The following is a 57,671-nucleotide window of genomic DNA, read 5'->3' as shown; positions in this document are numbered from 1 at the left end:
GTGCACTTTGGGGCGGGCGGGGCCATGATCGCCGGACAGCTGGTCGGGGCTCGCCTGGGATCTGGATTGGTGGTGAAGAAAGGGGCGCAGTTCATCCGGCCCGTGTTCCTGACCGTGGTCGCGGCGCTGACGGCCAAGTTGTTCTGGGATCTGGTGGTGGATGGGTGAGAGCCAACTGAATTTTTCAACGAGTGGGTTGTTGCAGGTGCACTTCGTTGTCGATTTTCAATGATACCTTGGCTTGCTTACTGGCAAGCTCTGCCCAAACCTGTCCCGACTCCTTGATTAGCGTCTGGGTGTTTTGGTCGTATCTGAGATCGGTAATGACGGAGACTTCGGGGCTCGCGAGCAACTCGGCCTGACGAACATGCACGGCAGTCAGTCGAAGCACATCTGGCGAGGGGGCGTGAACACTCAAAACGATGGTGGACTGAGCCTGGCTGTCATCTGCTTCGAGGACATAACATCCGGCAAGCGATGATGGTGTGGTTTGTGCCGAATCGGCTCTGACGGACGCGGTGAAGGGGCCAGCCAATATGGCAAGGAGGACAATTAGAAAGTGGTGTTTCAACATGGGTGAGGTTGGTGGCATTGCTCGCGGGAGAGTGAAATCTTTTTAACCGCAGAGGCACAGAGGACACAGAGACTGAAACTGAGATTTAGACAGAATTAGGTTCAGCTTCCCGTGAGGCGTGTGTTCAACAAGATCCTCGACTTGAATCCCAATTCTGTTAATTCCGTCAATTCTGTCTAAAAATCATTCCTCTGTGTTCTCTGTGCCTCTGTGGTTAAACTCAATCGTTGCCTCTGCCTCCGTCGGCAAAATCCTTCTGATACCGCTGCAACAGCGACGCCCCTTCATCGTGCGCATTGGGGGCGACATAGATTTTTCCTAGAATCGCCTTCGTTTCGCCGGGCTTCACCTCGCCGAGGCGGAAGTCGCTGTGCAGGCACCGGGCGACGCCCTGGAACAACTCTTGATAGGGGCTGAAGGCAACGGCGAAGATCCACTGATCATCCTGGCTGAAACAGCCGATGAGGCCGTGGCTGGGCACCAGGGTGCTCAGGGGGCGTGGGTTCACATCGGTGCGGGGCACGTCCTTGGGGCACCAGACCTGGCCGGGAATATAACGCGCCTGGGTGGCCCAGGGATTGGTGGGCAGCCGGGTGAGTCGGCCATTGAGGAAGATGAAACTACGATCCAGCTTGATGTTCACCTCCCTGGGGTCGGCGGTCTCACCTCCGGCAAAGTCACCCAGGCGGATGCACGGCTGGGCCCAGTGGGCCTCGTTGAGGCGGGAGGTCGGGTTGTGAGCCTTGAGGTGGAAGGTGATTTCATCGTCCCCAGCCTGAATCTCATGATCCACCACCAGCCCGTCTTTCACCTGGCAGCGCAGCCGCAGGCTTTTGCCGTCTGGCGCGGCAGAGACGAGTTCCGTGGTGTGTCCCACGGTCGTGTGCGTCACCCAGTCTGCCGTGGTGGAGCTGGCGCGACAATAGGCTTCCAGGTAGTTGATGCGGATCTCCCCCTTGGGCAGGTGGTTGCCCTTGATGACGAGCCAGTGTCCTTCCCCCGCAAGGTGCAGGGTGGGCTTTGATGCGGGCATCGGATCCTGCGCGCAAATCGGCGCGGTGGCTGCGGTGAGCGTGGCGAGAAAGGTGCGACGGTCCATGGGTAAGGGGCGTGGGAGGGGAGGAAGGCGGATTTCTTACACCAGCGGCACCTCATGATAGTGCAGCGCCCATTCGCGCATGTACCGCACCTGGTGGGGCAGGATGCGGTAGATGATGAGGTCCGGATTGTCAGGCGTGCCCAGGTAGGCGCGCAGCAGGGCGTTCCCAGCCCAGATGCTCTCCAGCAGGCCGCGATCCGTGACCACTTCCGCCACCCCGGTGATGCGCACCTGATTGTGGTCAGTGTCTAAGTAGCAGAGTTCGACCTTCGGGTTTTGGGCGATTTCGCCGGTCTTGTGATAGCTCCGGAGGTTTGCAACGAAGACGGTGAACCCTTCCGTTTTGACTGGGGATACGGGACGCACCCGTGGCTGGTCACCATCCATGCTGGAGAGCATGGGAAATTTGGCCGTGCGCATGGTGGCCTGGGCCAGGGCGGGAAGTTCGGCCGGATCGATTGGTTTGACGGCGGGAGGAGGCATGAGTGAAGAAAAAACGGGTTGCGAGCCTCCATTTTGACAGAAGGTCCCGCATTTCTTCCAGCAAAACAAAAAGGCCGCCTCCACCCACGTGGAGACGGCCAAATTCAAAACGATCGGGTGGTCCCGTACGTTGGGAAGAGAGCTGGGCTTACTTGGCCTCTTTGGCTTCCTTCTTGGCGCCCACGGCCAGGAATTCTTCCTTGCTCACGTCGCCGCTCTTGTCTTTGTCTTTGCGCTCGAACTGCTTCTCAGCCTTGGCAGCGTCCGGAGCGCCCTTGGTGAACTCGTCCTTGGTCAGCTTGCCGTCGCCGTTGGCGTCTTTTTTGGTGAAGGCGGCTTCGGTCGGGCCCTTGGGCTTGTCACCTTCGGGCTTCTTGGCGGCTTCGTCAGCGGCAAAGGAAAGGGAAGCGGTGGCAAGGAGAGCGAAGAGAACTGCGGTGATTTTCATGACTATGTTACTCTGATTTGGTTATGCTTTGGGTTTCAGTGGCACGCCGCAGGCCTGGGCCTGGAGGTGCTTGCAGCTGAAACGAAGCGCCCCCGCCGTCATTGCACCTATTTTTCAGGAAAATGACAGTTGGGGGCGGAGGAGGGTGCCGGATCAGGGCTTCTTGTCGCCTTCAGGTTTCTTGTCACCTTCGGGCTTGGCGGGCTTTTTGCCTTCTTCACCGGGCTTGCCGGGGCGGCCTTCTGGGCGGGTGGCGAACTCTTCCTTGGAGAGCTTGCCGTCCTTGTCCTTGTCCTTGGCTTCGAAGCCTTTTTCGGCACGCTCAGGATTCTTCTGGGCGAAGGGGGCGGCTTTGAATTCGTCTTTGCTCAGGGAGCCGTCGCCGTTGGCGTCGAGCTTCTTGAAGGCTTCTTCGGGATTGCGCTTGGCACCGTCACCGCCGGGGGGCTTGGGCTTGTCGCCGTCAGCGGCAAGGGCGAGAGAGGCGCTGAGCGCCAGCGCGAAAAGGGTGAGCATCGTTTTCATGATCGGTATCTGAATGAGTATTGCTGATGTTATGGTTTGGCACGCACTCCAATTCGGATGGCATGGAGCACGAGGCTGGATGAACGTTGGCCGGGAGGCTTAGTTGCAGATTTTTTTCTTCTCTTCTTTTGAAGGGGACGGCATGATTTTGCTTCATGAAAGTGTGTTCACGCTGGTGGTTGGGATGGGTGGCTACAGGATTGTTGGGGGTGCTGGGCTCCATGTCATCGCAGGCGGAGACGCCCCGGGTGGGGGCCCAGGCATCGAATGTCCTGGCCTTCAAGCTGGCACCCGCATTGCAAACGATGCCGGATAACTATGTGATGTGTCCGTATGCCCTGCACCGCACCCTGTCCCTGGTGCTGGAGGGAGCGGAGGGGAAAACCCGTGAGGAAATGATCCAGTTGCTGGGTTGGGAGGGGGACGCCGCAGCCAGGGCTGCGGCCGTCAAGCGCCTCGGGGAGTCCCTGGGAAAATCGGCGGCGGATGGCAAAGTGATCATCGATTCCACGATGCACCTGCTGATACGCAAGGGCGTACAACTGGAGGATCCCTTTCTGGATGTGGCCCAGAACACCTATGGTGTACCCCCACTGGTGATCAAGAGCGACGACCCGGTCAGTGCGGTCGAAGGCATCAATGAGCTGATCCGGCGCGGGACCCGGGGACGCATCACGAATCTGGTGCCTCCTGGTGGGCTGGTGCGTGATACCAACGCACTCTCACTAGTGAGCACGCTGTATTTCAAGGGGCCCTGGGCAGACCGCTTTCCTGCGCAGGATACCGTGCAGCGGGCGTTCTGGGTGCCTTCCGTCCGAAGGGACAAGCAGGTCATGATGATGCGCAGGCAAGGCAGGCTGCGTCATGCCAAGATGGTGGCGCAGGGGTATGGCCTGCTGGAACTGCCCATGGGTGATCGGTCGCAGGACTACAGCATGCTCATCCTGTTGCCCGTGGCACAGGAGGGGCTGCCTGCTGTGGAGAAGGCGCTTACTCAAGCGGGGCTGGAAGAAGCAATTGGCAAGCTGGAGTCAACTCTGGTGACGGTGCACCTGCCCAGGTTCTCCTTTTCCCTGGGCGGGGAGTTCTCGATGCTGCTACGCGCCTTGGGGGCCGGAAGCATGATCACTCCAAAGGTCGCGGAACTGGGGCCGATGAGCCGGAGCCAGCCTCTGTACCTCAGTGGCCTCTATAAGGAGACCACGGTGGACGTCAATGAAGCTGGCGCAGAGGCGACGGCTGCCATCGTTGCTCCTGCAGATCCCTTCGCCAGCGGCGCGCCTCCGGAGGAGAGGGGGCCGATACCCGTGCTCTTCATCGCGAATCATCCCTTTCTGTTCTACATCCGCCACCGGCCCAGCGGGTTGATTCTGGTGATGGGACGTGTAGGCAACCCTTGATCAGGAGTTCGGTGAAATAACTTGAGGGAACAATGCCGGCCCGGGCATGGGACCCGGACCGGCATCAGTGTCTGAGAGCGGGAGTGATCTTCTAAAGCAGGCGTGCCCCGGCCTCCGCGAGCGGGCTGCGCTCGCCTTTGCCCAGTGGGACGTGGGCGGCGAAGGACTGGCCGCGCATGCGCTGGCGGGTGTACACCAGACCGTTGCTGCGGCTGTCCACATACGGGTTGTCGATCTGGGCGGGATCGCCGATGAGCACCAGCTTGCTGCCACGGGACATGCGGGTGACGACGGTCTTCGCCTCCAGCGGCGTGAGCTGCTGCGCTTCATCCAGGATGAAAAAGCGGTCTGGAATGCTGCGACCGCGGATGTAGCAGAGCGCTTCGATCTCGATCACGCCGGACTGCACCAGCGGATCGTACGGCGCGGCCGCACTGCCCGGTGTCATGCCTTGCAGGGGCGGGTTGGGGTTGCCGTGGCGGGAAGTCTTCTTTTTGCTGAAGCTGGGATTGGCGGCCGGGCGGGTCAGCAGATCCAGCGCATCGTACACTGGCTGGAGCCACGGGCGCATCTTCTCATGCAGGGAACCTGGCAGGAAGCCGATGCCCTGACCCATGGCCACGATGGGCCGGCTCACGGTGATGCCGGAGTAGGTGTTGCCCATCACCTGAGAGAGACCTGCGGCGCAGGCCAGCAGCGTCTTGCCCGTGCCTGCTTGTCCAAAGCACGTGACGAGGGAGATCTCCGGATTCATGAGCGCATCCAGCAGGCAGGCCTGGCCCAGGTTCATGGGCTTGATGGTGCGGCCCTGCAGGATCTTGAGCGACTCCGGGACGTGCAGCTTGATGAACGAGCCCGTGGCGCTAAACCGCGCGGGCATGGTGTTCTTCTCGCCGGCGGAGAGCAGGACGTACTCATTGACGGCCAGGGCGGGATAGCGGCGTGGCTCCAGCTCCAGGATGCTGCTGCTGGCGAACCGCTGCAACTCATGGGAGGTGACCTGCACGGTGACGAGCTCGGTTTGGGAAACTTCCCGGGCCTCCACCTTGTCATGCAGATAGTCCTCGCAGGGCATGCCCACGGCGCGTGCCTTGAGCTGCATGTTCAGGTCCTTGCTGACAAGGATCACCGGATGATCCGAGAGGTGACCGAGCCAGAGAGCGCATGCAAGAATGCGATGATCCGGCTTCTCCATGTCATGAAACACGCGTTCAAAGCGCTGCACCGGCTTTGACTGAAGGGCTTCCTTGAGGTCAAAGACCACCAGGCGCACCCGGCCGCCACCGGCGGTGGTGACACCCTGCATGACATCGGCACCCGGCTGTGAAAAGGCGCGGGAGAGGGCGCGATGCACCTCGCGTGCGTTGGCTCCTCGATCGCTGGGTTCGTTTTTGAACCGGTCCAGCTCACCCAGCACATCCACGGGGATGCACACCTCATTGTCCTCGAACCTTTGCAGGCAGGCCGGATCATGCAGAAGCACGTTGGTATCCAGCACAAAGGACTTCACCCGGGTGCTCTGGACGGAGCCGTTCCGCCCGTTGGCTCCTCGTTTCCTTCGCGTCCCTGTCCCCCCGCCTCCGTACTGGACGCCGCCCCCGTTGCCGTTTTCCCTCCCGTTGGTGATTTCCTCTTCGAGACTCAGCATCAGTTCGGGGGAAGGAGCGGCTTCGTGGAGCATATAGGGCGTTGTTTGGGGTGGTTGAGGTTCAGGGGCGGCGGACCGGTGCGGTCAGCCTGACCATGGGGGGAAAAGAAAACCGCCCGTAAGAAACGCGCAGGCGTCCTCGGGGGGTTGGGGTCGTGCGGATGAAGCGTGCATCCGAATTAATTAAGTTCGTCAAAGTAAACACGACTTTGAGTGGCAACGGCAAGCATAAAAACCACGATCCCTCCATTTTCATGGAGAATCGCGTGACATAACCGTTGCATGCCTAAAGCGTGCCAGCCGCTTCGGGAACCTTGGCCCGTCTGGCTCGATTGTTGGAGATTTATGCTCACAATGGGCAGGTTTCGGACATTCGTTCTTCGGAATGCCACCAATCGCCTTGCTCCAAGGCGGTTTCCGCTCATCGTGAACCACCTGCCATGCTCTTTCGCCACTCCAAAGCCGACTTGTTTGTCCCCGACCAGACCGACCCCGCCCAGGCATTTGCCCGGGTGACCCACCTTGGCATCGTCAGCCACCAGGACGACCTGGAAATCGCGGCCTATCATGGCATCACCGAGTGCTTCCGGCGGGATGAGAAGTGGTTCGGCGGTGTGGTGGTGACAAACGGCTCCGGCAGTCCGCGCAAAGGGCCGTATGCCCACTACACGGACGAGGAGATGCTGGAAGTGCGGAAGCACGAGCAGCGCAAGGCCGCCTTCGTGGGGGAGTACAGCGTGATGGTCCAGCTGGGCTATCCCAGTGAGGACGTGAAGTCCGGCCGCAGGGAAGATGTGTCCGATGACTTGCTGCGCATCCTCAAGCTCACCCAGCCCCAGTTTGTTTATCTGCACAATCCCGCTGACCGTCATGATACGCATGTGGCAACCTTCCTGCGCTGCCTGGAGGCCCTGCGCTCCCTGCCCAAAGAGGCGCGCCCCCAGCGCGTCTATGGTTGTGAAGTCTGGCGCAAGCTCGACTGGCTGCTGAGCGAAGACAAGGTGATGCTCTGGGTGGACCAGTATCCACATTTGATTGGTGCCCTGCTGGCGGTGTTTGACTCCCAGATCAGCGGCGGCAAGCGCTATGACCTGGCCGAAGAAGGCCTGCGCCGTGCCAATGCGACTTACTTTGACTCCCACACCACGGACGCGACGAACTCGCTGACGTTCGCGATGGACCTGACCCCTCTCATTCAGGATGATACATTGAACCCTGAGGACTTTGCCCTGGGGTTTGTGGATCGTTTGAAGGATGACGTGCGGACGCGCATGCGGAAGTTTGCTTGAGGCGAGGTTTAGGCGCTCCCGCAAAGCGGGATGGTTGAGGGGCCCGCAAGCGGGCTGTTGAGGCGCTCCGCTGGTTTAGGCGGCGCGAGCGCCTGGGGGAGGGTTCTTCGTGTTCGGTTTGGAGTTTGAGCGGGGTTTCGCTGGAGGATGTAAGGAGATCGAACCTCACAAGGCGTAGCGAAAGCGGTGATGCTCACCGCAGTCCCAAAACGGCTGCGCCGTCAGGTGATGGGAGTGGTGGGGACAGATTGCTTCAGGGAGCTTGCGATATTGGAGGGTGAACGAATGGCAGGCCAGAATGGATGCCCACCACCTGGATGCGAAGCATCTTTGGGAGTGCGGCGAGAATCGCCGCTTTAGGGAGTCCTGTGTCGGGCTGATGGCGATGTGGCGCGAACGGAGGGATGGGCTTCGTTTCACGCACGCACTCCACAGCGACTTCGTCGCCAGATGATGGGAGTGTACAGGTTGATTGACCTCCGGGGGCTGTCGGCGTCGAAGGCCGGAGCGCACAATGTCCCCGTTTTAACACTTTTTTAACACCTCCTGGCCCCCTTTTAATTCGAGGGCCGGGGCGGGTGGAAGATCGTGGTTCCAATGAAACTTTCACTCTGGAACCACCCATGACTGACCTCCTCTACATCGCGGCCTTCACCGGCTTTTTCCTCGCGAGCGGCTTCTACATCCGCTTCTGCGAGAAGCTCTAACCCCTGACCCATCCTGCATTGCCATGGAAACCATCCTCGTGGGCGGCGTTGCGCTGCTCCTCTTCATCTACCTCTTCACGGCCATGATCCGGCCGCAAAAGTTCTAACACTTTCCTGAAACCCATTCACCTGAACCTTTTCATGCATACATCAGACTGGCTTCAGCTTGCCCTCTTCGTCGGGCTGCTGGCCCTCATTACCAAGCCGCTGGGCATCTATCTCACAAAGGTGCTGGATGCGAACGGCAAAACGCTGCTGGACCCTGTGGTGGGGCCGCTGGAGCGGCTGACCTACGCCGTCATGGGCGTGGACCGCACCCGGGAGCAGAACTGGAAGCAATACACCGTGGCCATGCTGCTCTTCAGCCTGGCTGGTTGTGCGCTGACCTACGCGATCCTGCGCCTGCAGCATTTGCTGCCCTTCAATCCGCAGGGCCTCGGTCCGTTGAACCATCATCTGGCTTTCAACACGGCCATCAGTTTCACCACCAACACCAACTGGCAGAGCTACGGCGGGGAGGGGACAATGTCCTACTTCTCCCAGATGGTGGGGTTGACGTTGCATAACTTCACCTCGGCCGCCACCGGGATTGCCATTGCCGCCGCCCTCGTTCGTGGCATCACACGCCATTCGGCAGGTGTGCTGGGGAATTTCTGGGTCGATTTGGTTCGATCCACCTACTACCTCCTGCTGCCTTTAAGTCTGGTGTTAGCGATCTTCCTGGTCTCCCAGGGCATGATCCAGAACTTCAAACCGTATGACACGGCCACGCTTCTGGAGCCGCAGAAGGTGCAGGTGGAAAAGAAGAATGATGCCGGTGAAACGGTGCTTGGCGCTGATGGGAAACCCGTCATGGAAGAGCAGGTGATCACCGACCAGGTCATCGCCCAGGGGCCCATGGCCTCCCAGGTGGCGATCAAGATGCTGGGCACGAACGGCGGTGGTTTTGTGAACGCCAATGCGGCGCATCCCTATGAGAACCCCACTCCGCTCTCCAACTTCCTGCAGATGCTCTCCATCTTTGCGATTGGCAGCGGGCTGACTTACTACCTCGGCCGCATGACCAAGAACCAGGCGCACGGTTGGTCCGTATGGGGTGCGATGATGGTCCTCTTTCTGGCAGGTGTGATCACCTGCTGGTGGGCGGAGTCTCGGGGCAATCCCATTCACCAGGGGCTCGGCGTCGTATTGGGCGATGGCAACATGGAGGGCAAGGAGGTGCGCTTCGGCATCTTCAACTCCTCCCTCTTCGCCACGGTCACCACGGCGGCTTCTTGTGGTGCGGTCAACGCGATGCATGACTCCTTCACCGCCATCGGCGGCCTGGTGCCCTTGTTCATGATGGAACTGGGTGAGGTGGTCATCGGCGGTGTGGGTGCCGGGCTCTATGGCATGCTCGTCTTTGTAGTGCTCGCCGTGTTCATCGCCGGACTGATGGTGGGTCGCACGCCTGAATACCTCGGCAAAAAGATCCAGGCCTACGATGTGAAGATGGCCATGCTCTCCCTGCTGGTCCTGTGCCTCTCCATCCTCGGCTTCACCGCCTGGGCATCCGTGAGTGACTGGGGGCTGGCCGGGCTCAACAACAGTGGCCCGCACGGCTTCAGCGAAATGCTCTATGCCTACAGCTCCACCACCGCCAACAACGGCAGTGCCTTTGGCGGCCTCACTGCGAATCCTGCCAACGGGGATCCGCATTACAACGTCACGCTGGGCTTTGCGATGCTCATTGGACGGTTCCTCATGATCATCCCGATCATGGCGCTGGCGGGCTCGCTGGTGCAGAAGAAAATCGCACCTCCCAGTGTGGGCACGTTCCCGGTGGCTGGAGTGACCTTTACCATCCTGCTGATCGGCACGGTGCTGCTCGTCGGCGCTCTCAACTTCCTTCCTGCCCTCGCCCTGGGCCCCATTGTTGAGCACTTCCTGATGCTCAAGGGCCAGCTCTTCTAAACCATTTGTTTCCTACTACCATGTCCCATCAAGTTCCCTCCCTCTTTGACTGGAAGATCGCCGGTCCGGCGATTGGAGAGTCGTTCAAGAAACTCGATCCGCGCCTGATGATCAAAAACCCCGTCATGTTCGTGACGCTGGTTGGTGCGGTGTTGACCACTGTGAGCATCTTCACCGCCCCGGTGGACCGCTTCTTTATCGTCCAGCTGGCCATCTGGCTCTGGTTCACTGTCCTGTTTGCCAACTTCGCGGAGGCCATGGCTGAAGGCCGCGGCAAGGCTCAGGCCGATTCCCTGCGCAAAGCTCGCAAGGATACCGTCGCCCGCCGTGTGCGTAGCGGCAAAGAGGAGCGGGTGCCTGCTCCTGAGTTGCAAAAAGGTGATGTCGTGGTGTGTGACGCCGGCGACGTCATCCCTGCTGATGGCGAGGTGATCGAAGGCATTGCCAGCGTGGACGAGGCAGCCATCACCGGCGAGTCTGCCCCGGTCATTCGTGAAAGCGGTGGTGATCGCAGTGCCGTCACCGGCGGCACACGGGTCATCAGTGACCGCATCATCATCCGGATCACGTCGGAGAAGGGCAATACCTTCCTGGATCGCATGATCTCGATGGTGGAAGGGGCCAAGCGCCAGAAGACACCCAATGAGATTGCCCTGACCATTCTGCTCTCGGCCCTCACGCTGATCTTCCTGCTGGTGGTGGTGACGTTGAAACCCTTCGGCATCTATGCTGGCACGAACTTCACCATCCCGGTGCTCATCGCCCTTCTGGTGTGCCTCATCCCCACCACCATCGGTGGACTGCTGAGCGCCATCGGCATCAGCGGCATCGACCGCCTCATCCGTCGCAATGTCATGGCCACCAGTGGTCGTGCCGTGGAGGCTGCCGGGGACATTGATGTGTTGCTGCTCGACAAGACGGGCACCATCACCATCGGCAACCGCATGGCTTCGGACTTCCGCCCTGCTGCCGGAGTCACCGAACAGGAGTTGGCGGACGCCGCGCAACTGGCCTCCCTGGCGGACGAAACTCCAGAAGGTCGCAGCATCGTGGTGCTCGCCAAGGAGAAGTTCAACATCCGTGGTCGTGAGGTGGCGGAGCCCCATGCCACCTTCATCCCCTTCACGGCGCAGACGCGCATGAGCGGGGTGGACATTGACGGGCGGAGCGTGCGCAAAGGTGCGGCAGAGTCCGTCCGGCGCTATGTGGAGGAGAAGGGCGGTCTTTATCCCGCCGAGGTGGAGAAGACCGTGGAAGCCGCCGCTCGCGCGGGTCGCACGCCCCTCGTGGTGGTGGATGGTCAGAAGGTGTTGGGCGTGGTGGAGCTGAAGGACGTGGTGAAAGGCGGTATCAAGGAACGCTTTGCCCAACTGCGCAAGATGGGCATCCGCACGGTGATGATCACCGGGGACAATCCAATGACCGCCGCCGCCATTGCCGCGGAAGCGGGCGTGGATGACTTCATGGCCCAGGCCACACCGGAGGACAAGCTCAAGCGCATTCGCTCCGAGCAGGCGCAGGGTCACCTGGTGGCCATGACCGGGGACGGCACCAATGATGCCCCGGCCCTGGCCCAGGCGGATGTGGGCGTGGCCATGAACACCGGCACCCAGGCCGCCCGTGAAGCCGGCAACATGGTGGATCTGGACAGCAACCCCACGAAGCTCATCGAGATCGTGGAGATTGGGAAACAACTCCTCATGACCCGCGGCTCGCTGACCACCTTCAGCATCGCCAACGACGTGGCGAAGTACTTCGCCATCATTCCTGCCATGCTCATGGTCACCTTCCCGGCCATTGCCCCGCTCAACATCATGGGCCTGGCCTCGCCACAGAGCGCGATCCTGAGCGCCATCATCTTCAACGCGCTCATCATCATTGCCCTGATCCCATTGGCCTTGCGTGGGGTGCAATACCGCCCGGTCGGTGCGGTGGCAGTGCTCCAGCGCAACCTTTGCATCTACGGACTCGGCGGCCTCCTCCTGCCCTTTGCAGGCATCAAGGCCATCGACGTCATCATCACGACTCTTAACCTCGCTTGATTGAATCTTATGAAATCGTTCTTACTTGATGTGCGTGGGGCGGTGGTCTCCACCCTGGTCTTTGTGGTGGTGCTTTGCGGCTTCTATCCCGTGGTGGTCTGGGCAGTTGCCCAAGGCGTCTTTCGGGACAAGGCCAACGGCAGCCTCATCAAAGATGCTGACGGCACCCTCCGAGGCTCTTCTCTGCTGGGGCAGAACTTTACTGGGGAGGCCTGGTTTCAACCTCGTCCTTCAGCAGCCGGTGCCAATGGATATGATGCTGCCAGCTCCAGCGGGTCCAACCTCGGCCCCACGTCGCAGAAGCTGGCGGATGCCGTGAAGGATCGCATTGCCTCCTATCGTGAGACCAATGGGCTCAAGGCGGACGAACCGGTGCCTGCCGATGCGGTGACGGCCTCCGGCAGCGGATTGGACCCTCACATCAGCCCGCGCAACGCTGCCCTGCAGACTGCACGGGTGGCCCGGGCCAGAAACCTGTCTGAAGACCAGGTGCGCAGCCTTGTTCAATCCTGCACTGAGGGACCTGATCTGGGCGTGCTGGGGGATGCGGGTGTCAATGTGCTCCGCTTGAACCGGGCCCTGGAGCAGCTGCCTTCTACGATGAAATAACACTAGCTGATTGAAATGGATCTCAGGGCGGGCCTGGTTCAGGCCGGGCCCGCCTGTGGACTCCACAACCTCGTCCTGCCATGAAATCCCAGGTTAACGACAATTTTCCGATTCGCATCCTCGGCCTCTATGCCGTCGCACTGGTGGTGCTGTTCCTCTTCTTCTCGGGTGTCGCCCATTTTATGCGAAGCCACCGCGAGGGCAAAAAGCTCTCCATTCCCGACGAGAAAGTCGTGGCGGAACAGCTCCTGGCCGAGAAGTTGACCGGGCCACGTTACTTCAAACTCGGTGAGTCCACTGTGGAAACACCCCACCCCTATCTGAGCTCCTTCCAGGCGCGCCAGCAGATCGAGGGGATTGCCAAAGAGCGCGGCCTGAATGCTGAGGGCATCAAAAGAGCGGAGGCACTCATCGACAATCTCACAGAGCCGCCACCCTCGCGTGCCATTGGCACCGACCGGGTGAATGTCTGGCGTCTCAATCTGGCCCTGGACGAACTGCCGTAGGGGAAGCCCGCCCGCCGCCCTGTTGAGGGCGGTCGGGACAATCCCGGGGCATCCCACGCAGATCGTGAGGTGCCCCGGGATTGCCTCATCATGGGCACATCCCATTGCACTGCAATGCTCACTGACACGTCATCCAAGTTGAATCGCCTACTAACATGAACTCTGCCCAGACGCATTTCGCCATTCCCACCTATCGATTACGGGATGTGGCCGCCACCATCGAAGCCTACGACGACAACTTCTGGCGCAACGGCCATGCCGCACGGATGCTGGTCTTCGACGACTCCAGCCTGGCTGCCCACCAGAAATACTACAGTCTCCTGGAGCAGACCCGCACCGCCAACGAGCTCTTCTATGTGGGGCCGAGGGAGAAGGAGGAGTTCATTGGTTTCCTGAACCGCAAGCTGCGTGACAAAAAACTTGAATCACTGGTGCGGAATCTCTTCCGGCCCAGCTATGGCGGGAACCGGAATTTCACGCTGATGTACACGCTTGGTCACTATCTGATCAGCTCCGATGACGACATGCGGCCGGATGCGCTCATCGAGGACAGCATGGAGAGCCTGGCGGCCAACGAAGTCTGCCGCGGCAAGCTCTGCCGGACCTCGGAGAACGGCTACGTCAGCAAGTCCTTTGACCTGCTGGCCGCGTTCAAGGATGCTCTGGGCAAGAAGGCGGGCCAGATGCCGGCGAACTACGAACGGGGGGAGATGCTGGTGGATACCTCGATGGACCTGGAGACCAACACCACCAGCACTTTCTCCCGCGAGAACTCCCTGATGCTCCAACCCGGCCGCCTGCCGAGGGAGTCGGTGGTGAAGATCGCCCAGACCTACCGCACGGGGACAAACGACATTGATGCGCTCGACTATGTGGAGATGTTTCTTGCCGATGAAGAACAGTCGGACATCAATGCCCTGAACGACGTGTACGTCCTGGTGAACTTCCGCCCCGTGGTGACCAAGAAGAACTGGCGCATCGACTGCGGCGTCTCCGGCTATGACAACCGGCTGGGGCTGCCTCCCTTTTTCCCCACCCGCCTCAGGTTCGAGGACTACATCTACCGTCTCTGGATTCAGCAGCCCGGAGTGGCGGCGGCCCATGTGGATGCGGTGCAGCGCCACACGAAGAACAACTACATGCGCAATCCGCTGGCCATGGAGGTCTTCAACGAAGAGCTCTGCAGCCTGCTGAAGAAGAATATCAAGGACAGCGTGTACCACCGTGACGACTTGGGCATCAAGTTCCGCTACAACGGGGAGGTGACCCTGGAGGATACGCAGGAGATTCTGAGCAAGGTCATGGCGGTCCATTCCCGGGTGCTGACTTTTGCGGAATCGGCCGCGGACCCTGAGCGCAAGCACACCCTCAACCTCTTCGCAGAAAATCTGGCGAAAGTGTTCTATGGTTTTGAGCCGGACTTCTTCCAGCAGAACGTGAGTCGTATTGTGGATGATGTCATCAGCCAGATCCACGCCTCGCTCGAGCTCTGGCCGACTCTCGTGGAAATCTGCTATTATCAAAAAGACAAACAGCCCTTTCCGCAGACCCGTGTTAAAAACAAGCGCATCAAGCCCGGTCTGCTGTCAACCACCTGATCCGCCCGTACTCTGATGACTGAACCCAACCGGCCAGATCCCGATGCCCTTTTGGCAGAGTTGCAGCGTGCTGAAAGGGAGTCCCGTCTGGGACGCCTCTTCATTTTCCTGGGCATGTGCCCGGGCGTTGGCAAGACGTACGCGATGCTGCAGGCAGCACGTCAGCGCCAGAAAGAAGGGGTCAAGGTGATCGTGGGGGTCGTGGAAACTCACGGGAGGTCGGAGACGGCCGCGCTGCTCAAGGATCTGGAGGTTCTTCCCCGCAAGATGCTCGAGCATCGCGGGCACACCCTGGAGGAGTTTGACCTGGATGCCGTGCTTCAACAGCGTCCGGAACTCGTCCTGGTGGACGAACTGGCGCACACCAACGCCCCTGGTTCCCGCCATTCCAAGCGACACCAGGACGTGATTGAGCTCATTGGAGCGGGGCTGGATGTTTACACCACGGTGAATGTCCAGCACATCGAAAGCCAGGTGGACATCGTCCGGCAGATCACGGGCATCACCATTCAAGAGACCGTGCCGGACTCGATCCTTGATCATGCGCACGAGATCGAGCTGGTGGATTTGAGTGTGGAAAAACTGCTCGACCGCATGGCGGCGGGCAAGGTGTACCTTGGAGACCGTGCGGAGTGGGCGGTGTCCAACTTCTTCAAGGAAGGCAACCTCACGGCCCTGCGGGAAATGGCGCTGCGTTTCACGGCTGAGCATGTGGATCGCGATCTGGAGGACATCCGGCGGGCGAAGCGGGTGAGCACGGCCTGGAAGACGAATGCCCGGCTGCTGGTGGGAGTGGGGCCCAGCCCGTACTCGGAGAGCCTCATCCGCTGGACACGCCGGGCGGCCAACCGGCTTTCCTGCCCATGGATCGTGGCGTGGGTGGAGGGCTCCAAAAGGCTGGCACCGGCTGATGAAGAACGTCTGGCCAGATCTCTGGCGCTGGCCCGCAAGTTGGGGGCGGAGGTGGTGAGCGTCACGGGAGAGGATGTGGCGGTTTCCCTGCTGCAGATCGCTCGAGACCGTAATGTGAGCCAGATCGTGGTCGGAAAACCAGGACCCAGAGCATGGTGGCACCGCTCCTTGTCTGACCGGCTGGTTCAGGAAAGTGGTGACATTGACGTCTGCATGGTGCGGCCGGAACTGGCGAGTGGTTCAGCCAGGGCGGACAAACCGCAGGCCGTTGAGCTTCCTGTCGGTCTGGTTTCAGAGTATGTCTGGGCCTTGGGGCTCACCTTTGTCGTGGCGCTGCTTGGCTGGCTGCTCCTCCCTTATACAGGTTATGTTTTTGCAGGTCTCGTCTTCTTGCTGGCGGTGATCGTTGCCGCCGTCCGCCTCGGCAGGGGGCCGGTGCTGACCATGGCCGCGCTGAGTGCTTTCACCTGGGATTATTTCTTCATCCCTCCCCGGTTCACGCTCCACATCAACCAGCCGCATGACATCGTCATGTTCGTGATGTTCTTCATTGTCGCCTTCAGCATGGGACATCTGACGACACGGCTGCGGCAGCGCGAGCAGGCAGAACGCCGGAGACAGCGGCAGACTGCCGCCCTCTTGCGAGTCACCCAGAGCGCCGCCCTCACGGCGGAGCCAGATCGTGGTCTGGAAGAGGCGCTGCGTGCTATCAATGAGTTCCTGCGTGCCGACGCGGCTGTGGTGGTGCGAAACATGGATCGCTCGCTGCCGCACGCGGTGCACGAGGCCAGCACGCTTCAGCCAAGCGCTAAAGAGTGGGGGGTGATCAACTGGAGCTATCAAAACAAGCAGCCCGCCGGCCGCTTCACGGACACGCTGCCCGAATCTGAAGCCACCTGGTTTCCGTTGCAGACGGCGACTTCCTTGATGGGAGTCTTTGGAGTCCGCCTGTCGGAAAAGGCCCTGATGGATTTCACGACGCGCCAGTCCATTGAAGCTTTTGCGCTGCAATTGGCGTTGGTCCTTGAGAAAGAGCACTTCATTTTCGCTGTGCGCCATGCCGAGTTGATGGAGCAGTCCGAGCGCCTGCAGCGCACTTTGCTGGACAGCGTGTCGCATGAGTTGAAGACACCTCTTGCCGTCATTCATGCGGCATTGGAGGGGCTGTCAGGCGTGAAGAACCCGTACATTGACGAGATTCACACTGCCTCGGCACGGTTGCAGCGGGTCGTGAACCATCTGCTGCAGATGACACGCATCGAATCCGCGGCGGTCCAGCCGGTGCGGGAGTGGTGCCTGCTGGGAGACCTGATTGAGCAGGTCCGCCAGTCCGTGGGGGAGGCGCTCGACAATCACCCGCTTGCGATGGACATTCCTGCAGACCTGCCCGCTGTGAAGCTCGACCCCAATCTTTTCTCCCAGGCCCTGGCAAACATCCTGCACAATGCGGCGGTGTACACGCCTGCCGGGAGCCCGTTGGAGATTCATGCAGCGCTGCGGCATGGCGGCACCCTTGCGGTTCGCATCGCGGATCGTGGCCCCGGTCTGCCGCAGGACGGGGAGGAGCAGGTGTTCCAGAAGTTTTACCGCGGACCCGGCAGCCCTACGGGAGGCACGGGACTGGGGCTTTCCATCTCTCGAGCATTACTGCGCTCGCTGGATGGTGACGTGAAAGCCTCGAACCGGCCGGAGGGAGGGGCGGAGTTTGTCATCACGCTGCCTGTAGAAACGCTGACCACCCCCTCACTGCCATGAGTGCTTCCCCGATACCCTGTCAAGGTCGTGCCCTCGTGGTGGATGACGAGGTGCAACTGCGGCGCTTGCTGCGTCTGGCGCTGGAAAGCAAAGGCTATGAGGTCTTTGAAGCTGGGACCGGCTCTCTCGGCCTCTCTGAGGCGGCGTTCCGTCACCCCGATGTCATCCTGCTCGATCTCGGGCTGCCGGACATGGACGGGCTGGAGGTGCTCAAACGACTCCGCGAGTGGACCGAGACTCCGGTGCTTGTTTTGTCTGTTCGTGATCAGGAGGACACCAAGGTGGCAGCGCTGGAGAATGGTGCTGACGATTATGTCACGAAGCCGTTCTCCACCGCAGAACTGGCGGCCCGCCTGGCGGCCATTCAAAGGCGTCGCAAGACCCCTGAGGAGCCCTCTCTCAGAATTGGAAAGTTATTCCTCGATCTCGCCGCGCGGGAGGTGAAACTGGCCGGGAGCACGCTCAAACTCACCCCGATCGAGTACAATCTGCTCAAACTGCTGGCCCGCAATGTGGGACGGGTGATCACGCAGAAGCAGATCTTGAAAGAAGTGTGGGGTCCCAATGCCACCGAGCAGGCCCAGTATCTGCGTGTGTATGTGGCGCATCTGCGCAAGAAGTTGGGAGACGCGGCAGGTGTGCAGATTCGCAATGAGCCGGGGATTGGGTATCGGCTGCTGGCGGTCGATGGAGTGATGGAGTGATGGAGTGATGGAGTGATGGAGTGATGGAGTGATGGAGTGATGGAGTGGGGGGGCGACGGCTGCGCGGGCAGGAAGTCAGTCGTGGCTGTGTTCGTGAGAACGTGGGCAGGCCGCTTGTGAGATGGTGGCGTGCTGATGACACGTGACCCTTCCGCACTCTCACGATTGCAGCTACGAGCTGCTGCACCGAACCAAGCACTATGAACTAATCTACCTATTTCCCGGTTGCTAACTCAATGCATCAGATGGTACTTTTGTGCATGGCCTCAGGTTACTTGTCGCAAGCCCGCCTGAAGGCCTTTTCAGACTCTTTGCACCGTATCTATGGGGAACCCACCGGGGAGAATCCGTTGAGGGGCATCATGGATGCGATTGAGCAACTGTTGCCCATGAGCAGCTTGTCCGTGGATCATGTGAATCCGGTGGATTTGTCTATGAAGCACATAGACGATCGCTACACCGAAGCGCTGCCGGAGATCCATGAGGTGGTGCCTCAGTTGATTCACGATCATCCGGGGGTGCGGCACTTGATCAAGCACGGGCCCACGCCGGTGCAACGTTTGTCCGATTTCGTCAGCGAGCGCCAGTTGCGTGAAATCTCCCTCTACGGGCATGTGCAAAAGCTGCATACCTTTCGCGATCAGGCCTGCATGCTGGTGGGGGTGCCCTATGGGGCCATGGCCTTTGTCATCAACCATGACCGGACCTATTCCGACGAGCAGGTGGCATTGCTGGCGATGCTGCAGCCTCACGTGCAGCGGGTCATGGGGAGGTGCGCCCTGTTTGCCCAGTTCAAAATCAACGGGCATCTCACACCCCGGGAACGGGAGGTGCTGTTCTGGATGACGCGGGGCAAACGGGACGAGGAAATGGCCACGATCCTTCGCGTGGGAGTGAGAACCATCCACGAACACGTGCGGCGCATCCTGGCCAAGCTGAACGTGGAAAATCGCACTTCCGCCGTGGCGGTGGTGTTGGGAGGATCTGAGGCCGATGCTGAGCCGCCGTGGGGGAGTTAAGAGTTAGAAGTTTGAAGTGTGAAGTTAGAGCGGGGGAGGCAGGTTGGAGGTATTGCCTGGTTGTGGAGGGAGATGGGGGTGTTGATCTCGCTGGGGTGGAAGGGTGTTTTGTTGTCCTCTACACCTGATCGTAATCTTGCCGAATACCCAAGGGAGCCGTGATGGCGAAACGCGGTCTGGCGATCTCTCAAAATGGCCTCGTGCCGCAGAAGCCAGGGGAGCGCACGCATCTTGCGTGCTGTTTCCGGCACCTTGCCGGGAACGTCAGTCAGCGCGTGGCCTCGCGAGGTGCAACCCAACATTCGTGCAACACCGCATCGAGCGACGTGGAGGTGTTGATGGCGGTGGGAGAGTGCAGATGCTGTCGGCCTTCCCACCTGATCCTCCTCTGCGGAGGCACCCAACGTTGACTCGCTTAGGGCTCGTCCAACGTTGGGCTGTGTTAGAGATCCCCGCTGGGGATCAACTTCGGACTGGGGCGGGCGCTTCAAGGTGGTCGCCAAGGAACCGGTGCCATCCACTCGCTCAGTCGAAGTTCTTCCTCGAAGAGGATGGGGCTACAAGCCCAACGTTGACGAGCTTCCAGCGAGTCTACGTTGGGTATGGGTGTTGGAGGTTTTTACTCCGAAGGAGTTGTGGCGGTCTTTCGCATTCAAGGTTCCTTTGCAGGCACTAACTTCCCGGTATGCGAAGTTTCCCCCTGGAGCGCTACCAAGTAAGTGCCCAAGGGGTGCTCCATGGCCACGAGGGATGGCAATATCAAACGTTCCTGTCGGCCGGCCAACACTTTACTTCCCGATGAGGGATAAGCGGCGGTTGTGTAAGGTGACAAAACCGCGTCTCAGGTCTTCGCAACGGTCATTGCTCGAAAAAGTCCCGCCTACCGCTGGGTGAAACAAAAGCGATCGATCTGCCGTTGCCCACGCCGCTCTGCGGATTGGCTGCGGCGCATGGTTGGGCGTGCGATTACTTCGGGAAAAATCCCTGACTCAAGGTTCAACCAAGCTGTTCGGCAAGACCAACAATGATGCCCTCAGGCCCGCGGATGTAGGCCAGGCGATACGCGTTCTCGTAGTTCATTTCGCCAATGAGTTCGGCCCCGTGGGCGAGTATGTGTGTCACGACAGCGTCGATGTTCTCGACAGCGAACATGACCCGACGGATGCCCATGGTGTTCACTGGAGCGTCCACGGGGCCAAACCTGACGGGTTCAGGGGTGTGGAACTTGTCCAGTTCAATGCCCTGCCCGTCGGGAGTCCGCAGCATTGCCAGGGTAGCCCGGACATCCTTGAGCCCGATCAGTTGCCCGACCATTGGACCTTCGACTGTGGTTTCGCCCTCGAGAACAAGGCCGAGTTCGAGGAAAAAGGTCTTCACGGCTTCCAGATCGTCAACAACGATGAGGACGTTGTCCATTCTCTTGATTCTCCGGTTTCCGCTGGGGTTTGAGTCGTTGGACATGGCTTTTGTAGTGGTGTCCCTGGAGTGTGGGATATTTGGCCCCGGTTGGCAAGTGCGCGAGAGGAGACCCAAATCACGGGGCGGACAACGGGTGATGCCCGATTGCCAGCATCCGCTTGTTTGCCCTTTTGCGGCGGCATTTTAGCCCATTCGTTGCGTGGCCGATATTCAGTCTTCCCAGCAAAAATCGAGATCCCAAACTTCAGGGGTTCCGTTGCTCCAAGGAGAAGGGAGGCCAAATGACTCTATAATGTCTTTTTCGTCAAACACAGCGGGCCACTGAGTTTCCATTCCCCATTTTGAAATCAGTTTCTGGCGACTGATTTTCTCCCAGGGCTCCTCGTCGCCGAAGTTCTGGGATACCCGGTCCTCAGTCCTGTAGATGGCGCGCAAACATCGCTCATTGATGTGATGCCGGTAGAAGTAGGTGGAGCTCCCGCTGTGCGCTGTAAGGCTTATGGTTTCTGCCTGTAGCGGGCGCAATGCGGGATGAATAGTCGTATCGGTCAACGCGTCGCCCTCATTGGAGAAACCGTAGAGGTGAATCCATTGAAATTCATGTGCATACTGAACACGGCAGTAACTTCTGACTTTTGGCCATGAGAAGAACCTTTCGGCGATTGTTTGGGTAAACACATCTGGATCTGTGTTTTCAGGAATTCGGACGAAGCCGGCGCTAAAACCACTCATGGCGTAATTTGTGGGTTGAGGGTAGGATTGCCGCGCGATGGCACGCCGGTTCACCAGTTTGTTACTCCGCCATCCAGCGTCCTGGCGTTAGGATTTAGGCGCTATGTGCTAGCTCGAACCCGGCACCGGCGCTTCGCGAATGATCTCCGCAGGCAGGCGCATGGAGCCGAGTTTGGGATATCCGATGGCGAATCCTGCCATCTCGCGACCCCAGAAGAGGCGGCTGAATTGCAGGTCATGGATGTCCGCCCACGGAATGAAAAGCCGCGGATGCCCGGTGCGGAAGAGCCAGGGGGTCTCGATATAGAAACCGGCAGGTCCGGCATGGATGGTCAGCACGCCCTTGTAGCTGGCAACGCCGACCATGCCGAATTGGCCGGACCACATCTTCCCTTCGGGTGGTGACTTGGCGGCATAGTGGGCGGCCAGCCTGGACCAGCCACTGAACTGGCTGATGAGCCAGACGACGAAACACCAGAACAGTGGGAAGATGATGAAGAACGCCAGCGGGATCAACGCCACCAGCCAAATAGGAAAGGGAGGGGAGGAGGGCGGCATGGCTGAGGGCGAATGACGCGGGCTCTTGGATCAGCTGCCGACACGGGTGAGGGTGGCGTCCTTGAGTTTTAGGAGGTACTCGCCATCCGTGATGTGTTGGGGGCGGATCCAGATGCGGTAGAGGCCGGGCTTTTCAAACCGGGCTTTGCCTGCGGTCACGGTCTTGAACTCTGCACCGGAGGTCTTGTCCACAGTCTTCAGGAAGGATTCCCTGCCAATGGTGGCGCGGTAGCGCCCCGGCGTGGTCTTGTCGAAGGATTGGTTGATCTGCAACTCGTACTCACCGGGTTGCTCGATCTTCACCAGCCAGTTCACCTGGTCGCCGGTGTTGATCCAGTTGATGATCGCGCCATCAGCCACCGTGAGGGGACCTGCCGGAAGCTCTGCTTTGGCGGACTCCAAGGTGGTGGACTCTGCCGTCACCGGAATCATGCGGTCGAGGGCCTGATTGACTGAGCGGATGGCACTGTCTGCCACCGGCTTGCGGCGGGGTTCACGATTGCCAAGATCGCGGAAGAAATTCACCGCAGCAGGATCCGCCACGCGGGCGATGGCCCCCAGGATGGCACCTTGCTCGCGACCGTCGCGGGTGGCGTCGAATGCTTTAGAGAGCACCACGGCGATTTCCTCCTGCGGAATATTGCCGGACAAAGGAGCCAGATTTCCCAGGCTGTTCACCGCATTGGTACGGACGAGCGAGTCTTTCTCACGCGCGATGAATGCTTCCAGAGCCGCCACAGGCTCGGCATTGGGCCAGTCGCCGAGAGCGAGGGCGGAGGCAGTGCGGAGCTTGGCATTGCCATCCTCCAGTGCCTTCCGCATGTCATCCAGGGCGTTGGACCCGCCGAGACGGCCAAGGGTGCGCAGCAACATCGCTTGCACATCATCGGTTCCTGAGTTCGCGCGGTAGCTTTGCAGCACAGGCAGGCTGCGGCGCTCGGCGTCGGGTTCCTTGCGGGCAGCGTTCACCAGCGCGCCTTCAGCCGCCCGGAGTTCGTCAGCATCTGAGCCAGAGACTTCCTCCAGCATGAAAGGGACTTCTGCCGGGGTGGCCACGCGGCTCAGGGCATTCCAAGTGGCGATCCGCACCTCGCGCTCGGTGGCGCGACCCAGGTGCCGCATGAGCGGTTCGACCGCATCGGCAATGCCACGGTTGCCGGCCAGCACGGCGATGTTTTTCCTCGCCCAAGGCTCCTTGGTGCGGGGGATATGCTGGAGGATGAGCTTGTTGGTGACGTCCTTTTCCTCGAACTTGCCCAGCACTTCGGCGGCGGCGTCGCTGTTGCGGGAGTCTTCCAGAAAACCTAGGAGCAGGTTCACATCCTTGGCCGATCCGGTGGGTTTGCTCATGTGAGCCAGCGCCTCGAAGCGGTTCTCGCCCATCATCCGCTGCACGTACTGTGTGCCGAAGTAAAGGGCGGCCCCGATGGCGAGAGTGGCGGGTACGCCGGCCGTGAACCACTTCGGTAGCGCCTTCCTGTGTTGGAGGTGCTTGGGGGCTGCAGCCGCCGCGATGTTGACCGGTTTGGCCAGGGGCTTGGGCACCGGCTTGGAGCCGAGGGCCTGGGTGACACTGCCTGGACGGGTGAATTTGGGGGCGCTCCGGCGCAGGGCCTGGCTGGCCGTGCCGCTGAAGTTGGGCACAGCCGGCGGCGCGTTGAGGATGTCCGGCGGAGGCGGGCGACGGGCAATGGCATCCTCTTCCTCTGGGGTCAGGGGGGCCTGGCCGGCCTGGAACCACTCGAAAGCATTGTCCATCGAGGCCGGCCGACGGTCAGGGGAGCGGCTCATGAGCCACTCCACCCAGCGGCAGAGGTCCACCGGCAGATCGGGGCGCAGTTGAGCCAGCGGGATGAAGCTGTGGTACAGGTGGCTGGCCATCACCTCCGGTGCGGTCTCGCCCTGGAACGGGTACTGCTGGGTGAGGGAGAAGTAATAGACGCAGCCCAATGAGTACAGGTCCGTGCGCACATCCACCGGGGAGCGCTCGAACTGCTCCGGTGCCATGAAGAAGATGCTGCCCAGGATGGCCCCTTCCGCATCGGTCTCCTGCACCATGGGCTGGTGCGCGATCTTGGAGAGGCCGAAGTCGAGGATCTTGATCTGGAACTTGCCGCTGGGCAGCCAGATCACCATGAAGTTCTGCGGCTTGATGTCGAGGTGGATCAGCCCCGTGGCATGGGCGGCGATCATCCCTTCCAACGACTGGTTCACGAGCTGCCGGAAGTCCCCCTCGTTCAGGGCGCCACGCTCAATGATGTCCTCAAGAGTTTCCCCCTTGAGCAGTTCCATCACGATGTAGGCGCCTTCTTCATCCTTGCCCACGTCGAAGATGGTGACGATGTGCGGATGCTGAAGGGTGGAGAGCGTTCTGGCCTCCTCAAAGAGCTGCTCCGCCTGCCGGTCGGCTTCTTCCTCGGACTCCGCGCGCACCCGTTTCAGCGCAACTTCCCGCCGAAGATTCCGGTCATACGCTTTGAAGACACTTCCCAGGCCGCCATCGGCAATTTTTCCCAGGACTTCGTAGCGGTTTTGACTCATGTGCTGAAGTAGAAAGCCGGGTGGTGCGAATCACCCGCAGTGTGGAGTTTAGGGTAATCCCAAAGTCAATCAAAAGGGGGCAGCTTTGGCAAGCATGTAAACAGATGGATCGGCAAACTCAGAGGAGAACCGCCCTTTGACGAAAAGGAGACAACAAAAGAAAAAGGGCAGTGGAGACGCTGTGGCTCCACTGCCCAAAAGGTCAGTTTAGAATACGTTCCCCGCGAAGCTTACCACACGCGTTCCAGGAACTTTTCGAAGGGGCTCTTGAGTGAGTCCGGCTTGGTCTTGCCGCGCTTGCCTTTGGCGCTGCTGGAGGCCATGGCCACCACGGGTCCCTTCTGGTCCACCACTTTGATGCTCTTGATCTCGGCGCGCTCCAGCGGGCAGTCGTTGGAGTCTGTGGCCACCTTGGAGAGTTCCTTCAGATCATCCAGACCGACGACCACTTTGCCAAAGACGCTGTACTGGCCGTTGAGGCTGCTCATGTCACCGACGGCAAAGTAGAACTGGGTGCCGTTGGACTTGCGATTGGGGTTCACTTTGTCACTGCGGCGGGCCATGGCGACGGAGCCGACGGTGTGCGGCAGCTTGAACTCGCCGGGAATGGTGTACTCTTCACCCAGGCCCCACTGGTCCCGCTGGTCCTTGTCCTTGCTGGTGGGGTCCCCGGTCTGCACCAGATAGCCATCCACAGCGCGGTGGAAAGCCTGGCCGTTGTAGGTGCCCTTGTTCACGTTGTCCACGAAGTTCTGGACGGTGACCGGGGCGTCATTCGGAAGGAGTTCAAACACGATCTGACGTTCCTCACCACCGAAGACGACTTTCATCACCGCCAGCTTGTGGGACTCTTCCACAAGGTTCTGCGCTTCGGCAGGAAGTTGCTTTTTGACTGCGGCGGCCGGCTTGGACGAGGCAGTTGCTGCAGGTTGCTCAGCATGGACGGCAGGCAGGGCAAGGAACGTGGCCAGAAACAGGCAGCGGAAGGACAACTTCATGGGGACGACTTGGGGTGCGGGTTATGCGTAGCGTGGTTAGCCTCGATTGGCCTTTTGTGCGAGCGGTTTTACGCGTGAATCTGCGTAGAGATGCGTCGCGAGGAAGAGAGGCACCCCTGGGCAGAAGAATCCAGGGGGCAGCACTCTCCGGGCCGGATCAACGCAGTTTCTGAATGGTCGCCTGGTCCACCGTCGGTGCTTCCGAGGTGACAGGTTCCTGGAGCTGGGGAGCTGGAGCAGGGGCCAACGGGGCGGATTCTGGTGCCGCGTTGTAGGTGGGATTCGGTGTCGGCACGGTATTTTCCGGCAGGTCGCCGGGTTCCATGGGCCGCAGACGTGGCTTCACGATCCGGGGTTTCATGCCCCACTGGCTCTCCATGTGGGTGACTTCTTCGGCATTGGGATTCGTGATCACCGTGCCTCCAGCAGGGCCAGTGGATTCACAAGATGCCAGCACAAGGGTGGAAAGGGCCAGAGCCGGGAGCAGCGCAAGATTCCAGTTCATGAGATAAGAATATCAACTTCGAAAGTTATCTTAGGCGGCTCTTCGGACGCAAGCAATAGCGAATGAACAGACGCAAACGCCTGCTTCACATATCCCAGGCCGACCGGAAGGCCATGCACTGGATGCCGGGCGGTACTCGTCACATGCCCCACCTTGGCCAGGGTGCCATCCTCCTTCTGGTGAAACAGCAGGGCCCCGGCGGAGAAGGGAGCGTCGGCCTCCCCATGACTCTGGAGCCGCACCAGGCTCTGGGGCATCTTTCCAGTGGTCTTGATGCGGGAGAGGATTTCCTGCCCGATGTAGCAGCCCTTTGCGTAGTCCATGCCCCGTTCTTGAAGACCTGCTTCAGGGGGGAACACTTCCGCATTGAGTTCATCCGGCCAGCGGGGGATTCCGGCGCAGATGCGCCAAGTCTCCAGTTCCTCCGCCGTCAGTGAGGTGCCTGCGGCATCCAGCAGCGGCGGTTCACCAGCAACGGGCCACCAGAGGTCCACCCCTTCCTGCCCAAAGCGCCAGGCAGCGGTGCGATGAGCCCCCTCGGGCAGGGCCATTTCCTGAAACCGGGCAGCCTGTCCGCCGAAGGCGTGCCAGAGCTGCCACTCGTCGGTCACGTCCAGCAGTTCCACGTCATCGGCAATAATGTAACGATCCAGCCGCAGGCCGAGAGGCTCGCGCAGATCGGGTTCGGCATCCACGACCAGGACTGGGCCGTCGCCGACGACGCTGGCGTGGATGAAAATATCCCCCTCCACCCGGCCTTTGAGATTGGTCACGCAGGCATAGACCGCCTGGGCGTCGGTGGCGTTCTTGACGTTGTTGGTCACCTGCCCGTTCAGGTAGCGCACCCGGTCGGCACCACGAAGGAGCCACTTGGAGCGAGCGCTCAGGTTGACGAGCCCGCCTTGCTGCGAAATTTCCTCGAAGCGTTCCTTGGTCATGTTCAAGCTTGGGGCGGGGCTTCACGATCCGCTGGGACGGCCGCCTCAGGGGCGTCCGGGGTCTCTGGCTTTTTTTCAGGCGGGCTCGGGACCCGCTTGCGTAAGGACTTTCCCTTCTCGGGGACCTCTTTGGAAACTGGAGCCGCCACGGCTTCAGTCACGGCGGTGGCTGGCTCCAGATCAGGAACTGGCTCGCTGGAGGGTTCCTCCGCAGATACTGTGGTCGGTGCTGGTGGGGCAGGAGCCAGATTGGGGACGATGAAACCACGGGTGCCCTCCAGACGGGTCTGGGGCGGAGTGACGGGGACTGGCGCGGCGGCCGGCTCTTCCGTCTCGGGCACGACGACTGTGCGTTCCGGGATCTTCGGGAAGGCGGAGAGCTTGGCGTTGACCTCGCGGGTGATGTCCTCCAGCGATTTGCTCTCGTCGAAGGCGGGCAAGGGAGCGGGCTCTGGTCCAGGCTCATGCTCAGCAGTGGCCTCGGGTTCAGGAGCAGACTCTGCCACAGCGGGAGAATCCTCGACGGTCTCGCTCGGAGCGTCCGTCTCGCTTTTTGCCGGGGCAGGATTCTCGTCCGCAGGTGTCGGGCTTGTTTCGGCCTGAACAGGTTCAGATACAGGCTCACTGATGGTCGGAGCCGGAGAGTCAGCGGTGACAACAGGAGTTGGAGCAGCCGTTTCCTCGCTGATCACAACCGGGAGCTCGGTGGCAAGGGTGGTCTTTTCTTTCTCCTTGTTATCAGAAGGAGAAGGAGCGGCGACGGTCGCGATGGCGACTGGCTCGTCGGTATCGTCATCCCCATCGTCCGCGTCCGTGTCGCTCAGTAGCTTGGCCACCAGCGTGGTGGCGGGGGCCGCGGGATTCTTGGGCCGCAACGGCTTAACTGGTCGGATGGGAGGGGGCGGCAGTTTGGTCGCGGGCAGGGCAGATTTCTCGGAGTCCGTCGCGGGGGCTTTGCCTTCCCTGGATTCGGTGGCCAGCACGGCGGCGAGAGACCCGCCCTGAGAATTGCTGGTCGGCGGCGAGGTTGGAGTCTTGTCCTTCTCCTTGCCTGCCTCCTTCGGTTTGTCTTTGCCCTTGTCTTTATCTTTGTCCTTCCCGGTGGTGACCGGAGCGGTCGGCGTCGGCGCGGCCGCGCTTGCGAGCTCGGGTGTTTTGAAGGCTTTCACCACAGGCGGTGCCGTCTGATCTTGTTTGTCCTTTTTCCCCCTGCCGGTGATGCCGCGGAAGAGGCGGCTTACAAAGGAGGGCTGCTTGACCACAGGGGCGACTTCGGCCTTGGCTGGGGCGGAGCCAGGTTTCTCAGGTTTGGACGAGGCTCCCTTGCGCTCGGCCACCTTGCTGTCAGGGGCGGCCTCGGGTTTGTCGGTGCCGGGGGCTGAGGGCTTCAGCCCGGCCTTGGCAATTGCAGGAGGTTTGGGGAGACCGGAAGCGGTCGGCGCACCTGGCTCCGCCTTTTTCTCATCGGAGTCCTTGGCGGTCTTGGGGCCTTTTTCTGCGTCGCTTTTCTCTCCCTCCTTCTTGTCGGCAGGAGTATCTCCCGCCACCTTGATTTCAGGAGCGTCCTTGTGTTTGTCCTTGGTTTCCGGCGTGGCAGGGCCAGCGTCTTTGCTTTCGGTGATCTCTTTTTGGGCAGGAGCCTGTTCGGCATCCTTCTTGATCGCTGCGGGGAGTTCGGATGCCGACTCAGACGCAGCTTTGTCTTTGGCGCCTTCGTCTTTCTTGGCAATAGGGGGCGTGTCGGCTGAGACCGATGCGGGTACCAGCTTCGTGTGGGAAGAAGCCTTGGTTTTGTCCACCGCGGCATCCGCAGCGGGTGGTTCCTTGCCAGCTTCCAGAGCTGGTGTCTCTGCAGATGGCGCTGGCTCAACCGGTGCGGGAGTCGGCGCTGCAGCGGCTTCTTTGGCCTTGAACCGGGCTGCGCGTTCTTCGACGGCCCGGAGCATGGGGGCGAAGTTTTCCAGCACCACGGAGTAGTCAAACTCACCCTGTCCGCTGCGCACCCCGCGGTCCATGGCCTGGGCGGAGGCATTCAGCACCGGCAGGGCCAGACCCTTCTCGTCCGCAATCGCCTGAGCGTAGCGGGCGTCCTTGAGCATGTTCTTCAGGGAGAAATGCGGGGCGTAACTGCGGGCTGCCATGGTAGGCAGCTTCATGGTGAGAAGCGCGGAGGAGTTCGCGTTGTCAGCCAGGGCTTCCTGCAGTTTGGAAATATCGATGCCTTCGGCCTTGGTGATCGCCATGGCTTCGGCGAGTGCTTCGATCACTGCGGCACTGATGAGGTTGGTCGCGATCTTGAGCACGGTGGCGTCTCCCGCCTTCCCCAGCGTGATGATTTTCTTGCCGCTGGTCTCGAGGACTTTCCTGGCGCGATCCAGGGGTGCCTGATCGCCGCCAATATAATAAACGAGCTGGCCCTTTTCTGCTGCCGTCTTGCTGCCGGTGAAAGGGGCGTCCAGGAAGGCTGCCCCCACGCTGCCTGCAATGGCCACCGCCCGGCGAATGCCCCAGGAGTTGACCGTGGAATGGCAGAGCACCACATGATCCGGAGTCAGGGCCGATTTCATGTCTTCCATCACGGCCACGAGCGCCTCGGCATCGCGTACGAAAATCTGAATCACTTGGGCGACTTCCGCCACCTCGGCAGGGGAGGCCATGAAGTTTGGCTCGGGCTTGATGGAGCGGTTCCAGACATAGACGTTGAAGTCCGCATTGCGCAGGCGCTCGGCCACCCGGCTTCCGATGATGCCAAGGCCGATGACGCCCACGCTGTTATTTTTGCTGCCAAACATGGCGCTAGAGTAGGCGGACTGCTGGAATACGCAATGAGGTTGCGCAGGGTCGATTGACCCTAGTTTTCGGGGGCCACGCCGGTCAGGCGGTCCAGGTGCTTTTCCACGGGCGTGAGCTTCAGGATCTCCTCCATCAACTTGGCGGATTCAGCGCTGCGCCGGCTGGAGGTGAGATGGGCGGCAACTTCGGCCTGCGCTTCCTCCAAGGTGGCGGCTCGGGCGGGGCGTTTCGCATGCACCAGCACGATGTGCCAACCCAGTTCCGTGCGGAAGGGAGCGCCGAGTTCCCCCACCTTCTGGGAGAAGACCTTTTCCGCAAAATCCGCCGGAACGCGATCCCTGCTGAACCAGCCCAGACTTCCGCCCAGTTTGTTGCTGCGACCGTCTTCAGAGACTTCACCCGCAAGTGCGGAGAGCTTGGCCTCCCCCGCTACGATGCGCCGATGGTACTCTGCGATTTCCGCGCTCCGGTCCGGCTTGTCCTTGTCGTGACCGCTCAGAAAGATATGGCTGGCGGAGATACGCTCTGGAATTCGAACCTCCGTGGCGTGGTCGCGGAGCCATGTCTTGATCTCGTCGGGCGTCACCTGGGCCATCCGGCGTCCGATCTCGGCGTCGAACGCCTGGCGCTGCCGGGTCTCCTCTTCCACCCAGGCCTGAAGCTGGGCTTCATTCATTTGCTGGAGCTTGGAGCGCTGCCTCCAGGAGTCAGGGATTTCGAATTGCTTGATGAAAGTTTGCAGGGCATCCTCCGCTGCCGTCGGGTGCTCGTTCCCTGGCTGGGAGAGCGTCCAAAGATGAAGGGCATGGGAGCTCACCAGACTGTCGAGCGCTTCGAGGCGGCGCTGCTGCTGAAGCTCTGGAGACAGCGCGCCCCAAGTCTCACTGCGTCGCCAGAGCTGGGATCTCAAGGCATCGGCAACCTGGTGACGGGTGATTTCGTGCGCGGTCGCCGCCGGTCCTACTCTCGCCACCACCCGCGCCTCGTGGGCCTGATCCTGGAGGTGCCACCAATAGGCCGCTATGGAGGCGATCAGCGCCACCATCACCAGCACCACGGGCCAGGAAAGCCCGTGGGATGGCATGGCGGATCGAGGGCAGATGTGGGGCTTCATGCCAGGCTAAGTGGGTCACGAGCGGCCCCAGGGCGTTCCCTGAACTTAACGAATGTGGAAGCGAGTCGTGCGCAGCTTGCCTGCCACCATGGTGTTTTTGTTCCAGGCGCTCTGGTCATTGAGCGGCACCCAGCGCCGTTCGTTTTCACGGTAGTGCCAGTCCTTGTCGTTCTGGAAATTGAAGCTCACGCCCTTGCCCTCAATGATGTTGAGGATCTCGTGGTCGTGGTAGTTCTTCTCGTCGAAGTCGGTGATGGCCTGCTGCCCCATTTCCGAGTAGCGCTCACTCAGGCTCACCAGCAGATCGTTCAGCTCGGGATCGAGCTCGGTGACCTTCAGGCCCACGCGCTTGGCCTCACGCAGCATGATCGGGTAGCCGTGGCTGGGGTAGGCGGAGTTGAGGTGCTTGCTGATGCGCTCACGCTGGGTCGCGTCCTTTAAATGATAAGAGAGGATCTCCTCGCAGATCTTGATGGAGAGGGAACTGGCGCGGTCGATGGCCCCGAAGACGAGCGGGTGCACGTGATCGTAGAGGTTCTTGTAGGGGTTGGTATCGCCGGCCTGGGAAGACTCTCTCCACAGGCGCAGTACGCGGTTCAGTTCGTCCTGGCTCACGGCCACGGCGTAGTTGTTGCGATCCACCGGGGAGAGCGCGTGGGTGAGGGAGGTGTCCACCGCCGTGAGGTAGGCCAGGGGGCCCATCTGAATCTCATCGGCCCCGATCGCCATCATGGTGGCGGCGCTCGCGCACTCCAGTGGCACCAGGGCGGTGATCTTTGTGGCGTACTGGCGCAGCAGGTTCACGATGCGCAGGGCGGCCTGCCCGTTGCCGCCGTTGGACTTGATGAAGAGATAGAGATGCTTCTGGTGGCCGAGGTTTTTCAGCACCTCAAAGAAGGCCGCCACGTCATTGTGGCAAACGGAACCGTTGCCGCTGGACCAGTAGGCGATGAAGGGCCCGTCCAGTTTCTTCTCCACCCGGGCGATAATTCTCTGGGTTTCAGGGTAGAGAATCGGGGGCTTGTTGATCTTAACGGTCCGCTTTTTCTGCATGTCGGGACGTTGGAGAGAATTTCAAAGCTCACAAGGCGCATCTTGGGAACCGGGGCAAAGGGAAGGCCTTGGACCATGATGACCGATTCGGCATAAAAGTTGTCCGCCAGATACCAGGCAGTTTTTCGTAGCATTCGACCACGCATCTTCCTTCCATGAAACCTTCCTCCCTTTTTCTGTCGCTGCTTGCCTTGGGGTTAGCTGGGGCGGCACCCGCCCAGATCTCCAGCAAAGAGCTGGTGGGCGAGCGCGCTCCCGCGAACTCCATCTGTCCCACCCCTGAGGAGGCACAGAAAAAAATGACTGTGCCCCCCGGGTACGAGGTGCGGTGCTTTGCCCACGAACCGATGATCGAGAATCCGGTGGGCATGGCTTGGGATCCCAAGGGGCGGCTCTGGGTGGTGGAGCTCTACGAGTACCCGGAAGGCTCGACAGCCCCCGCGCCCTTCGGTGGCGAGGCCAAGGATGATCTCTATCACCCCATGCCGGATCTCAAGGGGCCGATTCCGCGAGATCGCGTGGTCATTCTGGAAGACACGGACAACGACGGCGTGGCCGACAAGCGAACGGTCTTCCTCGAAGGCCTCAATCTCGCCTGCGGCATTCTCTATGGGGACAACGGTGTGTACATCGGCCAGCAGCCGCACCTGCTGCACTTCCGGGACAATGACGGCGATGACAAACCGGATGAATGGCGCGTGGTGTTGACCGGCTTTGGCCGCGAGGACACGCATGAGTTGTTGAACTCCTTCTCCTGGGGGCCGGATGGCTGGCTCTATATGACGCATGGCGTCTTCACCCACTCCAAGGTGCGCCGCCCGGGGGATCCCAAGGATCAAGGGGTGGTGTTCAACGCCGGCATCGGGCGGTGCAAGCCAGTGGGATCGTGGGCTTCTGAGGCGCACTCCAAGTCCAATGCCTCGCCCTGGATGTTCGAGGTGTATGCAGACGGAACCAGCAACCCCTGGGGATGTGATTTTGACGCTGCGGGCAATCACTTCGTCAGCGCCTGCGTCATCGATCACTTGTTTCATATGTCCCCGGGCGGTCTCTATGTCCGTCAGGGTGGAGCGCCGGAGAATCCCTACTCGTACGAGCTGCTGCCCAGCATCGTGAATTTCAAGCACTTCCGTGCCGCCTATGCGGGCATCCAGATTTATCAAGGTGGTCGCTATCCGGCGGATACGAATGGCCACCTTTTCATCGGCAACATTCATGACAACGCCGTTCATGAGGAAGTGGTGAATCCCATGGGGGCCAGCTTCAAGGCCGCCCCGGTGCGAGACTTCCTGCGTGCCAACGACGGCTGGTTCCGCCCCGTCAGCACCAAGACCGGCCCGGACGGTTTCCTGTGGGTGATGGACTGGTGCGACAAGTATCCGTGCTATCAGAACGCCAAGGCCAATCCTGAAGGCGTGGACCGGGCTCGCGGCCGCATCTGGCGCGTGGTGTACACCGGCAAGGACGATCCGGCGTTGGTCAAAGCCAGTGTGGGTTCGAGGGAATCAAAGGACCTGAATCTGGAGAAGCTCGCCACGCCGGAACTGGTGAAGCTGGTGGCGCACTCCAACAACTGGGTGCGGCGCACGGCTCGCCGCTGTTTGGATGAGCGGAATGATCGCGCCGCGGCACCGCTCCTGCTGGAACTCTTCAAGACATCCAAAGAATCCAGCACCCGGATGGAGGCCCTGTGGGCGCTCCATGCTGGCGGAGCGAGTGATTTTCTGCAGATTCTGGAAGCCATTAAGCTTGCCGCGACGGATGCCGATCCGGCGTTGCGCATTTGGGCGGCCCGGCTCACGGGAGAGACGCCGGACAACATGTTGCATTACGGAGTGGAGTACGAGCGTGAAGGACAGCGTGTGAAGCGGCACTTCTATCCCATTCTGGAAAAGCTCGCCTCCGATGGAGACCCCACCGTCCGGAAGGCCGTGGCCGCTGCTCTCAGAGGGGTGATGCTGGAGAAGTATTACATGCCAACCCCACTGGGACGTACCAGTCGTCTCCCGGAGCCCAACGTGAAGACGCTGGAACGTGAACTTTATCCATTGCCGTTCTCTTATGCGATTGGCGACCTGGACCCTGTTGCGCTCGAAAACCTCCTGAAATCCAGCGGTGCCGAGAACGACCGCCTCATCGCCTTCCATCTCTGGATGGCCCTCGAACCCAACCTTGCGGTGAAGCCCGACAAGTGGGTCCCGTGGCTGGCGACAGTGGCACCCGCTTCCCAGCCCATGTCGCGGACGCTGGCGTACAAGGCCATGCGCCGTCTGTCGGATACGAGGGACGCAAAGAGCATGGATCTCGCGCTGCAGTTTGCCGCCAGGCTGGAAGGCGAAGACGCCTTGCTGGCCACGACGCTGGATGGTCTGGTCAAAGGCCAGGAAAGTGGTGTCCTGAAACCCACGGCGGATCCCGCCGCCCAGCTCGCGGCGTGGCGCGCCAGCAAGAACGGTGAGGTGCGCAAGCAGGCGCACAACCTGGCGGTGCTCTGGGGTGACAAGGCCGCGGTGGCAGAGACCATGACGCTGGTGCTCAATGACAGGACGCCGCTGCAACAGCGCATCGATGCGCTGCAAGTGGCGCGCAAGGCCGGCGGCACCGCCATCCAGGACGGGCTTCAATCGCTCGTGAAGTCAGACGTGCCTGAACCGCTGCTGCTGGAGGCCGTGCGTACTACGGCGGAGGCGGGTGGCGAGGCCCTGCCTGCCCTGCTCTTGCAGCGTTGGGCCAAGGGCAGCCCGGCGGTGCGCACCGCTATTTCCCAAACCCTGACGAGCCGTCCGCAGTGGGCCGCTCTTCTGCTGGATGCGGTGAAGGACAACCGCGTGGCGCGCGCGGATGTGCCGGTGATCGTGAGCCGTTTCTTTGCTACGCAGAAAGATGCGGCTTTGAAGAAGCGGGCGGAAGAGTTGCTGGGCGTCTGGCGTGAATCCAATGCGGACGTCAAGGCCCTCATCGCTGCCAAGCGCAAAGCGAGCCTGGAAGGGGAGCCGGATCTGGCGGCTGGCAAGCTCATGTTCCAGGCCACCTGTGCCACCTGTCATGAGTTCTTCGGCGGCGGTCAAAAGGTCGGCCCGGAACTGATTGGCAGTGGTCGCAGCAACCTCGATGCGCTGCTGTCCAACGTGATCGATCCCAACCAGATCATCGGCAATGGCTATGAAGCGGTGAACGTGACCACCAAGGACAACCGCATGGTGAGCGGCCGTGTGGTGGAGGACACGCCCTCTCATGTGAAGGTGCTGGCAATCGGTGGGGCGGAGCAGATCGTGCCCCGGGATCAGGTGGCCAAGATGGAGAACACTCACCAGAGCCTCATGCCCATGGGCTTCGGCGCGCTGCCAGATGATGCCTTCCGCAATCTGATGTGGTACATCCTGGCTCCCCCGGAGGAGGGGCCGCTGACCAAGGAGAAGAAGATCGCCCTCAGCACCAACATGGATGCTCCAGTAGCGAAGAAGCCTTCCGGTGGGACCAACTGGCGCGCGATCGATTGGGAAAGCGTCTCCCTCTGGAATCCCGAGTGGAAGGTCTCCGCGCCCGACTTCGAGCGCACGCCGGTGAAATTGCCGGAGTACCAGGGGCGCAAGAATGTGCTGCTCATGCACCCGTTTGCGGAGAACAAGCCCGCGACCCTGGAGCGCAAGGTGAAGCTCGCTTCCGGCAAGCCGCACAAGCTCTCCGTGGTGGTGGCCGCCCATGATCAGGGCGACTGGGAACTGCGCATCAAGGTGGGAGACAAGGTCATCAAAAAGCAGGTCATCGGCCACGATGGCGACCGCTGGAAGACCGTGACCGCCGACCTCAGCGAATTCGCCGGCCAGGAAGTGGATGTGAAGCTCGAAGGCGCCGCCACCGGCTGGGCCTGGGAGTTTGGCTACTGGGGCGGGATTACGCTGGAATAGCGGCAAAAATTAGGAATTCTGAATTAGGAATGATGAATGGAGAACAACGGAAGAGCCGGGTGGCACCTGGGGATTATGGATCCGGAACCAAGCTCGGCTGTTCATTCCTCATTCCTAATTCAGAATTTTATCATTTCCTGTTTGCCTCTTGCCCTTGAGCGCTGTCGCGCCTAAGTCGGGGGCCGATGTTCGCGTTCATCCTCCGCCGATTCCTCAGCAGCCTCGTGGTGCTGGGGTTCGTGGTGTCGCTGACGTTTTTGCTGTCGGTCTCCCAGAAGGGCGGACCGTTTGAGCGGGAGAAACTCTCCGCAGCTGCCAAGGCGGAGCGGGAGAGCAAGTATCAGCTTGATGGGTCCAAGTGGTCGCAGCTGGAGCGCTATGTGAAACGCCTGCTGCGCGGGGACTTAAATGTTTCGCTGAGGTATCAGGATCTCTCTGTGACCGAAGTCCTGGGGCAGAAGCTGCCCAACTCTCTGATCCTGGGCGGCAGTGCCTTTGTCATCGCAGCTGTGGGCGGCGTGGCGATGGGGTTTGTGGCGGCGATGCGCAAGGACTCGGCGCTGGACGTCACCAGCATGTTCTTTGCCCTCGCGGCCATCAGCATACCCTCATTCATCACCGGGCCGCTCTTTGTGGCACTTTTTGGCCTGAAGCTCGGCTGGCTGCCTATCGGGGGTTTTGGCACAATCCCGCAGCTCATCATGCCATCGATCTGTCTGGCGCTGCCGTTTCTGGCCTATGTGGCCCGGCTGACGCGAAACAGCCTGCTGGATGTGAAGTCGCAGAACTACATGCGCACGGCCAAGGCAAAGGGGCTGGATGACGCGACCGCCCTGGCGCGGCATGCGATGAAGGTGGCGATCCTGCCCGTCGTCACCTACCTCGGGCCCATGGCCGCGTATGTGCTCACTGGCTCCTTCGTGGTGGAGAGTGTCTTCAATATTTCCGGCCTGGGCATGGTGTTTGTGAATGCCATTCAGAATACGGACCCCTTCCTGCTGACGGGGGCGGTGGTGGTGTACTCCGCCCTGCTGGTGTTCTTTAACTTCGTGGTGGACGTCATGTACACGTTCCTCGACAAACGCATCCAGTTGCATGCCTGACGCTGCTGCGACCCCTCATCGATGGGCAGGATCGCCGCCAAACGGCTGGCAGGTGCTGCGACGCAATCGCGTGGCCATGTTCTGCTTCTGGTATCTGGTGGTGGTGGCGCTGGCCGCAATCTTTGTGCCGGTGTTTCTGCCTGCTGAGGTGAAGATGGTGAGTGAGTCATCCTATGTCCCACCGTCCTGGTGTGAAGGCGGTATCTCCCACCATTTGCTGGGCACGGACGTGAACGGGCAGGACCTTTTCTACCGCCTGCTCACAGGGGCCCGGGTCAGCCTTGGCGTGGGTTTGGTGGCAGCATTGGTGAGCCTCATCATCGGCGGCACCTACGGCATGATCAGCGGATATGCCGGGGGGCGCGTGGATGGCGGCATGATGCGTCTGGTGGACATCTTGAACTCGGTGCCCAGCCTGCTCTTTGTGATGATCTTCATCGCGGCGTTTGATGGTTATTTCACTGACGCCCTGGACGGTCTGCGACTCTGGGGGCAGCGGGAGCAATGGGGCTGGATGGAGGCCTGGGCCGGAGCGATGATCCCGTACAAGCGGATCTTCCTGCTGGTGCTCTCCCTGGGGTTCATCCAGTGGCTCACCATGGCTCGCATCGTTCGTGGCCAGGTGCTGGTGCTGAAGGAGTTGGCGTTTGTGACAGCCAGCCGCGCCATGGGGCAGAGGGGCTGGTCCATCATCTGGAAACATCTCTGGCCCAACCTCAGCACCATTGTGCTGACCTATCTGACCCTGACCATTCCGGCGGTGATCCGCGACGAAAGTTTCCTCAGTTTCCTTGGACTGGGCATCGAGGATCCGGCGGCCAGCTGGGGCTCGCTGCTCAAGGATGGGGCGCAGGTGATCAATCCGCTCGACAGTAAATGGTGGCTGCTCGCCTTCCCTGCAGGCTTGATGTCCACCTCATTGCTGGCATTGAATTTCCTCGGTGATGGGCTGCGAGATGCGTTCGATCCGCGTTCTTCTGATTGAGAAGATGTTCATCTTTCACATGCAACTCGGTTGACACCGTGGAGCACCCCATGCAGCTTGCCTTCCGTTGCACAAACCAAGGCAAAGCCATGGGTACACGAGCGAACCAACGGAAGGCAAAAGCGGCGAGCGGGGGCAGTGTTGTCACCCGGATGTGTTCCATCAGCACTACTGGCGTGATCTTCGCCAGCAGTCGGGCTTTGGAAGTCTCTTCAGAACTGGCCCTCTCGATCCAAACGGATCTGCTTGGGCTTCATCGTGAATGGAGTGTGCAGGGGTGGGTGATTGAATGCACCCCATTGGATGAGAGCGCGGCGGGACCGGAGTTTCAGGTCACCTTGTTGTTTTCTGAAATCCCTGCAGGCTTGCAGCAGTTGCTGCTGCTGACGGAAAGTGCTCAGGGCGGGCGGGCTTATCCCGTGGTGAGGGACGCGGAGATCTTTGGGCTGAACTGACCCAGTGACTCCCCCTCTACCGAAATGAAAGTGCGAAGACTCTTCCGATTTGTTGTCCGGCACTGGCTGGCGTTGGGATTGTCGGCTGGACTCGTGGTCACTCTGCTGGGCTTTGCAGGACGCTGGCATTGGTATCCCGATCTGTACAATCACCTGCGACCCCAATATGTGGTGGCGTTCGCTCTCGGAATGTTGCTCTGCTTGGGGTTGCGTCGGTGGAAGCTCGTCGGGCTCAGTGCTGCGGGCTTGGCGTTGAACATCGCTGCGCTGTGGCCTCATGCCCAGCCTGCTGCGGCACCCGCCACAGTGGTGGCCAAGGAGTCGGCACTGGAGATCGCCACGATCAACCTGCTCCGGCGGAATCAGAATCACGCTGCGCTGGAGACCTTGTTGAGGGAGCGCCAGCCGGATGTAGTGGTGCTGCAGGAAGTCTCGCCTGGCTGGGCGGAAATGCTCCCCCGCCTGAAGGACCTCTATCCCCACCAGCGGCTGGAGTATCATCGCAAAGGATCATGGGGCCTGGCCATACTGAGCCGGGGGCCCTGGCAAAATGCCGGCCTGTATAAACTGGGAGGAAACGGCCCCCAGAAGATCGGGATGTTTGCAGATTTTGCGTTTGAGGGGCGGCCAGTGAGTGTGCTGAATGTGCACGCCCCTCACCCAACCTCGGCGGGTGAGATCGCGGACCGGCGTGCCATGCATGAGGGGATCAGGCTGTGGAGCTTGCAGCGGCGGCAGGAGGGGCATGCGGTGATCGTGGCCGGCGATTTCAACTGCACCCCCTGGGCTTGGCTTTACAAGGATTTCCTTCAGCAGACCCAGTTGGTGGATACCAGTCAGGGGCGGCTGTTTGAGGCCACCCGGCACGTCTGGCTGCCGGACCGCATCATGATCGATCACGTCTTCGTTTCGCCTGACTGGAAAGTGGGCGGGCGGGAGGTGGGACCGGATTTTGGCTCGGATCACCGGCCGGTTTTTGTGAGCCTGGATTGGGATTCTTCTGGCCTCGCGGCAAAGTAATCCTAAAAAATCGCCCCATCGGTGCGTCTTTGGCAATAGCCATTGTAATATGAAATTCTCTCTCCGCCCAGTCGGGATGCTCGCGCTTCCTCTGACCTGTTTGATCATCGCCGTCTGGAGCGCTGCCCAGGAGCCAGCTCCGAAGCCCGCCCCCAGCCCTGCTCCGGCTCCCGCGCCAGCGCCCGGTTCTGGGCCCACGCCTGCACCCACTCCCAAGCCTGAACCGGCCCCAACACCTGCTCCGGTTCCGGCTCCAGCACCGACGCCTGCACCTGCCAAGCCAGAGACCAAGCCGGAGGTGAAACCCAATCCCGTCGAAGCACCTGCTGCCAAGGTGGAGGAGAAAAGGCCCGCGCCCGTGACGGTGGTACCCGCTCCGCCCAAGAAGAAGACCATCGCCGATGTGACGAAGAACTGCGATGAGATCAAAGGCCTGTTCAACCTGCATCGCGATCGCGAAAATGGGACGGTCTATCTCTTTGTGCGGAAGGACCAGATGGAGAAGGAGTTCATCTACTTCTCCCACACGGTGGAAGGGGTGCTCGCTGCCGGGCACAACCGCGGCCAGTTTCATGACGAGACCGTGTTCGTGATGAAGCGCAGCTACGACAAGGTGGAGTTCATCAAGCAGAACACCGCCTTCTACTTTGACCCCATGCATCCGCTGGCCCGTGCTGCGCAGGCCAACACCAGCCATGCCGTGATGGCGGTGGAAGGGGTCGTCGCAGAGAACACCGAGGGTGTGCTGCTCAATGCCGGCAACCTCTTCCTCAAGGAAACCCTGTTGCAGGTGAAGCCCGGCGGCGGGGAGAAGGCGTTCCTCGGCAAGCTCTCCGACACGAAGACCAAGTTCACCAAGCTGAAGTCCTACCCCAAGAACACCCTTTGCTCGGTAGAGTACGTGTTCGACAATCCGACGCCGCCGCGGAACGACGATGACAAACAGCTGGGCGATGTGACGGACCCCCGCTACGTGAGCGTGACCATCCAGCACACGCTCATTGCCATGCCGGACAACGGTTACCAGCCCCGTGTGGATGACCCGCGGGTGGGTTATTTCATGACCCAGCTCACGGACCAGACCTCCACCGAGGTGACCCCCTGGCGCGACTTCATCCACCGCTGGGATCTCAAGAAGAAGGACCCCAACGCGCCGCTGAGCGAGCCGGTGGAACCCATTGTGTGGTGGATTGAAAACACAACCCCGATCGAGTTCCGCGACACCATCCGCCTCGCTGCGCTCCAGTGGAACAAGTCCTTTGAGAAGATCGGCTTCAAAAACGCCCTCGTCATCAAGGAGCAACCGGATGACGCGGACTGGGATGCGGATGACATCCAGTACAACGTGCTGCGCTGGACCTCCTCGCCCAAGGCCCCCTTCGGTGGCTACGGCCCCAGCTTTGTAAATCCTAGAACCGGACAGATCCTGGGCTCCGACATCATGCTGGAGTTCGTGTTTGTGAAGAACCGCCTCATGGCCCGCCGTCTCTGGAACGAGGTGGGCCTGGCCGGGATGGATGCTGCCGAGGGCGGCAACCTCTTTGACAAGAACTCGTGCATGGCTGCCAATGTCATGCAGCAGGGGCTGCTCTTTGGGAACCAGATGATGCGCCTGCGCAAGGCGGATGATGTGGACTTCGATGTGCTGCTCAAGGAAAGCCTCACACAGTTGATCCTGCACGAGTTGGGGCACACTCTCGGATTGAACCACAACTTCCGCGCGAGCCACTTGCACAGCCCGGAGGAATTGCAGAATCGCGCGCTGACAGAGAAGACCGGCCTGAGTGGATCTGTCATGGACTACATGCCGCTAAACCTGGGGCCGGACCGGGCGCGCCAGGGTCAGTATTACATCAATGCCCCCGGACCCTATGATGACTGGGCGATTGACTACGGCTACAGCGTTGCTGCCCCAGAGCCCCAGGAGGAGACCAAGCGCCTCGCCACCATCGCCGGACGTTCGCACGAGTCCCAACTCGCGTTCGCCAATGATGCGGATGACATGCGGGCAAATGGCAAGGCCATCGACCCCCGCGCCATGCTCTTTGACATGAGCAGCGATCCCGTGAGCTATGGGGTGGCCCGTTGTGAACTGGTCAAGCAGGCCACCGGCAAATTGCTCGCGGACTATCCCACCCAGGGCAAGAGCTGGCAGGAGCTGACCAACGCCTACATCTCCCTCACCTCTGAGTCGAGCAACGCCCTCACAGCCATTTCCCGCTACATTGGTGGCGTGTATGTGGAGCGCGCTTATGTCGGGCAGGTGAAGGATAATCCTCCTTCGCCTTTCCGCCCGGTGGACCTGGAGAAGCAGAAGGCGGCCATGCAGGCCCTGGCCAAATACGGCTTCGGCCCGGAAGCCTGGGTCGCACCAGAGCCGCTCCTGGCTCACCTCCAACAGCAGCGCCGTGGTTTTGACTTCCGTGACAATGGGGAGGATCCCAAATTGCATGAGCGCGCCCTCAAGATCCAGCGGTCCCTGCTGGATCAGCTCATGCACCCCAACACGCAGCATCGTATTTTGGACAGCACGCTGTATGGCAATGGTTATGTCCTCGGTACCATGATGGGGGACCTCACGACCGCGATCATGAAGGGTGAGGCGGCGGATGCCTCGGTCAGCACCTTGAGACAGAACCTCCAGCTCGACTATGTGGACCGGCTGCTGAACATCGTAAACGGCCGCGCCTACCAGCCGGCAGTGCAGAGCGTGGCCCTGGCCCAGTTGCGGACCATCCAGTCGCAGTACCAGAAGAACCCCTTGACAGAGGCCAACCAGGCCCACGCCCAGTTCGTGCTCTACAAGATCGAGCGCGGTTTGGACGACAAGAAGTCGTAGTCACGCGGGTTCTTGGAAATTGGTGCTGGCTTCGCGACCTTCGTCTTTTGGGACGGGCGGGCGCGATGCTGGCACGGTGTGTAGCTGTACTCCGAACAGGGCCCTGGTGCGTTGTTATGGGAAGGTTGAGCCAGGGTGTCGTCGTTGGGAGCTGTGCGTGGTTGTACGGAGTACAGGCTTCAGCCTGTCCGAGCTTCCCTGAGCAGACTAAAGTCTGTACTCCGAACAGGGCCCTGGTGCGTTGTTATGGGAAGGTTGAGCCAGGGTGTCGTCGTTGGGAGCTGTGCATGGTTGTACGGAGTACAGGCTTCAGCCTGCCCGAGCTTCCCTGAGCAGACTAAAGTCTGTACTCCGAACAGGGCCCTGGATACGTAGTTATAGGGAGGGTTCGTCCCAGCCGGCGCCGTAGTCCTTCAAGGGAAAGTTGCGCCAGGTATCTGCCGCAGTTGTTTCCCCAACACTCTCCAGGTATTCACGCGCGGAAGAGAAGGGCCAGTCCTGCCATTTGGAGACGTAGCCATGGCGAACTGGGTTGTGGTGGATGTAATTCATCGTGGCCCAGAAGTGCGCCTCACTTCGCATGGCCCGGTCCACCGTATTGCACCAGACTTGTCTTCCACGTTTTGCCTCCTCTCCATTCCACTGGAAGGATGTTCGACCATGAAAGCGTCCGAGGTTCGACAAGGTCCGCTTCAGTTCCAGTGTGGTGAGGAGGACGTGATAGTGATTGGGCAGAACGACCCATGCGTGAACCCGCTCGCAGGTTGATAACAGCGACTCAATCAACGCCGCGGAAAAGTCGCGAAGTCGATCCGCCGTATAACCTATGACGGGCTGATGTTCATAACAGGAGGCAGTGAGCAAGCAGGCCCCTTCACCCGCGCCATGCGGAGGACTGTGAAGGGGCAGGAGCCGATCTTTCCGCCATTGAAGAAGAGCCTTTTGCTCTGTATCGGAAAGACTTCTCCAGCGGTACCTCTTGCAATGCCGTCCAGCCCTACTTCGTCTTCCGGTCAATGCTTCGCAGGTGCTCCAAGATCCGGAACAAGGCCACGACGACCTCGAGGAGGATGCGGGTGAGCAGGGCGTAGAGGATGAAGAGGACGGGGGCGAAGAGCAGGGAGGTCATGCCGCCCATGATGCCTTTCATGAACGCATCAAGCGCCCAGCGACCGGTAAAGAGGGCGGCCGCAATGAGGCCAACGATGTAGAGGACCTGGACGATCTTGGGTGTGATCGCCGTCTTGAACGAGAGGTCTAGCAGGGCGTCCAGCAGGCCGACGGACTCATGCGATTCGTCGAGGGGGTCTTTGGGCTTGGAGAGAATTTTTTCGTCCATGGAGATGAAGTTGAAGAGAGGTTGACCAGGAAAAGCGGCGGGAAAGGGATAAAACTGAAAAATCAGAAGGAGGCAGAGGGCGGGGTGGGAGTCTCATCCGACCTCTGCACGGAGTCCGTTAATCGATGATCCGGATGCACAGGGGGTAGCGGTAGGCGATGCCCTTGTTGGCTTCCAAGCTGGCGATGATAGCCATGACCAGGGCGAAAACGACTGGCACGAACATGAGCAGCAAGCCGATCCCGCAGGTGACAATCCCAATCAACAAGCTGGCAAGCACGTAGATGGTGATGGAAATCTGGAAATTGACGGATTCTTTCCCCTGATCGTTGACGAAGGGCATTTTGTCCTTGTTCACCAGCCACAGGATGAGCGGGAGCAGGATGTTGCCCAAGGGCAGGATATACCCCGCCAGGCTGCCCAGGTGGCAGAACATGGCCATGTTCCGTTCCTCCGGGGCTATGCCCGCACCGGGCAGACCGGGCGGGGAGGATCCTTCGGGAGGGGGCGGCGGAATCTCCGCTGCCGGGGGCGGCGTGGGGGGGATTTCAGGCTTCGGACCTTCGGACGGCGGGGGCGGCGGTTGGTAGTCCATACGGGCCGAAGATAGAACAACCCCCCCGGTGGGGGCAAGCGCCGACTTGCCCGAACGGCCTCCCGCGGGCTGGAGCCCCACTTTTTCCTATGCCGACCGCCGAAACGGGGCTAGTGTCCCCGCTCATTTTCCGCCCGCATCCCATGACCAGCGCCCAGATCCGCCAGAGTTTCCTCGACTTCTTCAAAAGAGAAGCGGCACACGATCGTGCCCAGCGACAACGTCGGCTACACGAGCCGGGATGGAGCACGAATTTTCACGAATGCGGGGATGAACCAGTTCGTCCCCATCTTCCTGGGGGAGCGTCCGGCGGATGTGGACACCTGGCCGGGCGTCCTGCACAAGGGCCTGCCCACCCGCGCGGCTGACACCCAGAAGTGCATCCGCGCTGGCGGCAAGCACAACGACCTTGAGGATGTCGGCCTGGACACCTATCACCACACGTTCTTCGAGATGCTCGGGAACTGGAGCTTCGGCGACTACTTCAAAAAAGACGCCATCTCCTGGGCCTGGGAACTCGTGATCGAGCGCTGGAAGTTCCCGCCGACCCGCGTGTTCGCGACCATCTACCAGCCGGGTGAGGGCGATCCCGCCGAGCGTGACGAGGAATCCTGGGGCTACTGGGCGGAGAAGTTCCGCAGTGTGGGGCTGGATCCAGAGATCCACATCGTCAACGGCAACAAGAAGGACAACTTCTGGATGATGGCGGAGACCGGTCCCTGCGGTCCCTGCACGGAGATTCACATCGACCTCACGCCTGGTCCTCGCGACCTGGACGAGGACCGCCAGCGCGAAGGTGCCAAGCTGGTGAACGGCAGCAGCGCCGACTGTATCGAGATCTGGAACAACGTGTTCATCCAGTACAATGCGAATGCGGACAAGACCTTCTCGAAGCTCCCCGCCCAGCACGTGGACACGGGCATGGGCTTTGAGCGCGTGACCAGCATCATCCAGGGCACGAAGAACTTCACGGACTTCGAGAACGCCAAAATCAGCAACTACGACACGGATGTCTTCAAGCCCATCTTCGACGAACTGTCGAAGCTGAGTGGCAAGACCTATGCCAGCACCCTGCCAGTGGCGGGCAGCACCGGTGAGACGGAGCAGGAGAAGATCGACGTGGCCTTCCGCGTCATCGCCGACCACATTCGCACCCTGAGCTTCTCCATTGCTGACGGCATCTCCCCCGGCAACAACGACCGCAACTACACCCTGCGCCGCATCCTGCGCCGCGCGGTGAAGTACGGCCGCACCCTCGGGTTCAAGGAGCCTTTCTTCTACAAGCTGGTGGACGTTCTGGCCCTGCACATGGGCGAGGTGTTTCCTGAACTCCGCGCCCGCAAGGAGCACGTGAAATCCGTGCTGAAGATGGAAGAGGAGAGCTTCAACCGGACGCTCGACCGCGGGATCAGCCTTTTTGAGTCCGAGGCCGACAAGCTGGCGGGCAAGGGCACAGAGGTCACGGGTGAAGTGGCCTTCCGCCTCTCAGACACCTTTGGCTTCCCGATTGACCTTACTCAGTTGCTGGCTCGTGAACGCGGTCTGACCGTGGATGTGCCCGAGTACGAACGTCTCCTGGCCGAGCAGAAGAAGCGCGGCCTCGAAGACCGTGCCGGCAAGAAGCAGGTCGTCTCCCTCAGTGAGATCGAAACCAAGGAGCCGACCAAGTTCATCGGCTACGACAACCTCGAAGCGCCTGCGAAGGTCCTTGAGGTGGTGTCCATCAAGGACAAGGCGGCGGTCGTGCTCGACAGCTCTCCCTTCTATGCCGAGATGGGTGGCCAGGTGGGTGACTCTGGCGCGCTGATCATCGGTGCGGACAGTTTCCCGATCTCCAACACCCAGAAGGTGGGCAACACCTGGCTGCATTTCCTGGATGGGGAAGACACCCCCTCCGTGGGCGTGGAAGCTCAACTGGTGGTGGATTCCACCCGCCGTCGCGCCATCGAGCGCCACCACACCGTCACGCACGTCATGCACTGGGCGCTGCACGAAGTGGTGAGCAAGGAGGCCACCCAGAAGGGCAGCTCCGTGACGCCGGACAAGCTCACCTTTGACTTCAACAGCGCCGCGCTGACCCAGGGCCAGCTGGCCGATATCGAGCGCCTCGTGAACGAGCGTATTGTGGCCAATGATGTTGTTTCCTGGGACGAACTTCCGTATGCGGAGGTGAAGGCCAATCCCGGCATCATGCAGCTCTTCGGAGAGAAGTATGGGGACAAGGTCCGCGTCGTGCAGATCGGCGGCCAGGCCCATGCGCTCAATGGCTACAGCATGGAACTCTGCGGCGGCACCCACACCCGTTCCACGGGCGAGATCGGACTCTTCCGCCTCGTGGCTGAGAGCGCCGTGAGCGCCGGGGTGCGTCGTGTCGAGGCCATCGCGGGGCTCGAAGCCTATCAGGCGGCCCGCAGCGATGCGGACCTGCTCAAGCTTCTTGCTGGCAAGGTCCTTGCTCAAGGCACGCTGGATCTTGAGAAGAAGATCGAAACCCTCCTGGATCAGCAGAAGGCTCTGGAGAAAGCCCTCAAGTCCGCCCAGCAGCGCGAAGCTGCGGGGCGCGCGAAGGCTCTCCTCGGCTCAGCCAGCAACGACGCCATCATCGCCAACCTGGGCGATGTGGACGGTGACTATGCGATGGCCGTGAGCGATGCGCTCAAGAGCCTCTTCAACGGCATCGTGGTGCTCACGGGCACGGCGGGTGGCAGCGTGGCCATCATTGCTACTGTGAGCAAGGACCATCAGGCCCGCGCTCAGGCAGGCAAGATCATCCAGACCATCGCCCCCATCGTGGGTGGCAAAGGCGGCGGCAAGCCCGACTTCGCCCGCGGCGGTGGCAAGGATGTGGCCAAGGTGGATGCGGCCCTGGACGAGGCCCGCAAGCTGGTGGGGGCGTAGGGAGCTAGCAGATTCAAGTTTTCAGTTTTCAGCACTGAAATGAAAGCGGCCTTCGGGGGAACTCGAAGGCCGTTTTGTTTCAGGGAGTGTTGTTGGGAACTGCTGAAAACTTGAAACTGAACACTGAAAACTTCATGCCCCTGTTCGTACCTTCAGCTTGAAGGGAGCGAGCCTGATCTCCACCGGCGTATTGAGGCCGAGTTCGCCGTCGAGTTCATAGGGCACAATCTGCTCTGAGGTGACCTTGAGGGAATTCACCTGGAGATAATCGATGTCGTTACACTCCTGGTAACCCGTGGCCACGAGGGCGGCGAGGAACTGGAAGGCCTCCAGCGGACGGCGCTGGTGGAGGATGATGACATCGAGCAGTCCGTCGGTGTTGGAGGCATCGCGGAAGACGGGCACCGGGCCACCGTAGTGGCGGCCGTTGCCCAGCAGCACCACGGAGCCAAAGAGGGGTGGGCGGCCTTCGATTTCCACCGAGAGCACAGGCGCCTCCTGCCCCAGGATGCGGGCGGCGGTCATCACATAACTGAGGGGGCCAAAGCGACGCTTCATCTCCCACGGAGTCTGTTGCACGATCTCGGCATCGAACCCCACGCCGGCGAGCTGGGCGAAGTACTGCTCATTGGCCTGCCAGAGATCGATCTCACGCGTGGCACCAGTGTGAATGATGTCCCAGCAAGCTTCGAGATTCCGCCCCGGCAGTCCCATCTCGTAGGCCATGACGTTCATGGTACCTACCGGCAGGATGCCTAGCGTGGTGTGCTGTGCGGCATCTGGGGCGGACAATTGGTGGGCGGTAAGTCCATTCACCACCTCGTTTACGGTGCCATCGCCTCCTGCGGCGACCACGACGGGGTGCCCCTCTGCGGCGAGACGGGCGGCGATCTCACGAGCGCTGCCGATGCCCTCCGTCACGTGGACCTCGGGGGAGGGGTGCAGTTTCCGGATGCGCTCCATCTGAGCGGAAGCCTTGGTGCTGTTGGCAGCAGGATTGATGATGATGGGAATGGCCATTCCGGATTTTGCAGGTGGCGGATAGATCAATGAACAAGCAGCTGGCGGTAGGAGTACGGCGCAAGCATCGTCTTGGACGATGCGGTGCTCTAGCGTGGTTCCGCCTGCCCGCAACTCCGGCTTTGTCACATCTGTCGGTATTCAGTTTCAAGTTTTCAGTTGGGAGCTGCGTTGACACTCAGTGGCGTGGTGGCTAAACGTGGGCAGGGGTTGCGATGAGGGAATGCAGGGGAGGAATCACGGCACGGAAAGGCAACGACATGCAGCACGGCACCATTTGGCAAATTTCCGGCGTTCGACCGGGCCTCTACGCGGCTCTTTGCCTTCTCCTGCAGACGGGGGCTTCTGCGCAGGTCACGACCCGGACGGACGAGGTGGGGAAGCTCATTCTGAAGTGGCACGGCGAGGGCACGGCGGCAGGGCTCAATGGGTTCCAGTACGAAAACCGCGATGGCGGGCACTCCCAGTACGACATCAAGGTCTGGCCTCAGGTGCAGCTCTACCAGCCTACAGCGGTCGAAAAGGAGCGGAAGGCGGAGATAGGGCCCGCCAATCAAGTGCGCCCGTTTCCCGTGCTGGGGAACTGCTCCATGTCGGCCGCCGCTGACAAGGGTGGCAGCCTGCCCCGCATCTACATGGGCAACCGCCAGGGGTTCGAGTTTCTCAATGCCCAGTATCTGGGGAACAATCTCTACTTCTACCCGGAGCATCAGGACTACGACCCGGGGTGGAATGGTCGCAATGGCTGGGGCGATCTGTATCCAGCGAACACACCCTTCGTGGTGATCTCGCAGGGTTCGTCCTTTACAGACCAGCCCTTCCTTAAGGCCTTTTTTAGCGCGGCCGCCGCCCTGCCACCCGAGACCCAGCAGGTGCTGTTGCGCAACCGCATCCTGGCTCCCACCTTGCAGGCTGTGTTTCGCAAGAGCAACCGTGTGGTGAAAACTGAGGCGGACTACTTTACGGGTGCGGCGCATCCTCCAGTGTTTGACGGCAACCAAATCGATGAGGCGAAGATGGTGGCGGAGGCGCATGACATGCTGCCCCCGCTCATCCCCCCGGTGGCCATCTTGGAAGTGCTGGAGGAGACCGGAGCTACGCCCAACAAGGATTTCTTTGAGCTGGATACCGTGACGGATGAAAAGCTGGGCAATGTGCCCGGCGTCATCGCCCGCGTTTTTCGTGGGGTTGCCCAGGAGCGGCAGATTGTGGTCACGGCGAGGAAGTCGCCCGATCTCATGCGTCGTCCGCTGACTTACAAGTGGGTGCTGCTGCAAGGGGATCCTGAGCGCGTGAAGATCGAACCGCAGGGCAGTGGGGACACGGCTCGCATCACGGTGAAGTGGCAGCCGCAAACGCAGGCCGCCACAGGCATCACGTCGCACCGGGTGGATGTGGGCGTCTTCGTAGGAAACGGCGTCACGTGGTCGGCCCCAGCGTTTGTCTGCTTCGCCATGCCAGCCAGTGAAATGCGGTTCTACGATGCTGAGGGTCGGCTTCAGGAAATTTGCTACGATGCAGGCAATCCCGATTTGGGATTGCCGACAGAGACGGACCTCCGCTGGCTCGCGTTGGGCCGCAAATTGGGCAGTGACGCAGCGGCGAAGGGAATCCGCCTGCTGTCGGAAGCGCTGGGTAAGGAAGGGGCGGTCGCCTTCCAAAGTCTGGCTTCTGACCTTGCTTCTTCACAGGAGGCCTGGCGAAAGCTCAGCACCGGCGCGGACAAGGTTGCGGCGGAGGAGGCTCAAAAGAAGCTCCAGGAAAGCCTCAAATCGAAACTCACAGAAGGTAACAGTTCACTGGCCGGGCGGATGGAGCAAGCTGTGTCCCAAGTGGCGGACCGGCTGGATCTCTGGACGGTGCCCACCTCGGAGTTGCAGGCGCTCATTGGCGCTTCCACCAAACCGGGAGCCAAGGAGGCCGTCAAGGCCGCCCAGCAGCGCTTGGTGGACTACGGAGTCCTCCGCGAGAATGAGGACCGCCTCACTGCCTCCTGGCAGGAGCCCAGTCCCGCCATCCGGTATCACCTCCGGCAATACAATCTCACGCTCTTGAGCGAGGTGCTGCTGCCGGAGTTCTTGGACCGCACCGGCGCCACGGCGTATGTGGATCCACTGCTCACCGTTCGCAAGGCTTGGCGTGATGTGTATGTGTACGACAAACAGGGCCTGTGCCAGGGGTGGACGCGCTACTCGCACGGTCGCACGTATGAGTTCGATCTGGAGGGCTGGTTGCTGCCCCGCGGCAGGGGCGAGAAGTCCGTCGCCGTGAAGTATGTGAAGGACGCTGCCACCGGGACATTGATTTTTGTTCCAAGATAGCAGGAATTCATTGGAAATCGGGTGTAGGGTGGGTGGGATTGCCCACTTTCAGCTTGTCAGCCCCCCTCTCAGGCGGCACCTTCGGGCAATCTCTGTGCCTTTGTTTTTTTGTAGATCAAATATGACACCCCAGCCGAATCAACCGAACCGCAATGATTCCCCGCAAGGCGGGATTGGACCCCGAAATGCTGGCCCTCCGCGTCGGAGTGGCGGAGGTGGTCGCGGTCGTGGGGGTCACCGCGGTGGTCCGCGTGGACGCGGTTTCATGGGGCGCCCCGGTCCTCAGTTGGGCCAGAGCCCTGAGGGCATGGAAGACAAGGACAAGCCGATCGAGCTGGAAGGGACCGTTTCCGCCGTGCTCGCTGGCACCATGTTCCGCGTGAAGCTCCAGAACGGCCACGAAGTCCTCGCCCACATTTCCGGCAAGATGCGCAAGCGGTTCATCCGTCTCGTCATTGGCGACCAGGTGAAGCTGGAAATGTCCCACTATGACGGTGACAAAGCCCGTATTGTCTATCGCCTCTGATCGGTCTTACCTTCGCTTCGGGCCCTGTCCATAGCGGACGGAGCCTCGCTGCCCACTTTTCCTGAGGATGGAATATCATCTCTCCATCGCAGGCGATCGAAGTGGACCGCACTCGCAGTTCCGGATCATTGAGCAGATCCGTGAAGGTCTGCTGAAGGGGGATGAACTGGTGTGGCGCCTCGGCGTGCCAAACTGGGTGCCCCTCAGGGAGCTGGATGAATTTGACGGATACTGGCCGCCCGCCCCGGATGTGCTGGCGGCGGCAGAGGTCACCAAGCATGTGGCCCGGGAGGAACTGGATCGCCCGCGGCCATGGATGCGGTTCTGGGCGCGCATGGTGGACTACTTCTGGTTCAGCTTCACGCTAGGGTTGGCCTTGCGCGGGTTGCTACCTCCTGAGGCGGCGGAGGTGCTCATGAGGCCGGGGATGGAGCAGTGGCTGATCAATTCCGTCACTCTGCTGCTTTTTGTCCCGCTGGAGGCCTGGTTTCTCAGTCAACGGGGCACCACCCCTGGCAAGGCGCTGTTGCGTATTCAGGTGCGCAGTCTGGATGGCAGTCTGCCCACGTATCAGCAGGCGTTGATGCGCTCTGTTCAGGTATGGTTGAAGGGCATGGGCCTCTGTCTGGTGCCGGTCATCGCCCTCATCGCCATGGCCTGGTGGCGCATCCGCCTCCTCCAGAAAGGGTTTACTTCCTGGGATGAAAGCTGCCACACGCGGGTGGAGCATGGTCAGCCGGAGCCCTGGCGCATGGTGGTGCTGGCGGGTCTGGTTGCCCTCCTGTTGGTGCTGGGCGTGCTCACCCTTTTGATGAGCAAGGAAATGCTGGAGGCCATGCGCAACTTGCCAAAGTGACCACCGCATGCCATGGACACAGGAATCCATGGCCCGCGATATTGTTTACTTTGACCTCGAAACCCAGCGCACCGCCAACGATGTCGGAGGCTGGCAGAACAAGCACCAGATGGGCATGTCCATCGGCTGCACCTACAGCAGCAAGACGGGGCAGTACCACATCTACACGGAGAGCACGGTGCAGGATCTCATCACCCAGCTGCGCCGGGCAGATCTCGTGATTGGGTTCAACCACATCAGCTTCGACTACGGGGTGCTCATGGGCTACTACGCCTTTGACCTGAAGGAGGAACTGCAGAGCCTGGACCTGATGGCGGACATCGAGACCAAGGTGGGGCACCGCCTGAAGCTGGAGTCCCTGGCCAGTGCCACTCTTGGGGCGGGCAAGACGGCGGACGGTCTGGAGGCCATTCGCTGGTGGCAGCAGGGCAAGCTCGCGGAGATCGCCGAGTACTGCTGCTATGACGTGAAGGTCACCAAGTGCATCCACGAGTACGGGGCCGAGCACGGCCACGTGAAGTACCTCGACCGCAACCAGCGGGAGCAGACCGTGGTGGTGAACTGGACCACCACCTGAGGGGTTCGTCGCTCACATCCGCGAGTTGCCTCCCGGAGAAAATCCCGGTATGCTTCATGGCAAATGGGCGAACTCTACGATGAATCTGCGGCGGTCCGCCGGCGGGAAGAGCGGAAGGCGGCGTCGCGTCGTGGAAACTACTTGTTTCTCGCGCTGGTGGCCGTCCTGATTCTGGCGGCAGCAGGCATCGCGGCCTGGCGGAAGTTTCATGACCCTGCCACGGCGGTGCTCAATCTCAATACGGCCACGGCAGTCCAGTTGGAAACTCTGCCGGGAGTCGGGCCGGAGACGGCGCACTCGATTATCAAAGGCCGCCCCTACCAGACCGTTGAGGACGTGAAGAACGTCAAGGGGATCGGCGAAAAGACTTTTGAGAAGATGAAGCCGCGCATCAAGGTGGACTAGGGTTCACCCGGGGCCGGCGGTTCAGGTTGTTACCTTGATCCGGAGGCGCGCAGGCTGGCGAGGTGCTTCTCATACGTGGCGCGTTGCGTGTGATTGTCCGGCAGGGTCTTCTGCGCAGCGGCGACGGCCTTGGCGGCCAGCACGGCAGCCTGGTCCAGTTTCCCCTGCTTTTCACGCATGAGGGAGAAGTTGTGCGCGGTCTGCGCCACGAAGGGGTGATCGGGTCCCAGCAGTTTTTCGAGGCCGGTCATGGCCCGTTCAAAGAGGGGTTCAGCGGCTTCGAATTCGCCGTCGAGGTAGTAGGCATAGGCCAGGTTGGTCACTGTCAGGAGGGTGTCCTCATTGTCTGGGCCCAGCTTGCGTTCCTGGGCATCGAGCACGCGCTTGTAGAGCATGATGGAGTCCTCATGCTTGTTCAGATTGCCCAGCACGCCGGCGAGGCGTTCGGCCACCTTCAAGGTGGAGGGGTGTTCTTTCCCTTGCAGGCCTTCGCGGGCGATGAGCACTTTCCGGTAGAGTTTGGCAGCCTCTTCAAACTCCCGCTTGCTGCCGAGGATGAGGGCCAGGTTGTTCTGGCTGTCGAGAGTGTCCGTGGATTGAGGACCCAGTTCTTTCTCGCGAATGGTGAGACCACGGCGGATGCACTGTTCGGCTTCGGCTGGTTCGCCCAGATCCAGGAGCACCAGGCCCAGGTTGTTTAGAGTGGCAGCGGTGGAGGGGTGGTCTTTGCCATCGGTACGTTCGTTGGCCTGCAGGTTCGTACGGTAGAGGGCTTCCGCGCCACGGAGATCGCCCTTGGCCTTCAGAAGCACGGCGAGGTTGTTGGAGCTCTGCAACGTCTCACGGTGGTCTTTGCCCAGCGTCTTCTCGCGCCCCTCCAGGGCCATGCGGTAGAACTTCTCTGCCTCGGCGTATTCATTGAGGAAGAAGTGGAAGGCGCCCAGATCATTGCAGTACTGAAGCGTGTCCTTGTTGTCTTTGCCGAGGGTCTTTATCGCTTTGGCCACCAAGTCTGCAGCGGTGTCACGGGCCTCCTGGTAGCGGCCATCACGGTAGAGATACACGCAGAGGTCATGACTGGCGGAGAACCATTCATCGGGTTTCTTGGACTTCTCTGATTTCTTCACTGCTGCCCGGAGAGTTTCCTCTTCCTTCGACATCGGTGCTGCGGGCGTGGTGTGCGCTGTGGCAGCTGCCGGGGTCGGAGCAGGAGCAGGCGTCGCAGGGGCGGGGGGCGCAGGAGCGGGTGGTGGCGGGGTCAGCGTCACCACCGGGGCAGGCGCTGCTGCCGCAGGGGGCGTCGGATTCAGCGCACCCATCGAGCGGGGTGGCGACTTGGCCGGGAAGGAGGTAGCCGAGGGGGCTGCCCCCAGGGGCCGCCCCGACTCCGTGGTGGCCACGGGAGTCGGAGCAGGGGCCGTTGCGGAGGCGCTGGGCGGATTGGCCGGACGATCGCCGAAGTCGATCACCTTGGCAGGTGCGCCGCCAGTCGGTGGAGCGCCAGCGGGTTCAGCGGGGACCGTGGGTGGGGCGGCCGGAGCAGGGGCAGGGGCGGGTGCTGGCGCAGGAGTCGCTGGTGGAGCCGGAGTGGGTGTGGGCCGGGTGGTTGAGGTTGGTGCCACCGAGGGCTCGGGGGTGGAGCGTGGGGCGGACGATGACGATGACGGAGTCGGTGGAACGGAGGGCGTCGGGGTGGCGGAGGCAGGAGCCTGAGAGGCCGCAGGGGCGGGCGTGGACCGTGCTGCCGCATTGCCAGGCTGGCTTGCCACAGGATCAGTCACTGGCGGGAACCCTGGATTTTGAAAAGGGGCTGATCCTTCACCCAAACGGGAGGGTGCAGGGGCCATGCCGCCGAAGGGGGGTGGCGATTTGGCCGGGAAGGTGGTGATGTTAGGTTCGTTGATCACTCCCGGCGTCAGCGTCGCACCGGGGCGTGCGGCTGGGGGCGGTGGCGCGGCCGGCCGGGTCTGGGCTCCGGCAGGGGGAGGTGTCGTTGGGACCGTTGCCGGTTGCAGAGGAACTCCGGCACCGGGAAGCGGGGCTGTGGTGCCACCTTTGGAGGGTTCATTGATGATGGTGGCCTGTTTCCCACCAAAGCCGCCTACGCCGATGACCTCATCGGCTGCTGGGACGGGGTGGGGAAACGCGGCGACGAGCAACGCCGCCATGGCAGGGAGGGCCAGCAATCGCTGGCGAGGGGGAGGTGGGGATGTGACGGTCATGACTTCAGGGGACAAGGCCTCGGTTTGTGCTGGGAAAATTCGGCGCGGCTCTTCTATGCAAAAGCTTGTCAGGCCATGACTGGATGTGACAGAAAGCATTGAGATTTCACTCAATGGCTTGCCGAAGCCGGACTTCGTGAGATGGACCGGATCTTAACCCCGTTTGGCCGATTTCGCATAAAACATGTCCGCTAGATGCCATGTGCCCTCCCGTAACTGGCTCAGCGTCTTCCTCCGCACTTACCATGGCCAATGTCCGACTTCCCCTCATTCTGACGACCGCGCTGGCTCTTGCTGGTGCGGCATCGGCAGAGACCCTGATCCGGTTTGAAAAGCAACAACTGGAGACCCGCTTCTTCGGTGAAGGAGCGGCCGTCGGTGACCTGAACCGCGACGGCAAAAGCGACATCGTGTACGGACCGTACTGGTGGGAGGGGCCGGATTTCACGAAGCGTCACACCTTCTATCCGGGCAAGGAGTTCTCCATTAACGGGTACTCAGACAATTTCTTCGTGTACACGCCGGACCTGAATGGCGACGGGTGGCAGGATGTGCTGGTGCTGGGCTTTCCCGGTAAGGAGGCGCGCTGGTATGAGAACCCGGGCGCAAATGCCGCCACCACCGACGCCTGGAAAATGCATGTGGTGCTGGACGTGGTGGACAATGAGTCACCGGAGTACACAGACATCACCGGTGACGGCAAACCGGAGATTGTGTGCTCGCAGAATGGCCGCTTTGGCTACGCCTCCCCGGCGGCGGACCCAAAGGCGAAATGGGAGTTTATTCCTCTAACCGATGACGTGAAGGTGCAGCGCTTCACGCACGGCATGGGAGTGGGCGACGTGGATGGCGACGGCAGGCTGGACCTGTTGGAGTCGCGACGCTGGTGGAAGAACACACCCGGTGAGGCGGTGTGGCCCTCCCGCACCTTCCAGCTCACGGGCGGGGGTGGGGCGCAGATGTTCACGTATGACTTCGACGGAGACGGGGACAATGATGTTGTTTCCTCATTGAATGCACACCAGTTCGGAGTGGCGTGGTTTGAAAACCAGGCTGGCAAGGGAGGGGATGGGCCGAACTGGATCAAGCACACGATCGTGGGTCAGGAGCCCTGGGAGAATGAATACGGCGTGCGCTTCAGCCAGCCGCATGCCCTGGCGCTTGTGGATGTGGACGGGGACGGTCTGAAGGACATCATCACCGGGAAGCGCTACTGGGCGCACAACGGGCACGATCCCAACGAGCGGGACCCGCGGGTCATTTACTGGTTCAAGACGCAGCGGGACAAGAAGGGCGGGGTCAGCTTTGTGCCCCATCTCATGGACAGCGCCAGCGGGGTGGGTACGCAGCTCACCACGGGTGATGTGAATGGCGACGGTCTGGTGGATGTGGTCATCGGGAACAAGGCGGGATGTTATGTCCTCGTCCAAAAGCGCGAGCAGGTGGATGCGGCGCGGTACGCCCAGTTCCAGCCGCGGAAGATCTACGGACCAGATTCTCTCCGGTCGGAGGCGTATGTCGTGGGGCAGTCAGCGGCGGACGCCGTGAAGAACATGGTCGTGCCGGAGGGGTTCAAGGTGGATCTCATTGCCGCCGAGCCGGATCTGGTGCAGCCCATTGCGATGTGCTGGGACGAGCGGGGACGCATCTGGGTGGTGGAGGGGAACACCTACCCCCAGCCTGCGAAGCCGGGTGAGGGCAAGGACCGCATCCTCATCTTTGAAGACAAGGACGGTAACGGCAGCTTTGAGACCCGGAAGGTGTTCATGGAAAAGCTCAACCTGGTGAGCGGCATTGAGGTGGGCTTTGGAGGCGTCTGGATCGGAGCCGCACCCAACCTGCTTTTTATTCCTGACAAAGACCGCGACGACAAGCCTGATGGCGACCCTGTGGTGCTGCTGGATGGCTGGGGCAACCAGGACACGCACGAGACGTTGAACTCCTTCATCTGGGGGCCGGATGGCTGGCTCTATGGCTGCCACGGCGTCTTCACCCACTCTCTGGTGGGCAAGCCTGGCACACCGGATAAGGAGCGGCAGCCTCTGAACGCTGGCGTGTGGCGGTATCATCCGGTGAAACACCAGTTTGAGGTGTTTGCCCACGGCACCAGCAATCCCTGGGGTCTGGACTTCAATGACCGCGGCGAGTTCTTCGTCACCGCGTGTGTCATCCCGCACCTCTATCACATCCTGCCGGGCGGAAGGTATCAACGGCAGGCAGGCCAGCATTTCAACCCCTACACGTATGACGACATCAAGACCATCGCGGAGCACCGCCACTACGCCGGCGAGGTCAAGGACCACGCCGCCTGGGGTGATCGCAAGGAGCTGAAAAACCTGGCAGTGCCCGCCAGCACCGACCAGGCCGGTGGTGGCCATGCCCACTGCGGGCTCGCCATCTACCAGGGGGATAATTTCCCGGAACTCTACCGCGGCGCGCTCCTCTTTGGCAACCTCCACGGCCATCGTCTGGTGCACAATGCGGTGGAGCCCGCCCTGAGTGGATACACCGGGCAGCGCCGGCCGGATTTCATGAGATCGAACGATCACTGGTTCATTCCCGTGACCCAGCGGGTGGGGCCGGACGGGGCGCTGTATGTCTCAGACTGGTATGACGAGCAGACCTGCCACCACAAGGACGTTCAGATCTGGAACCGCACGAACGGCAGAATCTTCCGGGT

General features: G+C 60.9%; 46 protein-coding genes (2 of these 46 cut by a window edge). 25 read left to right on the top strand and 21 right to left on the bottom strand.

The window, feature by feature from the left end; genetic code table 11:
* Window positions 1-168: the end of a TSUP family transporter gene (locus BV034_RS30855; protein WP_050030788.1), read on the top strand. Its footprint begins 591 nt before the window's first position; 168 of the gene's 759 nt are visible here — the last part of the coding sequence; its start codon lies beyond the left edge, outside the window; its stop codon occupies window positions 166-168.
* Between the two features lie 16 nt (window positions 169-184).
* On the opposite strand, the gene BV034_RS30850 is transcribed toward BV034_RS30855, so the two are convergent.
* The 5 genes from BV034_RS30850 to BV034_RS30830 all read right to left on the bottom strand — a co-directional run bounded on the left by BV034_RS30850 (window position 185) and on the right by BV034_RS30830 (window position 3,129).
* Window positions 185-574, bottom strand: a complete 390-nt coding sequence (locus tag BV034_RS30850; RefSeq protein WP_050030787.1) for a hypothetical protein — start codon at window positions 572-574, stop codon at window positions 185-187.
* A gap of 220 nt (window positions 575-794) precedes the next feature.
* Complete coding sequence (locus tag BV034_RS30845) at window positions 795-1,673, bottom strand: hypothetical protein (protein ID WP_050030786.1); 879 nt, start codon at window positions 1,671-1,673, stop codon at window positions 795-797.
* Window positions 1,674-1,709: 36 nt separating this feature from the next.
* Window positions 1,710-2,156 (bottom strand): pyridoxamine 5'-phosphate oxidase family protein, encoded by a 447-nt coding sequence (locus BV034_RS30840; RefSeq protein ID WP_050030814.1) that lies wholly within the window; start codon window positions 2,154-2,156, stop codon window positions 1,710-1,712.
* A 148-nt stretch (window positions 2,157-2,304) separates the two neighbouring features.
* Window positions 2,305-2,604, bottom strand: coding sequence for an EF-hand domain-containing protein (locus BV034_RS30835; RefSeq protein WP_050030785.1), 300 nt, complete (start codon window positions 2,602-2,604; stop codon window positions 2,305-2,307).
* Between the two features lie 153 nt (window positions 2,605-2,757).
* On the bottom strand, window positions 2,758-3,129 hold the full coding sequence (locus tag BV034_RS30830) for an EF-hand domain-containing protein (RefSeq protein WP_050030784.1): 372 nt from the start codon (window positions 3,127-3,129) through the stop codon (window positions 2,758-2,760).
* Between the two features lie 155 nt (window positions 3,130-3,284).
* Between BV034_RS30830 and BV034_RS30825 the strand changes: the two genes are divergently transcribed.
* Window positions 3,285-4,529, top strand: coding sequence for a serpin family protein (locus BV034_RS30825; RefSeq protein WP_081888250.1), 1,245 nt, complete (start codon window positions 3,285-3,287; stop codon window positions 4,527-4,529).
* A gap of 91 nt (window positions 4,530-4,620) precedes the next feature.
* On the opposite strand, the gene BV034_RS30820 is transcribed toward BV034_RS30825, so the two are convergent.
* Window positions 4,621-6,210, bottom strand: a complete 1,590-nt coding sequence (locus BV034_RS30820) for a PhoH family protein (protein ID WP_265593661.1) — start codon at window positions 6,208-6,210, stop codon at window positions 4,621-4,623.
* A gap of 407 nt (window positions 6,211-6,617) precedes the next feature.
* Here BV034_RS30820 and BV034_RS30815 point away from each other — a divergent pair, with 407 nt between their 5' ends.
* The 10 genes from BV034_RS30815 to BV034_RS30775 all read left to right on the top strand — a co-directional run bounded on the left by BV034_RS30815 (window position 6,618) and on the right by BV034_RS30775 (window position 19,271).
* Window positions 6,618-7,466 carry a PIG-L family deacetylase gene (locus BV034_RS30815; RefSeq protein ID WP_050030781.1) on the top strand — a complete coding sequence of 283 codons (849 nt, stop codon included), beginning with the start codon at window positions 6,618-6,620 and terminating at the stop codon, window positions 7,464-7,466.
* A gap of 578 nt (window positions 7,467-8,044) precedes the next feature.
* Window positions 8,045-8,173, top strand: a complete 129-nt coding sequence (locus BV034_RS36590) for a hypothetical protein (protein ID WP_265593660.1) — start codon at window positions 8,045-8,047, stop codon at window positions 8,171-8,173.
* Between the two features lie 141 nt (window positions 8,174-8,314).
* Window positions 8,315-10,126: a potassium-transporting ATPase subunit KdpA gene (gene kdpA, locus BV034_RS30810; protein WP_050030780.1), complete on the top strand. Its 1,812-nt coding sequence runs from the start codon at window positions 8,315-8,317 to the stop codon at window positions 10,124-10,126.
* 20 nt (window positions 10,127-10,146) lie between these two features.
* On the top strand, window positions 10,147-12,168 hold the full coding sequence (gene kdpB / locus BV034_RS30805; protein ID WP_050030779.1) for a potassium-transporting ATPase subunit KdpB: 2,022 nt from the start codon (window positions 10,147-10,149) through the stop codon (window positions 12,166-12,168).
* Between the two features lie 9 nt (window positions 12,169-12,177).
* Entirely contained in the window at window positions 12,178-12,777 is a 600-nt protein-coding gene (gene kdpC, locus BV034_RS30800) for a K(+)-transporting ATPase subunit C (RefSeq protein ID WP_050030778.1), read from the top strand.
* Window positions 12,778-12,857: 80 nt separating this feature from the next.
* Window positions 12,858-13,283 carry a potassium-transporting ATPase subunit C gene (locus tag BV034_RS30795; protein WP_050030777.1) on the top strand — a complete coding sequence of 142 codons (426 nt, stop codon included), beginning with the start codon at window positions 12,858-12,860 and terminating at the stop codon, window positions 13,281-13,283.
* A 155-nt stretch (window positions 13,284-13,438) separates the two neighbouring features.
* Window positions 13,439-14,881 (top strand): hypothetical protein, encoded by a 1,443-nt coding sequence (locus BV034_RS30790; RefSeq protein ID WP_050030776.1) that lies wholly within the window; start codon window positions 13,439-13,441, stop codon window positions 14,879-14,881.
* Window positions 14,882-14,896: 15 nt separating this feature from the next.
* Window positions 14,897-17,548: a sensor histidine kinase KdpD gene (locus BV034_RS30785; protein WP_050030775.1), complete on the top strand. Its 2,652-nt coding sequence runs from the start codon at window positions 14,897-14,899 to the stop codon at window positions 17,546-17,548.
* A complete protein-coding gene (locus tag BV034_RS30780) occupies window positions 17,545-18,252 on the top strand; it encodes a response regulator (RefSeq protein WP_050030774.1) in 708 nt (235 codons plus the stop codon). The genes BV034_RS30785 and BV034_RS30780 overlap by 4 nt, the downstream gene beginning before the upstream one ends.
* A 260-nt stretch (window positions 18,253-18,512) precedes the next feature.
* Window positions 18,513-19,271 carry a helix-turn-helix transcriptional regulator gene (locus BV034_RS30775; protein WP_265593659.1) on the top strand — a complete coding sequence of 253 codons (759 nt, stop codon included), beginning with the start codon at window positions 18,513-18,515 and terminating at the stop codon, window positions 19,269-19,271.
* A 996-nt stretch (window positions 19,272-20,267) separates the two neighbouring features.
* On the opposite strand, the gene BV034_RS30770 is transcribed toward BV034_RS30775, so the two are convergent.
* From BV034_RS30770 to BV034_RS30725, 10 genes are all read right to left on the bottom strand, one after another.
* Window positions 20,268-20,732, bottom strand: a complete 465-nt coding sequence (locus tag BV034_RS30770) for a VOC family protein (RefSeq protein WP_050030772.1) — start codon at window positions 20,730-20,732, stop codon at window positions 20,268-20,270.
* A gap of 168 nt (window positions 20,733-20,900) precedes the next feature.
* A complete protein-coding gene (locus BV034_RS30765) occupies window positions 20,901-21,422 on the bottom strand; it encodes a hypothetical protein (RefSeq protein WP_265593658.1) in 522 nt (173 codons plus the stop codon).
* A 108-nt stretch (window positions 21,423-21,530) separates the two neighbouring features.
* A complete protein-coding gene (locus BV034_RS30760) occupies window positions 21,531-21,980 on the bottom strand; it encodes a hypothetical protein (protein WP_050030770.1) in 450 nt (149 codons plus the stop codon).
* A gap of 30 nt (window positions 21,981-22,010) precedes the next feature.
* On the bottom strand, window positions 22,011-24,521 hold the full coding sequence (locus BV034_RS30755) for a protein kinase (protein ID WP_050030769.1): 2,511 nt from the start codon (window positions 24,519-24,521) through the stop codon (window positions 22,011-22,013).
* Window positions 24,522-24,751: 230 nt separating this feature from the next.
* Entirely contained in the window at window positions 24,752-25,519 is a 768-nt protein-coding gene (locus BV034_RS30750) for a peptidylprolyl isomerase (protein WP_081888248.1), read from the bottom strand.
* Between the two features lie 157 nt (window positions 25,520-25,676).
* Window positions 25,677-26,024, bottom strand: coding sequence for a hypothetical protein (locus BV034_RS30745; RefSeq protein ID WP_050030767.1), 348 nt, complete (start codon window positions 26,022-26,024; stop codon window positions 25,677-25,679).
* Window positions 26,021-26,962 (bottom strand): folate-binding protein YgfZ, encoded by a 942-nt coding sequence (locus tag BV034_RS30740; RefSeq protein ID WP_050030766.1) that lies wholly within the window; start codon window positions 26,960-26,962, stop codon window positions 26,021-26,023. Before BV034_RS30740 ends, BV034_RS30745 begins: the two co-directional genes overlap by 4 nt.
* 2 nt (window positions 26,963-26,964) lie before the next feature.
* Window positions 26,965-29,754 carry an NAD(P)-binding domain-containing protein gene (locus BV034_RS30735; RefSeq protein ID WP_050030765.1) on the bottom strand — a complete coding sequence of 930 codons (2,790 nt, stop codon included), beginning with the start codon at window positions 29,752-29,754 and terminating at the stop codon, window positions 26,965-26,967.
* Between the two features lie 59 nt (window positions 29,755-29,813).
* Window positions 29,814-30,869, bottom strand: a complete 1,056-nt coding sequence (locus BV034_RS30730) for a peptidylprolyl isomerase (protein ID WP_081888247.1) — start codon at window positions 30,867-30,869, stop codon at window positions 29,814-29,816.
* A 45-nt stretch (window positions 30,870-30,914) separates the two neighbouring features.
* The gene (locus tag BV034_RS30725) at window positions 30,915-31,922 is read right to left on the bottom strand and encodes an ATP-dependent Clp protease proteolytic subunit (protein WP_050030763.1); all 1,008 of its coding nucleotides are present in this window, start codon (window positions 31,920-31,922) and stop codon (window positions 30,915-30,917) included.
* Window positions 31,923-32,077: 155 nt separating this feature from the next.
* Between BV034_RS30725 and BV034_RS30720 the strand changes: the two genes are divergently transcribed.
* From BV034_RS30720 to BV034_RS30695, 6 genes are all read left to right on the top strand, one after another.
* Complete coding sequence (locus BV034_RS30720) at window positions 32,078-35,830, top strand: PVC-type heme-binding CxxCH protein (protein WP_050030762.1); 3,753 nt, start codon at window positions 32,078-32,080, stop codon at window positions 35,828-35,830.
* Between the two features lie 185 nt (window positions 35,831-36,015).
* A complete protein-coding gene (locus BV034_RS30715; protein ID WP_050030761.1) occupies window positions 36,016-36,933 on the top strand; it encodes an ABC transporter permease in 918 nt (305 codons plus the stop codon).
* Window positions 36,926-37,918, top strand: a complete 993-nt coding sequence (locus tag BV034_RS30710; protein ID WP_050030760.1) for an ABC transporter permease — start codon at window positions 36,926-36,928, stop codon at window positions 37,916-37,918. The genes BV034_RS30715 and BV034_RS30710 overlap by 8 nt, the downstream gene beginning before the upstream one ends.
* A gap of 89 nt (window positions 37,919-38,007) precedes the next feature.
* The gene (locus BV034_RS30705; protein WP_265593657.1) at window positions 38,008-38,373 is read left to right on the top strand and encodes a hypothetical protein; all 366 of its coding nucleotides are present in this window, start codon (window positions 38,008-38,010) and stop codon (window positions 38,371-38,373) included.
* A 24-nt stretch (window positions 38,374-38,397) separates the two neighbouring features.
* Complete coding sequence (locus BV034_RS30700; protein ID WP_050030758.1) at window positions 38,398-39,393, top strand: endonuclease/exonuclease/phosphatase family protein; 996 nt, start codon at window positions 38,398-38,400, stop codon at window positions 39,391-39,393.
* A gap of 49 nt (window positions 39,394-39,442) precedes the next feature.
* A complete protein-coding gene (locus BV034_RS30695; protein ID WP_265593656.1) occupies window positions 39,443-42,232 on the top strand; it encodes a zinc-dependent metalloprotease in 2,790 nt (929 codons plus the stop codon).
* A gap of 375 nt (window positions 42,233-42,607) precedes the next feature.
* Here BV034_RS30695 and BV034_RS30690 read toward each other — a convergent pair whose 3' ends face one another.
* From BV034_RS30690 to BV034_RS30680, 3 genes are all read right to left on the bottom strand, one after another.
* Window positions 42,608-43,096, bottom strand: a complete 489-nt coding sequence (locus BV034_RS30690; RefSeq protein WP_050030756.1) for a hypothetical protein — start codon at window positions 43,094-43,096, stop codon at window positions 42,608-42,610.
* A gap of 133 nt (window positions 43,097-43,229) precedes the next feature.
* Window positions 43,230-43,571 carry a DUF4282 domain-containing protein gene (locus tag BV034_RS30685; RefSeq protein ID WP_050030755.1) on the bottom strand — a complete coding sequence of 114 codons (342 nt, stop codon included), beginning with the start codon at window positions 43,569-43,571 and terminating at the stop codon, window positions 43,230-43,232.
* A 118-nt stretch (window positions 43,572-43,689) separates the two neighbouring features.
* Complete coding sequence (locus BV034_RS30680) at window positions 43,690-44,166, bottom strand: DUF4870 domain-containing protein (protein ID WP_081888246.1); 477 nt, start codon at window positions 44,164-44,166, stop codon at window positions 43,690-43,692.
* Between the two features lie 207 nt (window positions 44,167-44,373).
* On the opposite strand from BV034_RS30680, the gene alaS reads away from it, so the two are divergent.
* On the top strand, window positions 44,374-47,064 hold the full coding sequence (alaS, locus tag BV034_RS30675; RefSeq protein ID WP_265593655.1) for an alanine--tRNA ligase: 2,691 nt from the start codon (window positions 44,374-44,376) through the stop codon (window positions 47,062-47,064).
* Window positions 47,065-47,196: 132 nt separating this feature from the next.
* Here alaS and BV034_RS30670 read toward each other — a convergent pair whose 3' ends face one another.
* Complete coding sequence (locus tag BV034_RS30670) at window positions 47,197-48,084, bottom strand: diacylglycerol kinase family protein (RefSeq protein WP_050030754.1); 888 nt, start codon at window positions 48,082-48,084, stop codon at window positions 47,197-47,199.
* A gap of 260 nt (window positions 48,085-48,344) precedes the next feature.
* Here BV034_RS30670 and BV034_RS30665 point away from each other — a divergent pair, with 260 nt between their 5' ends.
* The 5 genes from BV034_RS30665 to BV034_RS30645 all read left to right on the top strand — a co-directional run bounded on the left by BV034_RS30665 (window position 48,345) and on the right by BV034_RS30645 (window position 52,769).
* Window positions 48,345-50,405 carry a hypothetical protein gene (locus tag BV034_RS30665; RefSeq protein ID WP_050030753.1) on the top strand — a complete coding sequence of 687 codons (2,061 nt, stop codon included), beginning with the start codon at window positions 48,345-48,347 and terminating at the stop codon, window positions 50,403-50,405.
* A 307-nt stretch (window positions 50,406-50,712) separates the two neighbouring features.
* Window positions 50,713-50,931, top strand: coding sequence for a translation initiation factor IF-1 (infA, locus tag BV034_RS30660; protein WP_029190850.1), 219 nt, complete (start codon window positions 50,713-50,715; stop codon window positions 50,929-50,931).
* A 67-nt stretch (window positions 50,932-50,998) separates the two neighbouring features.
* Window positions 50,999-51,787: an RDD family protein gene (locus BV034_RS30655; RefSeq protein ID WP_050030752.1), complete on the top strand. Its 789-nt coding sequence runs from the start codon at window positions 50,999-51,001 to the stop codon at window positions 51,785-51,787.
* Window positions 51,788-51,794: 7 nt separating this feature from the next.
* Window positions 51,795-52,364 carry a ribonuclease H-like domain-containing protein gene (locus BV034_RS30650; RefSeq protein ID WP_050030751.1) on the top strand — a complete coding sequence of 190 codons (570 nt, stop codon included), beginning with the start codon at window positions 51,795-51,797 and terminating at the stop codon, window positions 52,362-52,364.
* A 63-nt stretch (window positions 52,365-52,427) separates the two neighbouring features.
* Window positions 52,428-52,769: a helix-hairpin-helix domain-containing protein gene (locus BV034_RS30645; RefSeq protein ID WP_081888245.1), complete on the top strand. Its 342-nt coding sequence runs from the start codon at window positions 52,428-52,430 to the stop codon at window positions 52,767-52,769.
* 29 nt (window positions 52,770-52,798) lie between these two features.
* Here BV034_RS30645 and BV034_RS36585 read toward each other — a convergent pair whose 3' ends face one another.
* The gene (locus BV034_RS36585; RefSeq protein ID WP_265593654.1) at window positions 52,799-54,991 is read right to left on the bottom strand and encodes a tetratricopeptide repeat protein; all 2,193 of its coding nucleotides are present in this window, start codon (window positions 54,989-54,991) and stop codon (window positions 52,799-52,801) included.
* Between the two features lie 245 nt (window positions 54,992-55,236).
* Here BV034_RS36585 and BV034_RS30625 point away from each other — a divergent pair, with 245 nt between their 5' ends.
* A protein-coding gene (locus BV034_RS30625; protein ID WP_050030747.1) for a PVC-type heme-binding CxxCH protein crosses the window boundary here: on the top strand, window positions 55,237-57,671 show its 5' portion. 2,218 nt of this gene lie beyond the right edge of the window; 2,435 of the gene's 4,653 nt are visible here — the first part of the coding sequence; its start codon is at window positions 55,237-55,239; its stop codon lies off the right edge, out of view.

The organism is Verrucomicrobium sp. BvORR034, assembly GCF_000739635.1.
Taxonomy (GTDB): Bacteria; Verrucomicrobiota; Verrucomicrobiia; order Verrucomicrobiales; family Verrucomicrobiaceae; genus Verrucomicrobium.
Note: the sequence above shows the minus strand (reverse complement) of the source record. Positions and strands in the feature narration are given on the sequence as shown.

Excerpts from the sequence above, each read along its gene's own strand:
- BV034_RS30850 (WP_050030787.1), bottom strand. The coding sequence starts at position 574 with ATGTTGAAACACCACTTTCTAATTGTCCTCCTTGCCATATTGGCTGGC.
- BV034_RS30845 (WP_050030786.1), bottom strand. The coding sequence starts at position 1,673 with ATGGACCGTCGCACCTTTCTCGCCACGCTCACCGCAGCCACCGCGCCG.
- BV034_RS30840 (WP_050030814.1), bottom strand. The coding sequence starts at position 2,156 with ATGCCTCCTCCCGCCGTCAAACCAATCGATCCGGCCGAACTTCCCGCC.
- BV034_RS30835 (WP_050030785.1), bottom strand. The coding sequence starts at position 2,604 with ATGAAAATCACCGCAGTTCTCTTCGCTCTCCTTGCCACCGCTTCCCTT.
- BV034_RS30830 (WP_050030784.1), bottom strand. The coding sequence starts at position 3,129 with ATGAAAACGATGCTCACCCTTTTCGCGCTGGCGCTCAGCGCCTCTCTC.
- BV034_RS30825 (WP_081888250.1), top strand. The coding sequence starts at position 3,285 with ATGAAAGTGTGTTCACGCTGGTGGTTGGGATGGGTGGCTACAGGATTG.
- BV034_RS30820 (WP_265593661.1), bottom strand. The coding sequence starts at position 6,210 with ATGCTCCACGAAGCCGCTCCTTCCCCCGAACTGATGCTGAGTCTCGAA.
- BV034_RS30815 (WP_050030781.1), top strand. The coding sequence starts at position 6,618 with ATGCTCTTTCGCCACTCCAAAGCCGACTTGTTTGTCCCCGACCAGACC.
- kdpA (WP_050030780.1), top strand. The coding sequence starts at position 8,315 with ATGCATACATCAGACTGGCTTCAGCTTGCCCTCTTCGTCGGGCTGCTG.
- kdpB (WP_050030779.1), top strand. The coding sequence starts at position 10,147 with ATGTCCCATCAAGTTCCCTCCCTCTTTGACTGGAAGATCGCCGGTCCG.
- kdpC (WP_050030778.1), top strand. The coding sequence starts at position 12,178 with ATGAAATCGTTCTTACTTGATGTGCGTGGGGCGGTGGTCTCCACCCTG.
- BV034_RS30795 (WP_050030777.1), top strand. The coding sequence starts at position 12,858 with ATGAAATCCCAGGTTAACGACAATTTTCCGATTCGCATCCTCGGCCTC.
- BV034_RS30790 (WP_050030776.1), top strand. The coding sequence starts at position 13,439 with ATGAACTCTGCCCAGACGCATTTCGCCATTCCCACCTATCGATTACGG.
- BV034_RS30785 (WP_050030775.1), top strand. The coding sequence starts at position 14,897 with ATGACTGAACCCAACCGGCCAGATCCCGATGCCCTTTTGGCAGAGTTG.
- BV034_RS30780 (WP_050030774.1), top strand. The coding sequence starts at position 17,545 with ATGAGTGCTTCCCCGATACCCTGTCAAGGTCGTGCCCTCGTGGTGGAT.
- BV034_RS30775 (WP_265593659.1), top strand. The coding sequence starts at position 18,513 with ATGGCCTCAGGTTACTTGTCGCAAGCCCGCCTGAAGGCCTTTTCAGAC.
- BV034_RS30770 (WP_050030772.1), bottom strand. The coding sequence starts at position 20,732 with ATGTCCAACGACTCAAACCCCAGCGGAAACCGGAGAATCAAGAGAATG.
- BV034_RS30765 (WP_265593658.1), bottom strand. The coding sequence starts at position 21,422 with ATGAGTGGTTTTAGCGCCGGCTTCGTCCGAATTCCTGAAAACACAGAT.
- BV034_RS30760 (WP_050030770.1), bottom strand. The coding sequence starts at position 21,980 with ATGCCGCCCTCCTCCCCTCCCTTTCCTATTTGGCTGGTGGCGTTGATC.
- BV034_RS30755 (WP_050030769.1), bottom strand. The coding sequence starts at position 24,521 with ATGAGTCAAAACCGCTACGAAGTCCTGGGAAAAATTGCCGATGGCGGC.
- BV034_RS30750 (WP_081888248.1), bottom strand. The coding sequence starts at position 25,519 with ATGAAGTTGTCCTTCCGCTGCCTGTTTCTGGCCACGTTCCTTGCCCTG.
- BV034_RS30745 (WP_050030767.1), bottom strand. The coding sequence starts at position 26,024 with ATGAACTGGAATCTTGCGCTGCTCCCGGCTCTGGCCCTTTCCACCCTT.
- BV034_RS30740 (WP_050030766.1), bottom strand. The coding sequence starts at position 26,962 with ATGACCAAGGAACGCTTCGAGGAAATTTCGCAGCAAGGCGGGCTCGTC.
- BV034_RS30735 (WP_050030765.1), bottom strand. The coding sequence starts at position 29,754 with ATGTTTGGCAGCAAAAATAACAGCGTGGGCGTCATCGGCCTTGGCATC.
- BV034_RS30730 (WP_081888247.1), bottom strand. The coding sequence starts at position 30,869 with ATGAAGCCCCACATCTGCCCTCGATCCGCCATGCCATCCCACGGGCTT.
- BV034_RS30725 (WP_050030763.1), bottom strand. The coding sequence starts at position 31,922 with ATGCAGAAAAAGCGGACCGTTAAGATCAACAAGCCCCCGATTCTCTAC.
- BV034_RS30720 (WP_050030762.1), top strand. The coding sequence starts at position 32,078 with ATGAAACCTTCCTCCCTTTTTCTGTCGCTGCTTGCCTTGGGGTTAGCT.
- BV034_RS30715 (WP_050030761.1), top strand. The coding sequence starts at position 36,016 with ATGTTCGCGTTCATCCTCCGCCGATTCCTCAGCAGCCTCGTGGTGCTG.
- BV034_RS30710 (WP_050030760.1), top strand. The coding sequence starts at position 36,926 with ATGCCTGACGCTGCTGCGACCCCTCATCGATGGGCAGGATCGCCGCCA.
- BV034_RS30705 (WP_265593657.1), top strand. The coding sequence starts at position 38,008 with ATGGGTACACGAGCGAACCAACGGAAGGCAAAAGCGGCGAGCGGGGGC.
- BV034_RS30700 (WP_050030758.1), top strand. The coding sequence starts at position 38,398 with ATGAAAGTGCGAAGACTCTTCCGATTTGTTGTCCGGCACTGGCTGGCG.
- BV034_RS30695 (WP_265593656.1), top strand. The coding sequence starts at position 39,443 with ATGAAATTCTCTCTCCGCCCAGTCGGGATGCTCGCGCTTCCTCTGACC.
- BV034_RS30685 (WP_050030755.1), bottom strand. The coding sequence starts at position 43,571 with ATGGACGAAAAAATTCTCTCCAAGCCCAAAGACCCCCTCGACGAATCG.
- BV034_RS30680 (WP_081888246.1), bottom strand. The coding sequence starts at position 44,166 with ATGGACTACCAACCGCCGCCCCCGCCGTCCGAAGGTCCGAAGCCTGAA.
- BV034_RS30670 (WP_050030754.1), bottom strand. The coding sequence starts at position 48,084 with ATGGCCATTCCCATCATCATCAATCCTGCTGCCAACAGCACCAAGGCT.
- BV034_RS30665 (WP_050030753.1), top strand. The coding sequence starts at position 48,345 with ATGCAGCACGGCACCATTTGGCAAATTTCCGGCGTTCGACCGGGCCTC.
- infA (WP_029190850.1), top strand. The coding sequence starts at position 50,713 with ATGGAAGACAAGGACAAGCCGATCGAGCTGGAAGGGACCGTTTCCGCC.
- BV034_RS30655 (WP_050030752.1), top strand. The coding sequence starts at position 50,999 with ATGGAATATCATCTCTCCATCGCAGGCGATCGAAGTGGACCGCACTCG.
- BV034_RS30650 (WP_050030751.1), top strand. The coding sequence starts at position 51,795 with ATGCCATGGACACAGGAATCCATGGCCCGCGATATTGTTTACTTTGAC.
- BV034_RS30645 (WP_081888245.1), top strand. The coding sequence starts at position 52,428 with ATGGGCGAACTCTACGATGAATCTGCGGCGGTCCGCCGGCGGGAAGAG.
- BV034_RS36585 (WP_265593654.1), bottom strand. The coding sequence starts at position 54,991 with ATGACCGTCACATCCCCACCTCCCCCTCGCCAGCGATTGCTGGCCCTC.